Raw genomic sequence first — 57091 nt, 5'->3', positions numbered from 1 at the left:
CGTCGGTGCTGTACCTGCACGGCGGCGGGTTCGCGATAGGCAACTCGGGCACGCATGACCGGCTCATCCGCGAGATAGCGGTGGGCGCGTCGGTCGCGGTGGCGTTCGCCGAGTTCGACGGTCCGTGCACGGTGGCGCTGGAGCAGACGTACGCGGTGGCGCGGTGGATCCGGGAAAGAGGGCGTTTCTCGGGGCTGGACGGCAATCGGCTCGCCGTGGCCGGTGACGAGACCGGCGGGGCCCTGGCCGCGGTGCTGTCGGCGACCCGTTTCCGTTTCACTCACCAGTCGCTGTACTACCCGCGTGGCCTTCCCGAGTTCGCCCTTCCGGGCACCTCGCCGGACACGTTCGTCGTCGCCCGCGGCCCTGACGACGAAGGCTCGGCCTTGAGCCGGAGATTGACGGCCGCGGGCGTACGGACCACGACCGTCACGTACGAAGACGCGCCGCCCCACTTCATGATGCTCAACTCCCTGCGCTCCGGCCCCGCGGCGGACGCGGCCGTGCGAACGGCGATCGGCGTCCTCCGCCGCGCCTCCTATCCGGAAAGGACCGCACCATGACACCAACCGTCGTCCTCGTGCACGGCGCCTTCACCGAGTCGGCCAGCTGGAACGGCGTCGTCGAGCTCCTGGCGGCCCGGGGAGTGCCGGTGACCGCGGTGGCCAACCCGCTGCGCGGCCTGCCGGGCGACGCCGCCTACGTCCGAGACGTGGTGGCCGCCCTCGGCACGCCCGTGGTGCTGGCCGCCCAGTCGTACGGCGGGATGGTCGCCACCGAGGCCGCCACCCGGCTGCCCGCCGTGGCCGCCCTGGTCTACGCGGCCGCGTTCGCCCCCGACCAGGGCGAGTCCGCGCTCGGCCTGACCGCCAAGTTCCCCGGCAGCACTCTGGAGCTCGCGCTGACGTCGTGCCCGCTCAGCGCCGGCGGCACCGAGCACGCTGTCCGCCCCGGGGCCTTCCACCACCAGATCGCCGCCGACCTGCCCATCGCGACGGCCGCGGCGATGAGCGCGACCCAGCGCCCGATCACGCGGTCGGCCCTCACCACGGGCCTGCCGTCGGCCACACCCGCGTGGCGCTCACTGCCGTCCTGGTTCGTCTTCGGCGACGCCGACGCCACGATTCCGCCGGCCCTGCACCGCTTCATGGCCGACCGCGCCGGCGCCAAGGGCGTCCACGAGATCCCGGGGGCGTCGCACGCCGTCACCGTGTCGCGGCCGGCCGAGGTGACCACCACGATCCTCGACGCGGTGGCCACGATCTCCGGATGATGGCCGATGATGACACGGTGAAACGAGCCCACCGTGAGTTGTTCGCCGCGAAGGCCACACCGGCCTTCGTCGACGTGCCGGCCCTGCCCTATCTGATGGTCGACGGCGCCGGCGATCCGAACGGCCCCGAGTACGAGGACGCGATCCAGCGGCTCTACCGCACCGCCTACCGCATCCGGGCCGTGTTCAAGGCCCGCGGCGAGGTCTATTCGGTGCCGCCGCTCGAGGGCCTGTGGACCGACGTCGGCGACGGCCTCGGCGACCGCAGGGGGTGGAAGTGGACCATGATCCTGCTCCAGCCGGCCGGCGCCGCGGCGGACATGATCGAGGCGCCCGGCGTCCGGCTGGAGACCTTCGAGGAGGGACCGTCGGTGCAGGTGCTGCACGTGGGCCCGTACCACCAGGAGACCGAGGCCATCCACCGCCTGCTCGCCTTCGCCGCCGAGCACGGCCGCGAGGTCACCGGGCGCCATCACGAGATCTATCTCAGCGATCCGCGCCGGACGGCCCCCGAGCGCTTGAAGACGATTCTGCGGTACGGGGTCAGCTCGGGTAGCTGACTCCCGGCGTCGACGCGATGAGCACGTCGGCGACCGCCGTCCAGCCGAGCTTGGCGTAGAGCGGCTGCCCGTCCTCGCTGGCGACCAGCAGCCCGTGCCCGGCGGGCGCGGCCTCGGCCAGTGCGCCCATGACGGCGCTGGCCAGCCCTCGGCGGCGGTGCGCGGGCAGGGTCTCGATCCGGTCGGCGATCCCGTCCGTCCCGGCGATGCCCATCGTCCCGCGGGCGCCCACCTCGCCGTCCTGGTCGAGCGCGAGGACCCGTACGGCCGAATCCTCGATCGTGGTCTTGATTTCGTATCCGGGCGGCGCCGGAGTCCGCGGGTGCTCGCGCAGGTCGGTCACCATCAGCTTCTCGGAGCGCTTGAGCACGATCAGGCCGGCCTTTTCGAGCGCTGCCGCCGCCTGGTCGGGCGCTGTGGTCGGCACGGTCAGCCAGGTGACCTCGTCCTCGCCTTTGACCAGCTCAGCCAGCCCGGCGATCGACGCGACGCCGTCCAAGGCGAAGTATTCGACGTTCCGGCCCATCTGAAGGCACCGCACGCGCAGCCCTTCACCGAGGTCCTTGGCTTCCGGCAGCCCACGGGAGATACCCCAGCCCCGCTGCCACCGCACTACAAGCTCTCTCACGCGCTCAGTGAATCATCACCAAGACTTTTATGAAGTCCTATATTGACTATCATTAGTTAACCTTCCTAAGATTTGGCCGCCCGTAGTCATCCCCACGGCGCATCCCCCGCGCCGGACACGAAGGGTCGCCATCCCCATGGCCATCAGGAAAAGAAGCAGGTGGGCGGCCTCGGCCGCCGCACTCACCGTCGCCGCGGTCGGCACCATCACCGCGCTCGCCGTCCAGGGCACCTCGGAGGCCGCCGTCCTGCCGAACGGGTTCAAGAGCGTCGGCTACATGCCGTCCTGGGCCGGCAGCGTCACGAGCATCCAGTACTCGAAGCTCACCCACATCAACTACTCGTTCGCGCTGCCCAACGCCAACGGCACCCTCCAGCCGATCGAGAACACCTCGAAGCTCCAGCAGCTGGTCACCCTCGGGCACCAGAACAACACCAAGGTCTCGCTGGCCATCGGCGGCTGGAACGACGGCAACGACTCGGCGTTCGAGTCGCTGGCGGCGAACTCCGGCACGCGGACGACGTTCGTCAACACCGTCATGAGCACCGTGCGCCAGTACAACCTGGACGGCGTCGACATCGACTGGGAGTACCCCGACCCCGGAACCTCGGGCAACAACTACACCGCGCTGATGCAGCAGCTCAGCACGGCCCTGCACAACGAGGGCAAGCTGCTCACGGCCGCGGTCGTCAGCGAGGGCAACACCGCCAACGGGGTCCAGCCGGCCGTCTTCGGCTACGTCGACTGGCTCAACATCATGGCGTACGACGGCGGCAGCCCGCACGCGAACTACGACTGGTCGATCGCCTCGGCCAACTTCTGGAAGAACCGCGGGCTTCCGAAGGCCAAGACGGTGCTCGGCGTGCCGTTCTACAGCCGGCCGGGTTATTTGACGTACGCCCAACTGGTCGCCCAGGACCCGGCCAACGCCAACCGTGACTGCACCCCGTCCGGGGAGTGCTACAACGGCCTGCCGACGATCCGTCGCAAGACCCAGTGGGCCCTGGCCAACGCCGGCGGCATCATGAACTGGGAGCTGTCGCAGGACGTGACCGGCTCCAACTCGCTGGTCAGCGCCATCTACGAGACCGTCATGGGCGGAAGCGGGCCGACCACCCCGCCGCCGTCGGGCCGCACGGGCCGCATCACGGGGATCGCCGGCAAGTGCGTCGACATCGCGTCGGCCAGCAGCGCCAACGGCACCGCGGTTCAGCTGTACGACTGCAACGGCACCACCGCGCAGAACTGGACCGTGGGCACCGACGGCACGATCCGCGGCCTGGGCAAGTGCCTCGACGTGAGCGCGGCCGGCACGGCGAACGGCTCGCTGGTGCAGATCTACGACTGCAACGGCACCGGCGCGCAGCGCTGGACGGCTCAGTCCAACGGCACGCTGGTCAACGCCGGCGCCAACAAGTGCCTGGACGCCTCGAACAACAGCTCGGCCAACGGCACCCGCCTGCAGATCTGGGACTGCTTCGCCGGCGCGAACCAGCGCTGGGTTCTTCCCTGATCCTCCCGTCGCAGCGCGGCCCGCTTTCGCCGTGGCGGGCCGCGCCGCACACTTGAGGCATGTATGTGATCAAGGAACGCTTCTTCTCCTTCGGCGACGACTTCGACGTGGAGGACGAGAACGGCAACCGGGTCTACCACGTGGACGGCAAGGTCTTCAGCGTCCGCAACCGGGTCGTCATCGAGGACACGAACGGCGACGAGGTGGCGTCGGTCCACCGCCATCTCGTCGCGCTGCGCCCCACGTACGAGATCCGGATCGGCGGCGAGAAGGCCGCGGAGGTCCGCAAGAAGCTGTTCACGCCGTTCCGGGACAAGTTCACCATCGACGTGCCCGGCCCGGACGACCTGGAGATGAAGGGCAACCTGCTCGACCACGAGTACGTCATCGAGCAGGACGGCCGCGAGGTGGCCGCCGTCTCCAAGCGCTGGCTGACGATCCGCGACACGTACGCGGTGCAGGTCTCCGAAGGAACCGACCCGCTTCTCATCATCGGCAGCGTCCTCGCGCTCGACCTGGCCCTGGAGCGCTCGGCGAAGAACGAGACAGGCGACTGACCTTAAGTAGCTGTTAGGTGGGCGGCAGGTGGGCCCGGGCACGGTGTTCGCATGGACAACGAACCGACCGGCCTCCTGCTGGCCCACCGCGCCATGCTCAAGGACCTCGACCGCCTCAGCGACCTGACCGCCTCCCTGGCCACCGGCGGCACACGGCTCGACCGCAAGCGGGCCGCGGCGATCGCCGGCTACCTGAGCGACTTCTGCGACAGCATCCACCACCATCACAGCGCCGAGGACGACGTGCTGTGGCCGGTGCTGGAACGCTCGGCCGGCGCGCACGTCGACCTCACCGAGCTCACCGACGACCACGCCGTGCTCGACCCGAAGTTGACGCGCGTGCGCACCGGCGCGGCGGCGCTGCGCGAGACGAAGGTGGTGCCGGCCGAGCTGGCGGCCGACATGAAGGATCTGCGCGACACCCTGCACGAGCACATCGCCGACGAGGAGCGCACGATCGTCCCGCTGATCAAGCGGTACGTCTCGGACGACGAATGGAACCGGGTGGAGGCGTCGATCCGCAAACGCGGCGCCAAGATGACCTTCGAGGTGCCGCGGATCCTGGCCGTGAGCACACCGGCCGAGCTGGCCGAGGCGCGCAAGGAGGGCGGCCTGCCGGTCGCCATCATGATCAAGGTGTTCCCGCTCGCCTTCCGCAAGCGGGAGCGGCTGGTCTTCAGCCCCGCAGGCGCCTGATCAAAGCTTCGGACGAGGCCGCGTACGCCGGGTCGCCGGTCAGCGCGAACAGCGCGGCGTCGACCGGCCCGGCGTACAAGGTTCCGGAGTCCAGGCCCGCCACCCGGCCCGAGAAGGGCAGCAGCTGGGCGGCGATCCGGCGGCCGGTCTCCACGTCACCGAGGCGGGCCGCCGCCAGGCCGCGCAACGTGGTGAAGCCCAGCCAGTAGTAGTTGCGGTCGATCTCCTGCCGGCGCCGCCAGGCATCCCGGGCGGCGGCGACGTCGCCCGCGTCGAGCAGGGCCAGCACGAGCGCGTCGGTGACCCGGCCCGGATAGATCTCCTCGATCGCGATCAGCTCGTCCCGCAGCGGCGCCAGATCACCCCGGGCCATCCCGGCGCCGATCCGGCCGACGGTCGCCATCGCGGCGCCGTTGAGCGCGCCGTGCTCGGCCAGGCGGCGGCTGACCTCGGCGTACCGCACCAAGGCGCCGTCGATCCGCCCGGCCAGCAACTCCAGCAGAGCCTCGAAGATCCCGACGACCGCGAGCAGCCCACTGAGCTGCCCGGTCGTCGACCGGGCGACGGCCAGCCCCATCTCGGCCCGGGCTCCGGTGAGGTCGGTGCGGGCGGCCGAGTCGAGGAAGAGCAGCCAGTGGGCCACCGCCTCGTGGTCGATCTCCCCCGCCGCCACCGCCGTGGCCAGATATTCCTCGGCGACGGCCCGCCGCTCGTCCCGCAGATCCGGCCCGAGCGCGGCATACGCCCGAACGTTCAACGCCGCACACAGCAGCCGCGCGCCTTCGGCCCCACCCGCCGCTGCCACACCGCCCGCCGCCACACCCCCTGCCGCCGCACCGCCCGCCGCCGCACCCCCTGCCGCCGCACCGCCCGCCGCCGCACCCCCTGCCGCCGCACCGCCCGCCGGCGCGCCCCCTGCCGCCGCACCGCGCGCCGGCGTGGCGTTGCTCGTTGCTCGGCGGGCCAAACTGAGTGCCTCCGCGCTCACCGCGGCCGCGGCTGCGTCGTCGTACCCCTCAAGCTCTCGGAAAAGCGCGAGCAGCAGACGAACCCGGACCACGTCGGGGTGCGAGGCCGCCAGCTCGCGGCGGATCGCGGTGACCTTGGCGGGGGACGGCTCGCGGCCGTCGCGGGTGGTCCAGATCAGCGGGGCGTCCCACGCCGTCAGGGTGTCGAGGTCGTCGCCACCGTCCAGATAGATCGTCCGGGCGCGGACGATGTCGCCGGCCCGGGCGTGCGCGGTCACCGCCCTGGCCAGAAGGGTGAACCTCTCGCCGGTCGCGCGCGTGCCGGCCAGCTCGTACAACCGGAGCGCCTCACGCCACTGCGCAGCGGCCTCCCGCCACGATCCGGCCCGCTCGGCGCCGGTCGCGGCACGGATCGCATACGGAACAGCCTCACTCGCCGTAGCCGGATTGGCGGCGGCCCCGGCATGGCGTGACAGCGTGGCCGCGTCGGCGGTCCCGTCGAGCACCTGCAACGCCCGGCTGTGCAGCCGCGCGCGCCGCAGCAACGGCGTGTCCTCGTAGAGCGTGTCCCGCACCAGCGCGTGCGTGAACCGCACCCGGCCCGGCACCGGCTCGTCCAGCAGTCCGGCCAGGACGGCCGCCTCCAGCGCGTCGAGCAGTTCGTCCGGCTCCCGCCCGGCGACATCGGCCAGCACGTCCACATCGGCTTCCCGCCCCAGCACCGCCGCCTGCCGCAACGCGCTGGTCACGGAGCCCGGCAGCCGCGCCACCCGGCGCCGCAGCACCTCCCGCACGCCCTTGGGCACCGCCGTCTCCGCCGCCCGCGCCCCCTCGGCCGCGATCAGCCGCGCCAGCTCACGAACGAAGAGCGGATTTCCCTGCGTACGCTCGGCCACCAGCGCCAGCAGCTCGGGCCCCGCCTCCTCGAGCCCGTAGCGCCGCGCCAGCTCGGCCACCGCCCCCGCCTCAAGGCCACCGAGGGTGAGGCGAGCCGCCGTCACGGAAAGCAGCGCCCCGATGGTCGCCTCCAGCTCGTCACCGAGAGACTCGGTGCGGTACGTGAGCAGCACCAGGACCTGTGTACCTTGAGCCACCACTTGCCGTACGAGCTGCAAAGTCAGGTCGTCGGCCCGGTGCACGTCATCGAGCAGCACCACAGCCCGCGTACCGGCCAGCTCGGCCGCGATCCACCGCCCGAGCCGAAAGGGGTTGGGCGGCTCGTCCGCGTGCAAGAGATCGATCCCGAGCGCCTCCGACCAGGCCCACCCCGGCGGCGCCCCGTCCACCTCGGGGCAGCGCCCCGCCCACGCCTTCCATCCGGCGCCGACCAGTTCCGCCACCGCCGCCTCGGCCAGCGTCGTCTTCCCGGCTCCGGCATCGCCACTGACCAGCACGACCCGGGCCCCTTCACGAGCAGCCTCCGCGGCCGCGGCGGCGATGGCCGCGAGTTCCGCCTCCCGCCCCGGAGCAGAGGCCCGCCCCACCCCTTCAACCGGCAAGCCCGCCACCCCCGCAGACGTGGCAGACGACGAGGTGCCAGCTGCGACACCCACGCCCGCAAAGCCGGCAGACCCGAACGTATCGGGCACGGATTCGACGGGCGGGGAGGCGCCGAGCACTGAGGAATCGGGCGCGGCAGAAGCAGGCGCGGCAGAAGCGGGCGCGGCAGAAGCAGGCGCGGCGGATTCGGAAGGCCAGGCGGCAAGGGCTGGGGAGACGGGCACGGACATTGGATGCGCGGTGTTAACAGGCGCTGGGGTAACGGCTGTGGCGGGCACGGAGCCGTCGGCAGCCGGCGCGGAGAGAGCGGGCGCGGAGAGGGCCGGCGCGGAGAGGGCCGGCGCGGCGGGAGCAGGCGCGGAGCTTGAGGGGGCCGGCGCGGAGGGAGCGGGCGCGGAGCTTGAAGGGGCCGGAGCGGCGGGCGCGGAGCTTGAGGGAGCCAGCACGGACGGAACCGGCGCGGAGGGAGCGGGTGCGGAGAAAGCCGGCGCGGAGGGAGCGGGCGCTGAGGGGGCGGGTGTGATGGTGGGGCGGGCTGGTGGGGTTGGGTGGGCGAGGGCTGGGGCGTGGGCCAGGATGTCGGACTCCAAGGCGCGCAACTCTGGGCCCGGGTCGACGCCCAGCTCTTCGGCCAGGTGGTCTCGGGTGCGGCGTAAGACGGCCAGCGCGTCTCCCTGGCGGCCGCTCCGGTAGAGGGCCAGGGCCAGCAGCCGGACCGCGCCTTCGCGGGTGGGATGGTCTCGGAGATGGCGTTCCAGCTCGGCCACCGCCAAGGCGGGGCGGCCCAGGTCGAGTTCGGCTTCCGCCCGTGACTCGAGGGCCAGCAGGCGCAGGTCGGTGAGGCGGGTGGCCTCGGGAGCCGCCCACGGCTCGTGGGCCACCTCGGCGTACGCCTCGCCCTGCCAGCAGGACAGCGCCTCGGTCAGCAGCGCGTGCCGTTCGGCCGGTGGGGCCGCGGCGGCCCGGCGCACCAGGCGGGTGAAACGCCAGGCGTCGACGGCATCGTGCGGTAGGCGCAGCGCGTAGCCGGGAGGCGCGCTGACCAGGACCGACGCGGGGGTCCGGCGGGGGCGGTCCGGTTCGAGGGCCCGGCGCAGATGGGAGATGTGCACCTGGAGTGTGGCCAGGCCACGCGCCGGGACGTCGGCTCGGCCCCACAGGTCGTCGACGAGCCGGTCGGCCGACACGACCTGCCCGCCGGCCACCGCGAGCCGCGCCAGCACCGCCCGCTGGCGCGGACCACCAAGATCCGCCGCGGGCGAGGGAGCCGCCGCGGGCAAGGGATCGGCGGCCGGCAAGGGATCGGCGGCCGGCAAAGGATGCGCCGCCCGATTTATGGTCACATAGCCGACCGTGGCGCGCAGCGGGCCGAGCACGAAGAGCCGTACGGCCGGTGCCTCGTCTGCCACGTTCGCCTCTCCGCGCCGATTGCCCGTACCAGGCACAAACTACCCGTGGCGCGCGCGGCGGCAGCCCACCGAACGGGTGGTTCGGTGATCCGAGCGGCGTGGGGAAAGCGTGCCAGTAGCATCGGGGCATGTCCGGGGGACGGCGGGTCGCGCTGGCGCTGGGGTCCGGCGGGGCCCGCGGCTTCGCGCACGTCGGGGTCGTGCAGGTGCTCGAGGAGCGCGGCTTCGAGGTGTGCTCGGTGGCCGGGTCGTCGATGGGGGCGCTGGTCGGCGGGGTGATGGCGACCGGGCGGCTCAAGGAGTTCACCGACTGGGCGGTCGCGCTCAAGCAGCGGGACATCCTGCGGCTCATCGACCCCAAGTGGGCGCTGCCGGGGGCCATGGCGGCGGACCGGCTCATCAACCACCTCAACGACTTCCTCGGTGACGCCGAGATCGAGCATCTGCCGATCCCGTACACGGCGGTGGCCACCGACATCAACGCGCGCCGGGAGGTGTGGTTTCAGCGGGGGCTGCTGCGGTCGGCCATCCGGGCCTCGATCGCCATCCCCGGTCTGATCACCCCGGTCGTCATCAATGGGCGGCTGCTGGCCGACGGTGGGCTGCTCAACCCCGTACCCATCGAACCGACGGCGGCGTCCGGCGCCGATCTGACCGTCGCCGTCTCCCTGCAGGCGCCGAGGCCGCAGGGCGAGCCGGCCTCACCGGTGCGGGCGGCCGCGGCGCCACATTGGTACGAGGACTGGCGTGACCGCCTCCGGCATGTCTTCCAGACCCGCAACGGCAGCGCGGCTCCCCTGGAGACGCCCGACCTGACCGAGATCTCGGCCGCGGCCGATCCGCTGCCGGGCAATCTGCGGATCGCCGATGTGCTGGCGTCCTCGCTGGACGCCATGCAGGACATGATCGCGCGCTACCGGATGGCCGGGCTGCCGCCGGATGTGCACATCGCGGTGCCGGTCAACGCCTGCCGGGTCATGGACTTCCACCGCGCCGGCGACATGGTGACCCTGGGGCGGCAGTTGGCGACGAAGGCTCTGGACGACGCGGGCTTTTAAGCCGCCGCGGCCAGGATCGCCGCGACCGTACGGTCCACGTCGTCCTCGTCCGTCGACCAGTTCGACACCGAGATGCGGATCGCCGCGGCGCCGTTCCACGTCGTGCCGCTCATCCAGGCCGTGCCCTCCTCCTGAATGCGGCGCAGCGCCCGCTGCGTCGTATGGTCGTCGCCGAGGCGTACCAGCACCTGGTTGAGAACGACCTCGTTCAGCACAAGCGCTCCCCCGGCCGTCAGCCGGTCGGCGAAGTGGCGGGCCAGCGCGCACGAGCGCTCCACCAGGTCCGCGATGCCGTCGGTGCCCAGCTGGCGCATGGCCGCGTACACCGGGAATCCCCGCGCCCGCCGCGAATGCTCCGGGTTGTAGTCCAGGGCGTCGCGCTCGCCCGACGCCGCGTGCTGCAGATAGCTGGCCCGCACTCCCATGGCCGCCCGGTGCGCTTCGGGGTGGGCGCAAATCACCAGACCGGAGTCGTACGGCACGTTGAGCCACTTGTGCGCGTCGGTGGCCCACGAGTCGGCCCGTTCGATGCCGGCCACCAACGGGCGAAGGCGCGGGCTGGCCGCCGCCCACAGCCCGAACGCGCCGTCCACATGCAGCCACGCATCGCCCACCAGGTCGGCGATCGCGGCCAGCGGGTCGATCGCGCCCGTGTTCACGTTCCCGGCCTGCGCGCACACGATCGCCGGCCCCTCACCGGACGCGAGCGCCGACGCCAGCGCGGCCGGCACCAGGCGTCCCTGGCCGTCCATCTCCACCGTGACCAGAGAGTTCGTACCCATGCCGAGGTGTCTCAAGGCCCGGTCGATGGTGCCGTGCCGCCCCTCCCCCGCGATCACCCGGACTCGCGGCGCTCCCCACAGACCGTCCGCGTCGACATCCCAGCCCTTTCGGCGCAGCACTTCCCGCACCGCGATGGCCAGCGCCGTGAAGTTGGCCATCTGCCCGCCCGTGACATACCCGACGGAGGCCCGCGCCGGAAGCCCCAGCAGCTCGACCAGCCACCCGGCCGCGGTCTCCTCGACCACGCTCGCCGCCGGCCCCAGCACGTACAACCCGGCGTTCTGATCCCAGGTCGAGGTGAGCCAGTCCGCGGCCAGCGCCGCCGGCGTGGCCCCGCCGATCACGAAGCCGAAGAACCGCCCGCTGGACGACGCCATCACGCCCGGCGCGGCCGCCGCGACCAGGTCGGCCACCACCTTCTCCGGTGGCAACGACCCGGCCTGCAGCGGCCCGCCGAGCGCCGCGCGCATGTTTTCGAGCGAGGCCGGCGGGCGCACCGGCCGCTCCGGCAGCCCACCCAGATATGCCGTCGCGTGGTCGAAGGCCACACCCAGCGGCCCGTTCCAGTCCGGACGTTCCATCCCGTCAGGCTAGGCGCGAGCACCCTCGAGATCGGCCGTCGCGCGGATGTCCGACACCTCGCCGGCGCGGTGCTTCGCCCGGCGGTCCGGGTCGATGAACAGCAGGACCAGGGCGCCGCCGACGGCGAAGACGATCGCGCCGAGCACGTAGCTGATCCGGAACGCGTTCTCGGTCGGCAGCGCGACGGTGCCGACGGTCGTCGTCTGCCCGGCCAGGATGGTGATGACCAGGGCGCTGCCGATGGTGCCACCGACCGTACGCATGATGCTGTTGACCGAGTTGGCGATGCCCGTCTCGGCCGGCTGCACGTGGCTGACCAGCAGGGCCGGCATCGAGGCGTAGGCCATGGCGATCGCGCAGCTGGCCACGACGAACGCCGCGATGGTCTCGACCTTGTTGTCGTGCAGGAAGGTCAGCGAGGCCAGGCCGACCGCGCCGATGCCGCAGGCCAGGGCCAGCACGATGCGCGGGCCAACCTTGCCGACCAGCATGCCGGCGAGCGGGCCGATGACGACGCTGGCCGCCGCGCCCGGCAGCAGATAGATGATGCTGGTCTGCAGCACGGTCGCGCTGAAACCGAAGCCGGTGTACGCACTCGGGCTCTGCACGAAGTAGCTGGTCGCGAGCTGGAGCGCGAACATCGCGAAGCCGACCGCCATGGCGGCCAGGTTGGTCACCAGGATCGGGCGGTGGCGCAGCATCTCGACCGAGACGAGCGGTGCGGCCGTACGGCGTTCCAGGAAGTAGAAGCCGACGAGGATGATCAGGGCGGCCGCGAACAGGACGATCACCTTGGCCGAGCCCCAGCCCCAGGTGTGCCCCTGCGAGATCGGCAGCAGCAGGCTGACGAGGCCGGCCGAGAGCACCGTGGCCCCGACGTAGTCGACGCGGCCGCCCGCTCCGGGACGCTTGGGCAGGGTCAGCGCGAGGGCCAGGGTGATGGCGCTCATCACGACGGTGAGCCAGAAGATCCGCCGGTAGTCGGCGTCGCCCTGGGTGAGCAGGCCGGCCGCGACCAGCGCGACACCGCCGCCGACGCCGAGCGTGGAGGCGACGATGGCCATGCTGTGGGTGAGCTTGGCCGGCGGCAGCTCGTGGCGCAGCAGGCTGATGCCGAGCGGGAACAGCGCGAAGCTGGTGCCCTGCAGGACCCGGGCCACGATGAGCCAGCTGATGTCGTGGGCGGTGGCCGCGAGCACGCTGCCGGCCAGGGTGACGGCGAGGGTGGCCACGAAGACCGGCTTGACGCCGAGGACGTGGCCGAGCCGGCCCAGCAGCGGGGTGAAGGAGGAGGCGGCGAGCAGCGTCGCCGTGGACACCCACCCGACGGTCGTGGCGTCCGCGCCGAGCTGCGAGGCGATCTGCGGCAGCACCGGCACCGGGATGGACTGGATCAGCGCCAGCAGGAAGCTGGCGGCCGCGGCGGCCGGCAGGAGCAGCCGCGGGCGGGCAACGCGTTCGGGTGTGGTCACGTCCGACTACGCTATCGACACTGTGTCGATTTTTGTCGGCACCGCGTTGATGATCACATAGGGAATGATCGGAAATATGAGTCAGGTAACGCGCCGCCGGACCGGCCCGTCCAAGGGTGATCTCCGCGAGGCGGCGATCCTCGAGGCCGCGCGGGCCCTGTTCTCCGAGCGGCCGTACGAGTCGGTGACCATCGACGACCTCGCGAGCGGCGCCGGCATCTCCCGGACGAGCTTCTACTTCTACTTCCCGACCAAGACCGCCGTGCTGACCGCCTTGATGACGAGCGTCGGGCACGACCTGGCCGCCGGCCACGTCTGGTTCGACGCCGACGGCCCCGCCCGTGACCTGCTGCGCACCCAGCTGGAGACGTCGGCCACACTCTGGCGGGCCAACGCCGGCATCCTGTCGTGCGCCGCGACCGCCATGGCCACCTCGGAGGAGCTGCGCGACTTCGTCGGTCGGGTCCGGCGGCGCTACGACGAGCGCGCGGCCGAGAAGATCCGCCGTGACCAGGCCGGCGGCACCGCGACCACGGCCATCCCGGCCCACCGGCTGGCCGAGATGATCTCGGCGATCCGCGACGCCCGATATGAGCAACTGGCCGGCGCCACCGACGCCGAGCTGCGCGAAGCCGTCGACGACCTCACCGAGGCCATTCACAGGTTGATCTACGGGCGGGCATAAAATACCGATGTGACGAGCATGATCGGGAGAGAGGCCGAGCTGCGCCTCACCCGGGGACTGCTCGCCGAGGCCGCCGCCGGGAACGGCACGGCCCTGCTGATCCACGGCCCGGCCGGTGTCGGCAAGACCGCCCTGCTGCGGGCCGCGTCGGCCGAGGCCGCCGACCGGGGCTTCACCGTCCTGAGCATGGCCGGCATCGAGACCGAGCGCTGGTTCCCGTTCGCCGCCCTCAACCTGCTGCTCCAGCCGATGATCCGCGAGATCGACCGGCTGCCCTCCGCGCACCGCACGGTGCTGCGGGCCGCGTTCGGCGCCGACGACACCGAGCCCGACGTCTACCGGGTCGGCCTGGCCGTGCTGGAGCTGCTGGCCGACGCCGCCACCCGACACCCCGTGCTGGTCGCCGCCGACGACATCCAGTGGATCGATCCGTCGACCCGCGACGCCATGCTCTTCGTCGCCCGCCGGGCCCACGGGCACGCCCTGCTCGTCCTCGGCGCGAGCCGGCCGGACGGCAGCGGGCGGATCGGCTCGGGCTACACCCCGGAGCTGAGCCTGGCCCCGCTCGACGGCGCGGCGGCGGCCGAACTGCTCGACACCCGCGCACCGGCCCTTCCGCCGCAGCTGCGAGCCCTGATCCTCGACCGGGCCGCCGGGAACCCCCTGGCTCTGATCGAACTGCCCAAGGCCGCGCAGCAGGCACCGGCCGGCACCGACGATCTTCCGCTGACGCAGCGGCTGGAGACCGCGTTCGCCGCCCGCACCGACTCGACGAGCCCGTCGAGTCGCGCGCTGCTGCTCGCGCTGGCGGCCGAGCCGAACGCCGCGCTGGACCGGCTGCTCGAGGCGGCCGGCCAGGTCACCGGCTCGATCGTCACCGTCGACGCGCTCCAGGAGGCGGCCGACGCGGGCCTCATCACGATCACTTCGCGCCGGCCCGAGTTCCGGCACCCGCTGATGCGCTCGGCCATCTACAACCGGGCCCGGGTCACCCACCGGCTCGCCGCCCACCGCGCGCTGGCCACCATCCTGGCCGATCAGCCCGACCGCACGCTCTTCCATCAGGCCGCGGCCACGATCGGCCCGGACGAGGAGCTGGCCGGCCGGCTCGAGCAGTTCGCCGACGCGTCGCTCGCGCGGGGCAAGGTCGCCGCGGCGGTCCCGGCACTGCAACAGGCGGCTTCGCTCGTACGGGATCAGCGCCGCCGCACGAGCATCCTGGTCCGCGCGGCCGAGCTGTCGGGGCAGCTCAGCCACCGGGGCCGCACCCGCGCGCTGCTGGCCGGGGCCGATCCGGCCGTGATGGGCCCGGTGGAACGGGCCCGCCTGCTGCTGGTCTCCGACAACGCCGCCTTCGAGCCGGACGAGCCGCACCGGCGCATCCACGACATGCTGACCGCGGCGACCGGCGCGCTCGCGGCCGGGGCCCGCGATGTCGCCGACAACCTGCTGTGGCGGGCCGCCTCGCGCTGCTTCTTCCAGGACGGCGACGCCGCGACGCGGGCCGAGCTGGCCGCGGTGGCCGACCGCTGGGCCGCCGGACCGGACGATCCCCTGATCCTGGCCGTCCGCGCCTACGCGGAGCCGTACCGGTACGGCACGGACGTGCTCGGCCGGCTGGACCGGCTCGACCTCGACCGGCACGACGGCCGGGCGGTGCACTACCTCGGCAGCGGCGCCATGGGCTTCGGCGACTTCACCCACAGCAGCCGCCTGCTGGCCCGGGCGGCCGCGAACTGGCGGGCGCAGGGGCGGCTCGGCCTGCTCGCCCGCTCGCTGGCCGGCGCCTGGCCGCGGTACTACCTCGGCCAGCTCGACCAGGCCCGGTCGGACGCGGCCGAGGGCATGGCCCTGGCCGAGGAGACCGGCGAGGCGATCGTGCTGCTCGGCGTGCGCTCGGTGTCGGGTCTGGTCGCCGTGACCCGCGGCGACGTCGCGCCGGCCGAGGAGATGGTGCGCAAGCTGCGGGCCGACCCGCTGCTGACGGGCATGCCGTTCGCGTCGTCCATCACGCTTCAGGTCGAGGGGCTGCTGGCGCTGCTCGGCGGGCGCGTCGAGGAGGCGTACGACCTCCTGGCCCGGGCCTTCGACCCGGACGACCCGCACTATCACTCGGTGAGCCGCTGGCTGGTCGCGCCCGACCTGGCCGACGCGGCGCTGGCCGCTGGCACCGTCGAGCAGGCCCGCGAGTTGGTGGCTGGGCTGCCCGAGCTGGCCCGGAGCCTGCCGACCGAGATGATGAGGACGGCGCACGCGTACACCAACGCCGTGCTGGCCCCGGACGACGAGGCCGAGCAGCGTTACGCCGAGTCGTTCGCCATGCTGCCGGCCGGCGTGCAGCTGGTCCGGGCCCGGCTGCACCTCAACCACGGCCGCTGGCTGCGCCGGCAGCGCCGCCAGGTCGACGCCCGGGTGCCGCTGCGCACCGCCCGCGACGAGTTCGACCGCCTCGGCGCCCGCCCGTGGGCCGAGCTGGCCCGCGACCAGCTGCGCGCGACCGGCGAGTCGAGCGGCCGCCGCCACGAGAACCTGAGCGACCAGCTGTCGGCGCAGGAGATGCAGATCGCCACGCTGGCCGCCGAGGGCCTGACCAACCGCGAGATCGGCCAGCGGCTGTTCATCTCGCACCGCACGGTCGGCGCCCACCTCTACCGCATCTATCCCCGCCTGGGGGTCAGCGGCCGCCGCCAGCTCGCGGCGGCCCTGGGAGCCGCGGCGCAGTCATCGTACTGATGTTTTCGCCGCCGCCGGCCGACAGGCTGAGGGCATGATTCGGTTCGCGATCCTCGGCCCGGTCAGCCTCCGCGACGGCGACCGGGAACTGCACGCGGGCGCCGGCCGGCAGCGCACGGTCCTGGCCCTGCTTCTGGCCCGCGCCGGCGCCGTGCTCGGCCAGAACGACCTGGTCGAGCTGGTGTGGGGCGACGACCCACCGGCCAGCGCGGCCAACGTGCTGCACCGCTCGATCGGCCAGTTGCGCCGCCTGATGGAGCCCCATCTGCCGATCCGCTCGTCCGGCTCGCTGCTGTCCCGGGTCGGCGACGGCTACCTCCTGCGCGCCGACGAGTCCACGCTCGACCTCCTGGAGTTCCGCGGCCTGGTGGCGTCGGCCCCGGTCGCCGACGACCCGGTCGGCCGTTATCTGCGGGCGCTGGCCCTGTGGCGCGGCCCCTGCGCCGAGGGACTCGACCCGAGTCCCGTGTTCGACAGCGTCGACGGCGAACGCTCGCAGGCGGCCCGCGACGCGGCCGACGCCGCGCTGCGCGCCGGCCAGGCGGCGCGGGTGCTGCCGGCGCTGCGCGAGGTGGCTCGCGATCAGCCGCTGGACGAACCGTTGCAGAGCCGCCTGATGCTGGCCCTGGCCGCGGACGGCCAGCGCGACCGCGCGCTGGGCATCTTCCACGCGGTCAGCGAACGCCTCGGTGACGAGCTCGGCATCGACCCCGGCGCCGAACTGCGAGCGGCCCGCGACACCCTGCGCCGCCGCCCGGCCGTCCGCCCCGCCCAGCTTCCGTCCGACCACCCGTTCCTGCTCCCGCGCCTGGCCGACCGCGCGACGGCCGAGATCTCCCACCAGCGAGCCACCGGCCCCGCCGTCCTGTCCATCGACGGCGTAGCGGGAGTCGGCAAATCGATCCTGGCCATCCACCTGGCTCACCGAATCGCCCCGTCCTGCCCGGACGGCCAGCTCTACGCCGACGTCCGCGACCTGGACCCGGTCGCGGTCCTCCGCGGCTTCCTGACCTCATTGGGCGAGCCCACCCGCAAGCTGCCCGACGACCTGCCGTCGCTGGCCGGGCGCTGGCGCGCGCTGCTCACCGGCCGCCGAATCCTGGTGGTCCTGGACAACTGCGCCACGCTCGACCCGCACCTGCTGCCCGGCACCCCGGGCAGCGTCGTGATCACCACCAGCCGCACAGAAGGAACGTTCTCCCTGACGCTTCCCAGCCACGCCGAGGCCACGACCATGCTGCGCCGACGGCTGGGCCCCGACCGCGTCGCCGCTGAGCCGAGGGCCGTGGCCGAGATCGTCGAGCGCTGCGGCCGACTGCCGGCGGCCCTGGCCCGGGCCGCCGCCGCGGGCGTGGTCGAGTCGGATCTGCCGTTGGCCTACATCGCCGCCGAACTCGGTGCCGAGCTCGGAAGCGGCCCCGGGGCCGAGGCGCTCGCCGACCTGGTGGCGGGGTGAGCCGTATGCTGGCCGAATGCCTTTGGAGCAGCCTCGCCTGCGGCGCAGCCGATTGTCGGCCGAGCGGGAGCGGGAGCTTCTCGACACGGCGCTGCGGCTGGTGCGGGAGCGCGGCTACGACCGGGTGACCATCGACGACATCGCGGCGGCGGCGCGGGCCAGCGTGGCGACGCTCTACCGGCGCTGGGAGTCCAAGGCGAAGCTGGTCATCACCGCCATCCAGGTCACCAAGCCGGAGTCGGCGGCCGACATCGATACCGGAAGCCTGCGCGGTGATCTGCTCGCCGTGGCCGAGCGGGCGGCCGGCCCGATCCGCCTGCGGGAGCCGGCCACGGCCACCATGACCGGGCTGGCCCGCGACGCTCTGCTCGACCCCGAGCTGATGAGGGCCATGCGTGACATTCTGGTCGAGCCCGAGGTCGAGGTCCTGCGCCGCGTCCTCGCCCGGCACGCCGAGGCCGGCCGCATCAAGAAGGACGCGAAGGTGCTGGACATCGTGGACCGCCTCATCTTCGGTCCCCTGCTGTTCGAGCAGCTCTTCGCCGGCCACGACCCCACCTTGGCCGAACATCTCGTCGACGACGTCCTGCTACCCCTGCTGACGAAAGGCTGACAGGCTGCGGGCCGTGTCGAGGAACATCTCCGCGGCCGGGCGGGGCTTCCAGCCGAAGGTGGCCACGGCCTTGGCGTTGGTGGTGTGGCGGGGGCGGTCGCCGGGGGCGGCCGGCCGGTCGCCGTGGCCCAGCAGGGCGGCCACCTGGGGCAGGGTCACCTCGTCGGGGCCGCAGGCGATGTAGCGCTCCCCGGCCGCGGCCGGGTGGGTCAGGGCCAGCAGGTGCAGGTCGGCCAGGTCACGAACGTCGACCGGAGTGATGGTCACGTCGGGGATCCGCGTCATCGTGCCGTCGAGGATGGCGGCGATCAGGTCGACCGAGCTGGACCAGGACGGGCCCAGCACCGGGCCGAAGATGCCGGTCGGGTTGAGCACGGTCAGCTCGGGGCCGCCCGCCGCCGCGAAATCCCAGGCCGCCCGTTCGGCGAGGGTCTTCGATTTGACGTACGGCTGAACGCCCGGCCCGTTCACGTCGGTCCAGTCGTCCTCCGTGAAGACGCGGTCGGTGTCGCCGTGGCCGTAGCCGACGGCGGCGAACGATGAGGTGAGCACCACCCGCCGTACACCCGAAGCTTTTGCCGCCCGCAGAACCCGCAGCGTGCCCTCCCGGGCCGGGACGATCAGGTCGTTCTCGTCCGCGGGCTGGGAGGCGGGGAAGGGCGAGGCCACATGCAGGACGTACGTGGCGCCGGCGACCGCCTCGTCCCAGCCCTCGTCGGACATCAGGTCGGCCTGGACCGACTCGACGCCCTCGACCGGGCGGGAACGGACGGTGGTGCGGACACGGTAACCGGCGGCGAGGGCGCGCCGCACGACGTACGAGCCGACGAAACCGGAGCCGCCGGTCACCAGAACCAATTCGGAAGTCATGCCCCGACATTAGCGATAACGCGTTTTCGATAACCAGTTCTCGCTACGTGGCGTCGGTCACCAGCTCGATGAACTCGGAGACGGCGCCGGTGAACGGCACCGGCTGCGAGAGGTGGGCCTTGCTGCCGCTGCCGGGGAGCACGAGCAGGGCCGAGCCGCGGATCCGGCCGTGCAGCCGGGCCGCCCGCGACGGGCTGCAGACGGCGTCGTGGGCGCCGGTGACGATCAGCGTGGGCAGGTTCAGGGCGCTCAGGTCCTCCTCGTCGGCGGCCGGCGAGTAGAGCACCAGCCCGGCCACCGAGCCCGGATGCTCGAGCGCGAACCGCAGGACGATCGGGCCGCCCGACGCGTGTCCCAGCAGGATCACCGGGTGGCACTCGAAACGCGGCGGTGAAAGCAGCGGAAGCGAAGGCTCGGCGTAGACGACCCGTACGTGCTGCTCGACACCGCCGAGACTCAACGGCTCCCGGCCGGGATGCACCACGCAGACGGGCTCGTGGTTTCTCATGTCCTGCTGCCCTTCGATCGGTCGGCCGTTGGGGGAAGCGGCCAACCGCGCACAACGACGAGCGGGGGCGCCGGTTCACCGTCACTCTTTAGTCACCGATCCCGCACCCGCGCTCCCTAACTTCGGTGCCGACAACGAAGACAAGGGAGCTGGACATGAAGATCGTGGTCATCGGTGGCACCGGGCTGATCGGCTCGAACGTGGTCAAGCGCCTGGCCAACCAGGGGCACGAGGCCGTCGCGGCCGCGCCCAACACCGGCGTCAACACCCTCACCGGCGAGGGCCTGGCCGCCGCGCTCGACGGCGCGCAGGTGGTCGTCGACGTCTCCAACTCGCCGAACTTCGCCGACGACGCGGTGATGAGCTTCTTCAAGACCTCGACCGGCAACGTGCTCGACGCCGAGGCCGCGGCGGGCGTACGCCACCACGTCGCGCTCTCCATCGTCGGCGCCGACCGGCTGCGTGACAGCGGATACATGCGGGCCAAGGTGGCCCAGGAGGAGATGATCAAGGACGGCCACACGCCGTACACCATCGTCAAGGCGACCCAGTTCTACGAGTTCGTCAAGGCGATCGCCGAGACCGGCGCCGACGGCGACACGGTCCGGCTCACCCCGGCCAAGCTGCGCCCGATGGCCGCCGACGACGTGGCCGCCCTGGTCGCCGAGGTGGCGCTGGCCGAGCCGGTGAACGGGCTGGTCGAGGTGGCCGGCCCCGAGGCGATCCCGCTGGACGAGCTGGCCCGGCAGATCTTGAAGGTCGACGGCGATCCGCGTACGGTCGTGGCCGACCCCGGCACCGCCTACTTCGGCGCCGTGCTCGACGACAATTCGCTCACCCCGGACGCCGGATTCCGCACGGCACCCACCAAGTTCGCCGACTGGCTGGCGGCCCGGGCCGCGCGATAGTCATCCGACTGATGTTTCAGCCGGGCCGGCGGACGAAAGTGGGGAGCGCTCTGGAGGTTTCCGACGCGGCAAAGGGTTATAACGATGGGCATGGCACCGGTGCGATTCACCATTCTCGGCCCGGTCCGGGCGTGGCGGGGCGACACCGACCTCGACCTCGGCGGCCGGCAGCAGCGCCTCGTCCTGGCCTTGCTGTTGGCCCGGGCCGGCACCGTCGTGGGCCTCGGTGAACTGGTCGACGCGGTCTGGGAGGACGACCCGCCGACCAGCGCGGTGAACGTCGTGCACCGCTACATCGGCACGCTGCGCCGGCTCATCGAGCCCGACCTGCCGGTGCGCGCCGTCGGCGACCATCTCGTCCGGCACGCCGCCGGCTACCAGCTCAAGGTCGGCGAGGACATGCTCGACCTGCTGCGGTTCCGCCGGCTCGCCGGCCGGGCCCGGCAGGAGCGCGATCCCGGCCAGGCCGTGCCGCTCTGGGCCGAGGCCCTCGGGTTGTGGCACGGGCCGTGCGCGGCCGGGCTCGAGCGCGGCCTTCCCACCTTCGTGGCCATCGACGGCGAGCGGTCGCAGGCGATGCGCGAGGCGGCCGACACGGCGCTGGCCGCCGGGCAGGCCCGCGCGGTCATCCCGGCCCTGCGCCAGGCCGTCGGCTGGTCGCCGCTGGACGAGCCGCTGCAGGCCCGGCTGATCGCCACGCTCACCGCGGACGGACGGCAGGCCGAGGCGGTCGAGGCCTATCAGGAGGTACGGCACCGGCTCGCCGACGAGCTCGGCATCGACCCCGGCCCGGAGCTGGCCGAGGCGTACGACCGGTTGCTGCACCAGAAGGGCAGCCCCGCTGCGAAGGAGCCGGAGCGGACGTTCGTCCCGGCCCAGCTTCCGCCCGACCAGCCCTTCTTCAGCGGGCGCGAATCGGTGCTGGCCCGGGCCACGGCCCTGATCGGCGAGGGGCACCGGCAGGGACGGGCGGCGGTGACCCTGGCCGTGGACGGGATGCCCGGCATCGGCAAGACCACCTTCGCCGTGCACCTCGGGCACCGGATCGCCGGGTCCTATCCCGACGGTCAGCTCTTCGCCGATCTGCGCGGCTTCGCGGCGCAGGGCACCGCCATGACGCCGGACGAGGCGCTGCGCGGCTTCCTGGGCTCGCTCGGGGTGCCGCAGGAGACGCTGCCGGCCGAGCTGCACGCGCTGGCCGGGCTCTACCGCAGCATGCTGGCCGGCCGCCGGGTGCTGGTGGTGCTCGACAACGCCCGCGACTTCGAGCAGGTGCGGCACCTGCTGCCCTCGGCGCCGGGCAGCCTGGCCGTCGTCACCAGCCGGGTACGGATCACCGGCCTGGTCACCACCGGCGGCGCCCACCCGGTGCCGCTCGACCTGCCGTCACCCCACGAGGTGCGCGAGGGCCTGGTCAACCGTCTCGGCGCGGCGCGGGTGGAGGCCGAGCCGGCGGCCGTCGACGAGATCATCGCGCGCACCGGGCGGCTGCCGCTGGCGGCCTCGGTGGTCGTGGCCCGGGCGGCCGCCCTGCCCGGCACGCCGCTGTCCGACATCGCCGAGGAGCTGGCCGAGGCGGGCGCCGGCCTGGACGCGTTCGGCGCCGACGAGGACACCGACCTGAGCGCCGTCTTCTCGTGGTCGTACCGGGCGCTGAGCCCGGGCGCGGCCCGGATGTTCCGGCTGCTGTCGCTGCACCCCGGGCCCGACGTGACGGTCGCCGCCGCGGCGTCGCTGGCCGCGGTCGAGCCGCGCGCGGCCCGGATGCTGCTGGGCGAGCTGGCCACCCACCTGCTGACCCAGTCCCGGGCCGGCCGCCATCACATGCACGATCTGCTTCGGCAGTACGCGGCGGATCTGAGCACCCGCCACGACGGACCCGGGGACCGCCGGGAGGCGCTGGGCCGGGTTCACGACTTCTACCGGTCGGGCGCCTACGAGGCGCAGGAGCTGCTCGCCCGCGCGCTGGCGCCGCCACGGCCGCCGGAGCCCCGGGCGGGAGTGACCGTGCCCGCCTTCGCCGGGCCCGAGGACGCGATGGCCTGGTTCGACGCGGAGCGGCGGGTGCTCGACGCGATCGTCGAGCACGGCCCGCCCGGCGTGGCCTGGCACGTGGCCCTGACCCTGCAGACCCACCTGCACTTCACCGGCCGCCTGCCGGCCTGGGAGGCGACCATGCGCCGCGGCCTGGCCGCCGCGGTGGCCGACGGCGACCTGGCCGGGCAGGCGCATCTGCACCGGAGCCTGGCCGGTGCGCTGTTCAACGCCGAACGCGACGACGAGGCGCCGGAGCATCTGACCCAGTCGGCGGCGCTGTTCGAGCGGCTCGGCGACCGGCCGGGTCTGGCCATGGTCGAGCTGAACTGGGCGTACGTGCGGGCCGAGCACGACGAGCACCAGGAAGCCGTGCGGCACAGCGAGCGCGCGCTGGAGATCTTCCGCTCGACCGGCAACCGGGAGAACGAGGCCCGGGCGCTGCGCACGCTGGCCGGCAGCCGGGCCCAGCTCGGCCACACCCGCGACGCCCAGGACCTCCTGCGCGAGACGCTCTCGCTGTCCTGGGACATCGGTGACGAGCTCGGCGCCGGGCACAGCTGGGACCTGCTGGCCAACCTCTACCGCCGGATGGGCCGGCCCGAGGAGGCGATGGCCCGCTGGGAGGAGGCGGCCGGCGCCTACAAGCGGGCGGGCAGCCCGGCCGCGCTGGCCGAGGTGCAGCTGGCCATGGGCGACGCCTGCCGGGACGCGGGCGAGGAGGAGGCGGCCCGGCAGCACTGGCGCGAGGCGCTGGGCGCCCTGGCCGAGCCGGTCGGCCCGGTCGCGGCCCAGCTGCGCGAACGCCTCGGTGACCGCTGACACACGGTTCGAACGGACATCAACTCCGGTCGTTGAGGGCGGGCATGACGACGATCGGTGTGGTGACCCGCGGCGAGCGGGGTGCGGCCTTCGTGCGCAATCTGACCGGCCACGGCTATCGCGTGGCGGTCGCCGATCGGACCGGCGCGGCGGACATGGCGAAATCGCTGAGCGCGCCGCGCATCCTGATCCTGCTGGACGGCTCCGAGCTGGACGATCTGCTGGCCGAGCTGCTGCCCCTGCTCGAGCCGGGTGATGTGGTGGCCGACGGCTGCGCGTCGCGGCATTCCGACACGGGACGGCGGGCGGCCTGGATGCGCGGTTCGGAGGTGCTGTTCGCCGGGTGCGCGATCGCCGGGCGGCCGCGGACCATCGAGCGCGGCCCGTCCTACGTGGTCGGCGGCGACCGGGCCGCCTATCAGCGGCTTCTTCCGCTTCTGAACGCCACCGCGGCACGTTTTCAGAACGTCGCGTGCGTGGCGTACGCCGGCGCGGGCAGCGCGGGGCACTTCGCGGGCCAGGTGTACGAGGAACTGGTCGCGGCCGAGGCCTCACTCGCCGCCGAGGCGTACGCCCTGGTCGGCGATCGGAAGATCCTTCAGGCCTGGCAGGCCGACGAGATGATCACCGAGGCGGCCGTGCCGAAGGACCAGCCGGCGCCGATCGGTGCGCTCACCGTGACGCTCCCCGAGATCCGCGCGGCCTGGAACGCGGCCCGGGCGGTCGCCTACGCGCGGGCCTTCGAACGGTTGCGGACGGCCGGCGCCGCCTACGGCTGGGGCATGGACCTGGCGGCGGTCGCCGGGGCCTGGCGGGGCGGCACGGCGCTGGCCGGGCGGCTGCTGACCTACGCCCGCGAGGCGCTGACCGCGACGCCGGACCGGGTGCTGCTCGACGACCCGTACTTCGCGCTCGCCCTGCGCGACTGGTGCCCACGATGGCGGCGCGTCGTCTGCGCGGCGACCCGGTCCGGCGTCCCGGTGCCGGCGCTCGCCACGGCGGCCGAACCGCCGGTCACTACATCGTCAGTCGATGTCCACTCCCGGCTCCTACGGTGACCGCGACCTCGCCATCGCCGTCGCAACGGAGGAAGACCCCATGTCGCACCACCTGGACTCGCCGCAGGCCCGCCAGGACCCGCGCCTGAACATCACCGACCAGTACGTCTTCGACGACCTCGACGCGACCGTCTTCGTGATGAACGTGCGGACCTCGCTGGCCGGCGACGCCGTCGCCGACGGCTTCCACCCCGAGGCCCGCTACGAGTTCCGGGTCCACCTGGACGACTCTCCGGCCGAGAACCTGGTCTTCGGCTTCACCTTCGCCGACGGCGCGGTGCGGGTCACCCGCGACGGCGCCGAGATCGCGGCCGGCCCGGCCGGCGAGCCCGTCGACGGCCCGGACGGCCTGCGGATCTGGACCGGCCGCGCCTTCGACCCGTTCTATCTGGACCTGTCCCAGCTGGCCGCCGTCGACCGGCTGCTCATCCACGGCGAGGACGCCGAGATCACCGGATATCTGCCGGGCAAGGCCACCAACACGTTCGAGGGCTCGTCGGTCTGGAGCATCGTGCTGCGAGTGCCGCACCGCGACGGGCAGCTCTTCCCCGACCGGATGATCCGGGTGTGGAGCGCCTCCTTGCTGGCCACCGACGCCGGCGGCTGGCACCAGACCGGCCGGGCCGGGCTGCCGATGATCTGGCCGATCTTCCGTGACGCCGACGGCGACGAGGCGAGCGCGGCCAACGGCACCCACCCGGGCGAGGACTGGGCCCGCTACGGCGGACAGGTGCGCGGGATGGTCGCGGCGGCGGTGCGGCGCCTGGGCACGTCGGCCCGGCCCGAGGCGTACGCCCTGGCGGTCGCGCAGCGGATCCTGCCCGACACCCTGCCCTATCAGGTCGGCACGGCCGCGGTCTTCGGCTTCACCGACTTCAACGGGCGGCACCTGAGTGACAACGCGCCCGAGGTGATGTTCTCGCTGGCCACCAACGCGGCGGTGAGCACCGGGCTGACCGCGGTCCGCACGAGCGACGAGTTTCCGTACGTCACTGCATCGGCACTCGACCAGCACTGACCCTTTCTAGCGTTCCTCCCATGCGAGGAACCATGACGATCGACGACGGCCTGCACGACTTCCTCGGCGTACGCGATCGGCTGCTCCGCATCGCCCGGGGCATCGCCGGCCCGGACGCCGAGGACGTGGTGCAGGACGCGTGGCTGCGCTGGAACGGCACCGACCGCACAGTGGTCCGGGACGCGCCGGCGTTCCTGAGCCGCACCACGACCCGCCTGTCCCTGACCCGGACCACTACCGCGTACGCGCGGCACCAGAGCCCGGTCGGTCTCTGGCCGGCCGAGCGGGCCCAGCCGGGCGAGGACCCGGCGGCCATGGTGGTGGAAGCCGACCAGCTGCGCGGCGCGATGGCGCTGCTGCTGTCGCGCCTCGGCCCCCGCGAGCGCGTCGCCTTCCTGCTGCGCGAGGCGTTCGCGCTCCCCTACCGGCAGATCGCCGGCCTGCTGGGCGTCACCGAGGCCCACGCGCGGCAGCTCACCCGCCGGGCCCGGACCCGGCTCGAGACCTCCGGTGACAGCCGGGTGTCGTCGGTGGACCACCGCGACCTCCTCACCGCGTTCACCGAGGTCTCCCGCACGGGCGACCCGGCGGCACTGGTGAGTCACTCGTTTCGCACTGGCTCTTCCTAGCTTCAGTTCACACCCGAGGAACGGAGTACCGAAAGTGTCCGACATCGTTCTGGAGCCGGCCGCCCAAGCGTTCGGCGAGGCGGCCGCCCAGCCGCCGTTCGTCTATCAGGTCACCCCGGTCGAGGCCCGCAAGATCCTCGACGGTGTGCAGGCCGGTCTCACGGACCTGCCCGAGGTCGACGACAAGTGGATCACCGTGCCGGCCGAGGTCGGCGACGTGCGGGTCCGCATCGTCAAGCCGGTCGGCGCGACCGGCCCGCTGCCGGCCGTGCTCTACATCCACGGTGGCGGCTGGGTGCTCGGCAACAACGGGACCCACGATCGCCTGGTCCGCCAGCTCACCATCGGCACCGGGTTCGCGTTCGTCTTCGTCGAGTACACACCGTCCCCGGACGCGCACTACCCGGTCGCGATCGAGCAGGCGTACGCCACCGCGCAGTGGATCGTCAAGGAGGGTGCCGCCGAAGGGCTGGACGCCTCGCGGCTGGCCGTGGCCGGCGACTCGGTCGGCGGCAACATGACCGCGGCCGTCAGCCTCCTGGCCAAGCAGCGCGGCGACGTCGCCTTCAAGCACGTCTCGATGTACTACCCGGTCACCGACGCCCGGATGGACACCGGGAGCTACAAGCAGTTCGCCGACGGCCCGCACCTGACCGCGGCCGCCATGGCCTGGTTCTGGGACCAGTACGCGCCCGACAAGTCGGTCCGCTCGGAGATCACCGCGTCGCCCAACCAGGCCTCGCTCGAGGACCTCAAGGGCCTGCCGCCGACCTTCCTGCTCGTCGACGAGGCCGACGTGCTGCGCGACGAGGGCGAGGCGTACGCGGCCAAGCTGCGCGCGGCCGGCGTGCCGATCACGACCGTCCGCTACGACGGCACCATCCACGACTTCATGATGCTCAACCCGCTCAAGGACACGCGCGCCTCGCGGGCCGCCACGGCCCAGGCGATCGCGGCCATCAAATTCGGTTTGGCCTAAGGGGAGAAAGATGAAACCCACAGTCGTTCTCGTGCACGGCGCGTTCGCCGACTCCACCGCCTGGAACCCGGTCATCTCGGAACTGGCCAAGCAGGGCATCGACGCCATCGCCGTGGCGAATCCGTTGCGCAGCCTCGCCACCGACGCCCAGTACGTGCGTGACGTCGTCAACGGCGTCGGCGGCCCGGTCGTGCTCGTCGGCCACTCGTACGGCGGCATGGTCATCACCGAGGCCGCGACCGGCCTCGACCCGGTACGCGCGCTGGTCTACGTCGCGGCCTTCGTGCCCGACCACGGCGAGTCCGCGTTCTCCCTGTCCGGCAAGTTCCCCGGCGGCACGCTGGGCGAGGCGCTGGTGACGTTCCCGTTGTCGGACGGCAACACCGAGCTGAAGATCGACCCGGCCAAGTTCCCGTCGCAGTTCGGGGCCGACCTCGAGCTGGAGGACGCCATCCTGCTCGGGCGCACCCAGCGCTCGGTGACTCAGAAGGCGCTCACCGACGAGCTGTCGGCCGACAAGCCGGCCTGGAAGACCCTGCCGACGTGGGAGGTCTTCGGCGACAGCGACCGCAACATCCCGGCCGACGTCTTCCGCTGGCAGGTGCAACGGTCGTCGCCGCAGGGCGTCCGCGAGGTCGCCGGCGCGTCGCACGCCATCGCGACGTCGCGGCCCGACGAGGTCACGGCCGTGATCCTCGAAGCGGTCGCCTTCACCAGCTGAGCCGCGGCTGCCCGCCGGCAACGGCGCCGGCGGGCACCGCTCTTTCCCTAGGAGACTTCGATGGCTGGGTTCGACGGGTACGAGCTGGAGCAGATCACGGTCGGCGATCAGACGCTCCGGGTGCGCAGGGGTGGTTCCGGGCCGCCGCTGCTGTTGCTGCACGGCTACCCGGAGACCCACCTGTGCTGGTCGGCCGTCGCCGGTGAACTGGCCCGCGACTTCACCGTCGTGGCGCCGGACCTGCGCGGCTACGGCGGAAGCTCCAAACCCGAGCCGGACCCGGAGCACCACGCCTACAGCAAGCGGGCGATGGCCTCGGACGTGCTCGGGCTGATGGCCAAGCTCGGCTACGACCGGTTCGACGTGGCCGGGCACGACCGCGGCGGCCGGGTCGGCTATCGGCTCGCCCTCGACCATCCTTCGGCCGTACGGCGGCTGACGGTTCTCGACGTCGTGCCGACCGGCGAGGTGTGGGCGCGCGCGGACGACCGCTTCGCCCTGGTCTACTGGCACTGGGCGATGCTGGCTCAGCCGTACCCCGTCCCGGAGATCCTGATCGTCCACGACCCGGACTGGTTCTTCTTCGACGTCCAGTTCGGCGGATCGCTGCGCCGGCGCGACGAGCACACGCTGGCCGAGTACTCGCACTTCGTGCACGACCCCGATGTCGTACGGGCGATCTGCGAGGACTACCGGGCGGGCGCGACCACCGACCGCGCCGCCGACGACGAGGACCAGGCGAACGGGCGCCGGATCGGCTGCCCGGTGCAGGTGCTGTGGAGCGCCGGCGGCCCGGTCGGCACGTGGTACGACCCCCTCGACGTCTGGCGCGGCTGGGCGGACGACGTCGTCGGCGAGGGCCTGGCCGGCGGCCACTTCCTGCCCGAGGAAAACCCCGTCGGCACTTTGGCCGCGCTGCGGCGCTTCCACACGGCCGGGTGAGTCATGGACGCCGACGCACGCATGACGGCCCTGCACGCCGCGCACTCCCGCGACGTCTACTACTTCATCCTCAAGCTCACGCGGGGCGCCCGGCAGACGTCCGAGGACCTCACGCAGGAGACGATGGTGCGGGCCTGGCGGCACGTGAACGGGCTGCCGCCCAACTCGGAGGAGGAGCGGCGCTGGCTGTTCACGGTGGCCCGCCGGCTGGTCATCGACTCGGTGCGCTCGCGGCGCTACCGGCCGGTCGAGGTGGGCGTGGGCGACCTGACGTGGGTGGCCACCGGCTCGGACGAGACCGGTGACACGGCGCTCGCGTCCAAGGCCGTGCGCTCGGCGTTCGCGCAGCTCAGCGAGGCCAACCGGGCCCTGCTGAGCGACGTCTACCTGCGCGGCGAGCCGATCGAGCGGATCGCCGACCGGCTCGGGGTGCCGGTCGGCACGGTCAAGTCGCGCACCCACTACGCCCGCAAGGCCCTGCGGGAAGCCCTGGCGTAGTGGGTGCGCTCCGGCCCTACCGCAGGCCGAACGCCCGGATCACGGTCTGGGTGACCGAGGAGCGCTTGGCCTTGTCCTCTGCGGTCGCCCGCACACTGACGTATTTGGCCGAGCGCGGGGCGTCGATCCTGCTCTTCACCGCGCGCCAGGTGCGGCCGTCGTCGTACGACACCTCGACCTTGACCGCCGTGCGCAGCGCGGTGCCGTCCAGACGGCTCGCGGTCACACCCAGCTGCGCCTGCCGGGAGGCCCGGCCGGACAGGTCGGTCGCCACCGCGTAGTCGAGCTGCACGAGGTCGAGCGGCTCGTTGACGACGTCCTGGCTCAGATCGACGGCGGGCGCGACGAACGACCACGAAGTCGACGTCTTCGTGCTGTACGGCGTGACCGTGCCGGCGTGGGCGGTCTCGGTGACCAGCCGCAGCGGGGTCGCCCCGGCCCCGACCACGACGTCGAAGAACGACCCGTCGATCCGGGCCAGCTCGGTGCCGCCGTGGTAGAGCGCCGTGCTCTGGGTCAGTTCCTCCTCCAGGCTGCCCTGGTGGTGCGGATCGCCGTCGCCGAACGGCGCCAGGCCGAAGAAGGCGACGGCCTCACCGATCCGGGCCGGCCCGCCGCGCTCGAACAGGCGGGGCCGCGCGACCGGGGCGAACCAGCTCGTCCGGCTCGTCCGGCCGGCCGGATAGCTGTGCCCGTCGGAGATCTGGACGACCGGGTACACCCCGGCCTGTTCCATCCAGGAGCCGGTGGAGACCCAGTCGGTGCGCCTGCCCTGGGCGGGGACGGTCAGCGCCGGGCCGTACAGGTAGGCGTTCAGGTCGGCGTTGAGGTCGCCGCGGGCCATCAGGCCGGTGCCGGCCGTACGGCTGCGGAAGTCCTGCTCGACCCGGGCCAGGTCACGCTGCTTCGGCTGCCAGGTCAGGCTCGCCGGCACGGCGCCGGAGAACCACTTGCTGAGGTCGTAGACGTAGTGGGGCGCCGGGTGCGCCTCCACCGCCACCTCGGCCCGGCCGAGACGGGCGATCAGCTGCTCGCCCTCGTCCCGGGCGACGGCGGCGACGGGCAGCGGGGTGAGCGGATCACCCACCTCCCACCAGGCGTCGAGCCGGCCCGGGCCGGAGTTGACGATGACGAGCAGGGTGGCGCCGGCCTTCGCCGCGGCCGCGGCCTGGGTGATCGCCGTGTCGACGTCGGCGAAGCGTACGACCGCGACCTTGCCCTTCGCCGCGGCGAAAGAGCCGCCCGGCTTGACCAGCACGGCCTGGCTCCGCCTGACGCCGTCGGGCAGCTTGGGCGAGCCGGACTGCCACAGCAGGTCGTCGAAGACCTTGCCGCCCACGGTCAGCGCCAGCGGAGGCTGGACGGCGCTCCAGCGGGTGCCGAAGGTGAACGTGCCCTGGGTGACCTTCTTGCCGGTCGGCGTGGCCCAGATGCTGTCGTACCGGGGACCCACCACGTAGTCGTCGCCGAACGGGTGCTTGCCCGGGTAGGAGCGGAAGACGTCGGCCCGCAGCTGGGCCATGCTGGTGCGCTGCGGGGTGGTCACCTTGGCCGGCACCAGTTTCGTGCCGTCCAGGGTGAGCTTGCGGTCGGCGGTCAGCACCACCTCGGGCGCGGCCAGCACGGCCATGCCCAGCGAGTGCGGGCCACGGAGGCCCGGCACGTCGGCGTACTGCCAGATCGCCCACGTGCTGACCGGCAGCCGCAGTGTCAGCGCGCCATCGGCGCCGACCTCGTAGGCCCGGGGCGCGGTGTCGTGCTTGATGTCCTTGATGATGAGCACGCCGGGCAGCGGCTTGCCGTCCGGGCCCTTGGAGTTCACGGTCAGGTTCGCCCGCTGGCCCTCGCGGTTGAGGCCCACGGTCGTACGCAGGCTCTGCTCCCCGTTTGTCGCCGTCACCGAGCCGATGGCGTACGTGTCGTCGGGCATCGGGTCGAGCGGAGCGACCACCTCGGCCGTCGCCGTGCCGTGGGCGGGAACCGTGACCTTCTTCCGCGGCAGGGTGAAGGCCTCGTTCGTCGACGCCAGGTCGAGGGTGACGGCCTGGTCGCCGATGTTGGTGTAGGTGATGGTCCGGGTGTCCTTCTGCCCGGATGAGTACGGGAACTTCAGCTCGTGGAACGTCGTGCCGGTGGCGAAGAGCGTGCCCTTCACCGCCGCGGCGGCGTCGAGGCGGCCGGTGCCGCCGAACTCGACCGGTGACCACGGGGTCGCCTTGGACGTGCTCATCAGCGCGTCCTTGAGCCGCGGCCCGGTCCAGTCCGGGTGTGCGGCGGCGAGCAGCGCGGCCGCGCCGGCCACGTGCGGCGTGGCCATCGAGGTGCCGCTCATCGTCTGGTACGAGCCCTCGCCCTCCGGGGCGTACTGCGAGCGGGCGGCCAGAATGTCGACGCCGGGCGCGGTGAGGTCCGGCTTCGGTGCGTTGTCCTCGACCCGCGGGCCCCGGCTGGAGAAGACGGCCAGCCGGTCCCGGCTGTCCGAGGCGCCCACGGTCAGCGCGGAGTCGGCCGCGCCGGGGGCGCTGACCGTCTGCGCGTCCGGGCCGCTGTTGCCGGCCGCGATGACGAACAGGGCGCCGGTCTCGGCGCTGAGCCGGTCGACCGCCTCGCTGAGCGGGTCGGAGCCGTCGCTCGGGCCGCCGCCCAGGCTCATGCTGACGACCTTGGCCTTCGCGGTGCGGGTGGCCCACTCCATGCCGCCGATGATCCAGGAGTCCTGGCCCTCGCCGGCGTCGTTGAGCACCTTGCCGATGTGCAGCTCGGCGCCGGGGGCGACACCCCGTTCCTTGCCGTCGGAGGCGGCGCCGGTGCCGGCGATCGTGGAGGCCACGTGGGTGCCGTGCCCGTGCCGGTCGGTGACCTCCTCGCCGGGCACGAAACTGGCCGTCTCGGCGATCCGCCCGGCCAGGTCGGGGTGCCCGGTGTCGACGCCGGTGTCCAGGACGGCCACGTCGACGCCCTGCCCGGTGTCGCCACCGGCCCAGACCTCGGGGGCGCCGATCTTGGCGACGCTGTCGGCCAGGTCGGCGTGGGCCTTCCCGTCGAGCCAGACACGCCTCATCGAGGTGCCCTTGCGGGCCGTCGTGAGGGAGGCGAAGAAGTCCGCGGTGGCGTCGTGGTCGACGGTCAGCGCGGCCCCGCCGATGCTGGCCAGGGTGCGGACCGGGGTGACGCCGGCGGGCTGCTTGCCGGCCGGGGCGACGCCGCCGGCGTACTGCACGATCACGGGGGTCGCGCCGGTGTGCGCGTCGTCGTAGCCGTCGGCGATGAGCTTGGTGACGTTGAACAGGTCGTCGTCGAGCAGGCCCGAGGTCACGTACGGCATGGCGGCGTCGGGATAGGCGTACGTCTGGCCCTTGAACGTGCTGATCCGGACGCCACCGGAGGCGCGGGCGACACCGACGGCGGTGCCGGTCACGGTGATCCGGTCGCCGGTGATGAGGGTGACCGTCGTGGCCCGGCCGTCGGGCGCGGCGGCGGTGGGCGCCGGCGCGGGTTGACCGGCCGGCACCGTCGCCAGGGCGGCGGTCGTGACGACCGCCAGTACTGAGTGGAACAAGGCGCAACTCCTGTGGATCGAGGGGTTGCGGTGAAGCATGTGGATATTTGGTTACGCCGTTGTGAAAAAACGACTGGCCACAAGGCGACATGGCGCCTGTGCGCCAGCGTTACGGCTTCAGCCAGCCGAGGTAAAGGCCTTTCCCGACCGCCGCCGTCCCGCCGATGAAGCAGTCCCCGGCCAGCGCCAGGAAATCGGCGGCCTCGCCGGGATTGTCCATGGCCAGCACCCCGCCCGGCCGCAGCACCCGGGCCGGATGGGGCCACCAGGACGCGTACTCGGCCCGCTCGGCGTCGAGGAACAGCAGATCGATCTCACCGTCGTTCCGGCCGGCGAGGTAGGCGCCGCCGTCGGCCACGACCCGGTCGACCTCGAAGCCCGACAGGTTCTCCGCGACGCCGGGCCACTCCTGGACGTCGACCGTTGTCACGTGCCCGCCGGTGTCCCGGGCGGCCTCGGCCAGCCAGATCGCCGACCAGCCGTTGGCGGTGCCGATTTCGACGACGTCCCTCGCCTTGGCGATGCGCACCACGGTGGCCAGCAGCTCGGCCGTGGCCGGCTCGACATTGAGGCCGGGCTGATAAACCTTCTGCAGGAACGGATTCACGGCGATACCGTACCTGTGTGGACGGTGCGTCGATCAGCACCCTGTTCGGGCTGGGCCGCTTCCGGCGGCTGTCGGACGGGCCGGTGGCGCGCGGCCGGCAGGGCGAGGTGTGGCGGCTCGACACCTCGGACGGACGGTGGGCGGTCAAGGTGCCGTTCCATCCTCAGGCCTTTGCCGGCGGGGCTCTCCAGGAGAAGGCGTGCGCGGCCGGAGTACCGGCGCCCGCCGTCCGGCGTACGGTCGACGGCGCCCTGTTCGGCGACAAGCACATTCGGGTGTACGAATGGGTCGAACTCGGGCCGCCCGACCCCCTGATGGATCCGGAGCTGGTCGGTGCGACGGTGGCGGCCATCCACCGGGTTTTCGTGCCCGCTCACGGGCCCGTCGAGGCATGGCACACGGCGCCGGTCGGCGCGGCCCGGTGGGACGAGCTGATTGCTTTGGTGCACGAAGCTCCTTTCGCCGCCCGGCTGGCCGCGCTGCGGGACGAGTTGGTGGCCTTGGAGGAGTGGCTCACGCCGCCCGCGACGTTGCAGATGTGCCACCGCGATCTGTGGGCCGACAACGTGCTGCCGACGCCGGACGGCGGGCTGTGCGTCATCGACTGGGAGAACAGCGGGCCGGCCGATCCGGCTCAGGAGCTCGCCTGCGTGCTGTTCGAGTTCGGCCGCACCGACCCGGGTCGCGCGCGAGCCCTGATGTCGTCCTACATCGCGGCGGGTGGCCCGGCCCGGATCAGCCGGGTGGGCGACTTCTCGATGCTGATCGCGCAGCTCGGCCACATCGCGGAGCTGGCCGGCTCGAACTGGCTTTCGGCCGGCGCCCGCCCGGAGTCCGCGGCGTGGATCGGCGAGGTGCTGGAAGATTTCCATTCGCGGGAGCGGCTTCAGGGCCTCCTGCGCGCGATCCGGCCCCACGGCTTGTAGACCGACAGGACGGTGGCGAGGCTGAGCGCGGTCAGCGAGACGATCGGCGGGAAGGCCAGGCTGCTGGTTCCCTCGCCGGACGCCCGGAGCTCCGGCATCATCGGCCGCAACAAAACCAGGATCAAAGTGCAGAGGACCAGATTGAGTACGAGTTTGACGGCCACCCACCAGTAACGGATCAGACCCCACTTCGTCTCCAGGCCGAGCAGCACGCCGGTGATCAGGCAGACCAGGGCGGAGGTCAGCATCGGCCAGACCACGAAGGTGCCGAGCGCCCGGTAGGCCAGCTCCCGCTCCTCTCCCCACGTGCCGGCGGCGACGAGCACGGCGACCATGACGTCGACGCCGATCCACACGCCGGCCGAGATGATGTGGATCAGGAGCCAGAGTTTGCGACGTCTCATCGCCCTAGTCTTCGTCTTTCCCGGCGCTGGGATGTACGTCCGGGAACGTACGACCGTGGGTTGATGTGCTTCCCGCCCCACTACGGCAAGGTGGACGCATGCCCCCGCTCCAGCGCCTCCGCACCGCGACCGTGCCGGTCGCGCTGCTGATCGTCGGCCTGGGCACCCTGCCGCTGTTCAGCCGGTTCGCCGAGGTCACGTGGCTGACCGCGCTGCTGGTGATCGTCGCCGCCGGCGCGACCGCGCTGCGCCGCGCCCTGCCCGGCCCCGCCTTGATCGTCGTAGCGACCGCCACGTCGGCGTACTTGATCGCCGGCTTCCCCTATGGCCCGATCCTGCTGTCCTTCGGCGTCGCCGTCCATGCCGTGGGCCGCCGCCTGCCCCTGCGCCGGGCCCTGCCCTGGGCCGTCGCCGCCCTGGCGATCGTGCTGATCCACACGTTCACCGGCCCACCGGGCCTGGTCGGCCTGGCCCCCGGCTCGGCGTGGGTGATCGTCCCGTTCACGCTGGGCGCGGCCCGCCGCCTGGTCGTGGAGGCCCAGTCCCGCGAGCGCGCCGAGACCGAGCGGCGAATAGCCGACGCCGAGCGCCTGCGCCTGTCCCAGGAGGTCCACGACGTCGTCGGCCACGGCTTGGCCGCGATCCAGATGCAGGCCGACATAGCCCTGCACGTGCGCGACACCCGCCCCGCCCAGGCCCACGAGGCCCTGGCCGCGATCAGCGCCGCCGCCGACGAGGCCTTGGAGGAGCTGCGAGCCACCCTCGCCGGCGCCCCCACGTCCCCCGGCCTGGCCAACGCCGAAGACCTGTGCACCCGCCTCCGCACAGCCGGCGTCTCGGTAACGCTGACCGTGCAGGGCTCACCCGCCGCCTTGCCTCCCGCCACCGACGCGGCGGCTTACCGCATCCTCCAGGAGTCCCTGACCAACGTCCTCAAGCACGCCGCCCAGCGCCAGGCCACAGTGACCATCCGTCACAGCCCCACGGCCGTCGACCTGCGCATAACCAACCCGGCCCCGCCTTTCCCCCACATCGACGGCTTCGGCATCACCGGCATGCGCCGCCGAGCCGAACACCTGGGCGGCACCCTGCAAGCCACCTCCACCTCACCCACCACCTTCACCGTCCACGCCGCCCTCCCCCACGCCACGACCGAACCTCCCGCCCCACCCTTCCGAGCCGCCCGCCTCGTGGCGCCACCCGACTCGCCGGTGCGGCCTTCTCCGGCGACATTCGGGTCGTCTCCGCGTCGGGAGGCGCTGTGATCTCTGTGCTGATCGCCGACGATCAAGATCTGGTGCGGATGGGCTTGCGGGTGCTGTTCGAGAGCGAGGACGGCTTCGCGGTGGCCGGGGAGGCGGCCGACGGGCTGGCCGCCGTCGAGGTGGCTCGGGACACCCGGCCAGACGTGATCCTGATGGACATCCGGATGCCCGGCATCGACGGCTTGGAGGCGACCCGGCGCGTCGTGGCCGACCCGGCGCTGCCCGACACGCGGGTGATCGTGCTGACGACCTTCGAGCGCGACGAATACGTCTTCGACGCCCTGCGCTTCGGCGCCAGCGGTTTCCTGCTCAAAAACACAAAACCGGCCGCCCTGCTCGACGCCGTCCGCACGGTCGTCGACGGCGGCGCGCTCCTGGCCCCGTCGGTCACCAAGACCCTGATCCGCGAGTTCACCGGCCGGGCGATCCGCCCGACAGCGCCCCACCCGCAGCTCGACCGCCTCACCGAGCGAGAACGCGAGATCGTCACCTTGGTCGGCCGCGGCCTCACCAACCACGAGATCGCCGAAGAGCTGGTAGTAAGCCCCGCGACGGCACGCACCCACGTCAGCCGCGCAATGATCAAACTAGGCGCCCGCGACCGAGCCCAACTGGTCGTCTTCGCCTACCAGTCAGGCCTCGTCTGATGGTCACCCGGTCGCCGGTGCCAGTTGCCGGTCAGTTGTCGTTCGAGGTGACCCAGCGGCCGTCAGAGTCGGCCGTCACCTGGTACGACTGGCGGGCGCCGTTCTCGAACTCGATCACGCACTGGTACGTGCCGGCGCCGCGAGAGTCCACCGAGGCGGCCACGCAGGTGGCGTCGGTCGCGCTGACGGCGAAGCCGTTGGCGTCGCTGATCTCGGCCTGGGCCACGATCGACTTCTCCAGCTGGGCCCGGGTCAGCCGGCCGTCCAAGCCGCCGAAGGTGAAATAGCTGACGATGCTCAACACCCAGACGACGGCCAGCGTCACGCCGAACGCTACCCAGTACCTCGTCGCGGAGACGCCTACGGCCGCCGCCTTCTTCGCCTTGTTGGAGGCGATGAACGCGCCCAGGGCGCCGATCACGGCGGTGCCCACGATGACCCAGCCCAAGCCGGGTGGCTTCCCCGTCGACATCACCGAGCGAGCCGCGCCGTAGCCGGAGCTGTACGGCTGCGCCTGCTGGTAGCCGAGCGGCCCCGCCGACGGCGCATACCCGGGATAGGCCGGCGCCGAATAGCCGCCCGGCGAAGCCGCGGCCTGCGGATAGCCCACCGGCGAAGCCGCCGCCTGCGAGTAGACGCCCGGTGAAGCCGCCACCTGCTGGTAGCCGCGCTCGGCTCCGGCCGGGTCGCCGTAGCCGTATACCGGCGCGCCCGGCGTGCCATACGAGGACATGCCCGGCTCCACAGGCCCATACGACGGCGCGCCCGGCTCCGTCCGGCCGTATGCCGGCGCGCCCAGCTCCGCCCCGCCGTATGCCGGCGCGCCCAGCTCCGCCTCGCCGTATGCCGGCGCGGCTGGTTCCGCGTGGCCGTATGACGGCGGATTCGGTACCGCGTGGCCGTATGACGAAGTGCTCGACTGCCCGTAACCGTGGGCCGGTGCGCCTGGCGGCGGAGGTGCGAAGGTGTGGGCCGGGGTGGTGGGGGCTGCGGTGGGCGGCACGTAGCCGTACGTGGGGAGGCCTGAAGGGGTTTGGCTTGGGTCCGGGTTCCAAGGGGTGCCGGTCTGTGGTTCGGCTGTCATGGTTTCCGTCCCGGGGGCCTCGCGCTGCTACGTCGAGGCAACCGATCGGCTACCGGTGGGGGGACCTGAGGGTTCGGGATCAGGAGAGGTGGATCGGGTTCACCAGGTCCGCCGTCACTGTGAGCAGCATGACGGCGCCGCCTACCAGTAACGCCGCCATGGTGATCGGGAACAGCCTCGTGTAGTCGACCGGGCCGGCGGGGCCGCGGCCTCGGAGGCGGCGGATCGTGTCGCGCAGGCGCTCGTACCAGACGACGGCTATGTGGCCGCCGTCCAAGGGGAGCAGGGGCAGCAGGTTGAAGACGGCCATGAAGAGGTTGAGGCTGGCCAGCAGGAGGACGAAGACCTCCCACAGGCCGCGCTCCACCGCCTCGCCGCCCAGGCGGCTGGCGCCGACCATGCTGATCGGGGTGTCGGGGTGGCGTTCGCCGCCGGTGATGGCGTCGATGACCGATGGCAGGCGCTGGGGGAAGGCGGCCAGCTGGGCGGCCGTGTTCGAGGCCATGTCGGCGGTGAAGGCCAGGGTGGCGCCGGTGGCGGCCAGCGGGCCGTAGTGCAGGTGGGCCGGGGGCGGCTGGGGTGTCGCGCCCATCATGCCGACCTCGCCGGACGGGGTCGTCACCCGGGCGACGTCGACCGTGAGGGTCAGCGTGTCGGCGCCGCGCCGCACGGTCAGCGGGGTCGGGCCGGCGGCGGCCCGGACGGCGGTCAGGACGTCGGCCCACTGCGGGGTGGGCGTGCCGGCCACCGACACGATCCGGTCGCCGGGGCGCAGGCCGGCTTCGGCGGCGGGACAGGCCGAGGTGGCGGCGGCGCAGGCGGTCGACGCGGGGGAACAGGTGGCGGTGACGCAGGTGGTCGAGGCGACGATCGGGTCGTCGGAGGGGTGCAGGTTGGGCAGGCCGGTGCTGATGGCCATGCCGTACAGGACGGCCAGGGCTATCAGCAGGTGGACGGCCGAGCCCGAGACCATCACCACCGTGCGTTTCCAGGTCGGGAAACGCCACATGGCGCGCGGCCGCTCCTCGGGGGTCAGCTCGTCCAGAGCGGTCAGGCCCGCGATGTCGCAGAAGCCGCCGATGGGCAGGGCCTTCACCCCGTACTCAATCTCGCCTCTTCTGAAGGAGAAGACCGTGGGGCCGCGGCCGACGAAGAAGCGGCGGACCTTCATGCCGAAGGCGCGCGCCGTGAGCATGTGCCCGGCCTCGTGCAGGGCGACCGAGAGGGTCAGTGCGAGCAGGAACAGGGCCACTCCGACGAGATAAGCCGTCATGCCCGTGGATGTTACGGGGCTGAGGCGCGCCCAGCGGGGGGCGAGGGCGCGCCTCAGCGGAGAGGAAAGCAGGAGGGAGGGAGGGACGAAGGAGGGACAGAGGAAAGCTAGCGGGAGGACAGCGGGCGGGCCGTGCTGCCGCGCACGACCAGGTGCGGGGTCTCGGTGCGGACGCTCTCGCGGAAGGACGCGTCGGCGATGGCCTCGAGCAGCGTTGTCGCGACCTGGGCGCCCAGCGCGTGCGTGTCGCGGGACAGGCAGGTCAGGGCGGGGTGGACGATGCGGGTCAGCACCGAGTCGTCGAAGGACACGATGGACAGCTGGCGGGGCACCTCGATGCCCATCTCCAGGGCCACGCCGAGGCCGGCCGCCGCCATCAGGTCGCTGTCGTAGACGATCGCCGTCGGGCGCTCGGCGCGGGAGAGCAGCGCCCTGGTGGCCGCCGCGCCCTGGGCGTCGCTGAAGTCGGTCGGCACCGACTCGCCGGCGTGCAGGCCGCGCTCGGTCACCTGGGCCCGCAGCGCCGCCGCGCGGCGGGCCGTGTGCTGGTAGACGGGTGGGCCGGCCACGTGGGCGATGCGCCGGTGGTCGAGGGCGGCCAGGTAGTCGACGATCGTGGTCATCGCCTCGGCGTCGTCGGCCCAGACGCTGGGCAGCTGGCCGGGCTCGCCGGGCAGGCCCAGGGTGACCGCGGGCAGGCCGAGCTCGCGCACGACGGCGATGCGCGGGTCGTCGAGCTGGAGGTCGACCAGGACCAGGCCGTCGACGCGGTGCTCGGACGCCCAGTGCCGGTAGAGGCTGATCTCGGCGGTGGTGTCGCGGACCAGCTGCATCTGCACGGCCGACGAGTGGGCCGAGAGCATGTCCTGCATGCCGTACAGGATCTGGGTGTAGAACTGCTCGGAGCCCAGCGTGCGCGGGTCGCGGGCCAGCACCAGGCCGACGACGCCGGCCTGGGCGCCGCCGAGCGCCCGCGCGGCCCGGTGGGGCCGCCAGTTCATCTCGCGGGCCACCTCGAGGATGCGCGCGCGGGTCTGCTCGCTGACGCCCGGCCGCCCGTTGAGCGCGAACGAGACGGCGCCCGGCGAGACGCCCACGCGCTTGGCGATGTCCGCGATGGTCGGCCTGTTACCCACGGCGCGCACGCTACTCCCGCTATAGCGGTTTAGCCAGCAGGCAGAGCAAAAAAGAAAAATAAAGGAAGCGTTGACTATAGCGCTTTAGTTACCCACGATGTTGTTTCGCCGACGTTTCCTGGTCGACGCCCCCTCTGGCTCAGGAGCTTCACCACCATGCGAATCACGAAAGCAGCCGTCGCCACCGTGGCGGCTCTCAGTCTCGGACTGACCGCCGCCTGCGGTGGCGGCGACGACAGCGCCAAGAGCGACGAGATCACCGGCAGCATCACGCTGCAGACCTGGGCCCTGACGCCCAAGTTCACCGACTACCTCAACGAGGTCATCGCCGGCTTCCAGGCGAAGTACCCGGGCACCAGCGTCAAGCTGCTCGACCAGCCGGGCGACGGCTACTCGGAGAAGGTCCTCGCGCAGGCGTCCTCCAACACGCTGCCCGACGTGGTCAACCTGCCGCCGGACTTCGCGCTGCCGCTGGCCCGCCAGGACCTGCTGGTCGACGTCAGCAAGGACAACGACCTGACCAAGACGTACGTGCAGGGCGCGGTCGACGCGTACAAGTTCAAGGGTGTGGACGGGGTCTACGGCTACCCCTGGTATCTCAACACCGACCTCGACTACTGGAACGCCAAGCAGTTCAAGGCGTGCGGGCTCGACGCGGACAAGCCGCCGGCCACCACCCAGGAGCTGTTCACCCAGGCCGCCACCATGAAGGCCAAGTGCCCGGACGACTACCTGATGAGCCGCAAGCCCGACGTGTCGGACTTCGTGCGGGCCGGCATCCCGATCGTCAGCGACGACGGCAAAAGCTTCGTCTTCAACACCGACCAGGCGGCCGCGCTGGTCGACCAGTACCGCGACGCGTACGCCAAGGGCTACATGCCGCCGAGCGTGCTCAACAGCGACTACCAGGGCAACTCGAAGCTGTTCACCCAGGGCAAGGTGGCCTGGACGACCGGCGGCGCGACCGGCCTGGCCGACTTCGAGAAGGACAACCCGAGCCTCAAGGGCCAGATCGCGGTCAGCAAGGCCCTGGACACCCCGCCGCTGTACGTGCAGGGCGTGAGCGTGTCGGCCAAGAGCAAGCACCCCGCGACCGCCAAGGCGTTCGCCGAGTGGATCACCAACGCCGACAACCAGAACAAGTTCGGCCACATCGTGAACGTCTTCCCGTCGACCATCGCGTCCGCCGACGACAGCTACTTCGGCAAGGACGACGGCACGCCGGGCGGTAAGGCCCGGGCCCTCGCCTTCGGCGAGCTCAAGGACGCCAAGAACCTCATCCCGTACGAGGTCAACTCGGACATGCAGACGCTGCTCGACCAGCAGATCGCGCTGGCGGTCAAGGGCGACGAGACGAGCAAGAAGGCGCTCGACGACGCCGTGGCCCGGATGAACCAGCTGCTGAGCAAGCAGTAACGGAGCTGGTGGCGGCCGGTGGGTCCCCCCGATAGCGCCGGCCGCCACCTCCTAGGAGACCCTGTGAAGACACATCGTTGGTTCACGCCGTGGGTGCTCACCATCCCGGCGCTGGCCTTTCTGCTGGTGTTCAGCGTCTGGCCCTCCATCAACACCCTGCGGCTGTCGTTCACCGACGCCAAGCCGCTGGGCGGCGACACCGATTTCGTCGGCGTCGAGAACTACACCGAGCTGCTGCACGACGGCCAGGTCTGGACCGCCCTGCTCAACAGCGCGATCTACATGGCGATCTGCCTGCCGCTGCTGACGATCCTGCCGCTGCTGCTGGCCGTGCTGGTCGAGCGCAAGCTGCCGTTCATCGCGTTCTTCCGGACCGCCTTCTACGTGCCCGTCATCGCCAGCGCGGTGGTGGTCGGCCTGATGTGGACCTGGTTGCTCGACGACCGCGGCCTGATCAACAACCTGGCCCGGTGGCTGCACGTCATTCAGGGACCGGTGCCGTTTCTGACCGACCGCTGGCTGGTGCTGATCAGCGCGATCAGCCTGACCGTCTGGAAGGGGCTCGGCTACTACATGATCGTCTACCTGGCGGCGCTGGGTAACGTCCGCAAAGACCTGCACGAGGCGGCGGCGATCGACGGCGCCGGTCCGGTGCGCCGCTTCCTGACGGTCACGGTTCCGGGCGTACGCGGAACCATGTTCTTGGTTGCTGTCCTGGTGAGCGTCGCCGCCCTGCGCGTCTTCTCCGAGCTGTACATCCTCACCGGCGGCAAGGGCGGCCCGGGCGGCAAGGATCAGTCGCTGGTCATGCTGATCCAGCAGTACGCGGGCGGGTTCTACGGCAACCTCGGGTACGCCTCCGCGCTGAGCGTGCTGCTGTTCGTCGTCACCGTGGTGCCGATGGTGGTCCTCGCGCGCCTCAACAACCGGAGTGACTCGTGAAGAAGATCGGCGAGCCCTCGACCGGCGAGAAGGTCCTGCGCTACGTCCTGCTGCTGTTCGTCCTGCTGATCACGGTGGGCCCGTTCCTGTGGCAGCTGTCCACCTCGCTCAAGGGCGCCGGCGAGGACATCTACACGCGCACGCCGAGCTTCATCCCGCACGAGCCGACGCTGAACAACTACAGCCAGGTGGCTGAGGCCATCCCGGTCTGGCGCTACATCGGCAACTCGCTGCTGGTGGCCGTCCTGACCGTCGGCGGCAACATCCTGTTCGCCACCCTGGCCGGCTACGCGATCGCCCGGCTGCGCTTCCGCGGCCGCAAGATCGTGCTGGGCCTGTTCCTGGCCACGCTCATCCTGCCGGGCGAGGTCACGATCATCTCCCAGTACGTGACGGTCCGCGACCTCGGCCTGGCCGACACGCTCATCGGCGTCGCCCTTCCGGGCATGGTGGCCGCGCTCAACGTGCTGCTGATGTTCAACGCCTTCCGCTCGCTGCCGCAGGAGATCGACGAGGCCGCCGTCATGGACGGCGCGACCGTCCCGCAGCGACTGCTGAGGGTCTCACTTCCGGCCGTACGAGGAACCCTCGCGGTCGTGGCCATCTTCTCTTTCATCCAGGCCTGGGACGACTTCCTGTGGCCGCTGATCGTGCTGACCTCGCCCGAGAAGTACACCCTGACGGTGGGCCTGCAATACCTGTCCGGCACGTTCACGCAGGACCAGCGCCTGATCGCGGCCGGCACGATGATCGCCTTCATCCCGATCGCGGTCCTGTTCAGCGCGTTGCAGCGGTACTTCTTCAAGGGCGTCGAAGAAGGCGGCGTGAAGGGCTGACCGGCCTTGCCCAGACTCACCGAACAGAAAGCGCACCATGAGATTCGGCGTTAACTACACCCCCTCGGCGGGCTGGTTCCACTCCTGGCTCGACTTCGACCCGACGTCGGTCGGGAAAGATCTCGAGGCGATCGCCGGGCTCGGCGTCGACCACATCCGGCTCATGCCGTTGTGGCCGCACGTGCAGCCCAACCGGGGCCTGATCCGCCCGCGCGCGCTGGCCGACGTCGTGACGGTGGTCGACCTGGCCGCCGAGTACGGCCTGGACGTCAACGTCGACGGCCTGCAGGGCCACCTGTCCAGCTTCGACTTCGTGCCCGCGTGGCTGTCGAGCTGGCACCGCCGCAACATGTTCACCGACCCCGACGTGGTCACCTCGACCGCGCACTACCTGCGCCGGCTGACCGCCGCCGTGGCCGGCCGGCCCAACCTGCTCGGTGTGACCGTCGGCAACGAGACCAACCAGTTCGCGGCCGCGCCGCACCCCTTCCCGCACCCGGTCACCGAGGAGGGCGCCGGGGTGTGGCTGGCCCGGCTGACCGCGGCCATCCGCGACGAGGCGCGCCCGGGCACGCTGGTCACCCACGCCATGTACGACGCGGCCTGGTACGACGACACCCAGCCGTTCGGCCCGGCCCATGCGGTCGAGCACGGCGACGAGACGATCGTGCACTCGTGGGTGTTCAACGGCGCCGCCCAGACGCACGGCGGGATGGGCGCCGGCTCCGTACGGCACGCCGAATATCTGTGCCGGCTGGCCGCTGCCTGGCACACCGACGCCACCCGGCCGGTGTGGCTGCAGGAGGTCGGCGCGCCGACCAACGTTGTCGCCGAGGCCGACGCCCCGGACTTCCTCGAGGCGACCCTGCGGCACGTCGCGCGGATCCCGGAGCTGTCCGGCATCACCTGGTGGTGCTCGCACGACGTCTCGCGTGACCTGCTCGATTTCCCCGAGCTGGAGTACGACCTGGGGCTGATCACCAGCGACGGCCGGGTCAAGCCGACCGGTGAGCGTTTCGCGGCGACGATCGAACAGATTCGCAAGCAATCCCACACGGTGGAACAATCGACGGCACTCATCCTCGATGACACCGTCCCCGGATACCGTGCCGCCTCCGGGCCCAGCCGCGAGTTCTACCGCTCGTGGCTGGACCTCGCGGGCGACGGCGCCGGCCCGCAGATCGTCCTCGCGTCCAAGGCCGGCGACGCCGAACTGCTCTCCGCCCGCGGCATCACCGAACTCCGCCGTCCTCTCGAAAGGCCCTGACATGCACGACGACATCCCGCTCACCGTGGGACGCGCGACCCGCGTCCTGGCCGAGCGCATCCGGCCCGCCGTCTACACCGGCAGCGTGCCGTTCGAGGTCGAGGTCCACGCCCTGCCCGGCGAGCCCATCGCGCCCGCCGAAGGACTGGCCCTGTCGTACGAGCCGTACACCGTCGGCACGCCGTGGGGCCCGGCCTGGAACACCACCTGGTTCCGGCTGCGCGGCACCGTCCCGGCCGAGTGGCGCGGCCGCCACGTCGAGGCCGTGGTCGACCTCGGCTTCGACGGCAACATGCCCGGCTTCCAGTGCGAGGCGCTGGTCTACCGCCCCGACGGCAGCCCGGTGAAGTCGATCAACCCGCGCAACCAGTGGATCCCGGTCGACGGCGACACCGTCGAGCTCTACCTGGAGGCCGCGGCCAACCCGGTCCTGCTCGACTACCACCCCTTCCTGCCCACCCAGGAAGGCGACATCCAGACCTCGTCGCCGCGGCCGCTCTACACGACCAAGCGCATGGACCTGGCCCTGTTCGACGAGCAGACGTACGAGCTCACGCTCGATGTCGAGGTGCTGCTGGAGTTGCAGGCGGTCCTGCCGGCCACCGCGCCGCGCCGGATGCGCATCCTGCAGGCCCTCGACAACGCCCTGGACGTGCTCGACCTCCAGGACATCGCCGGTACGGCGGCCGAGGCCCGGGCCCAGCTGCGGGAGGTCCTGGCCGCCCCGGCCGAGCAGAGCGCGCACCACCTGTCGGCGATCGGGCACGCGCACATCGACTCGGCCTGGCTGTGGCCGGTCCGCGAGACCATTCGCAAGGTGGCCCGCACGGCGGCCGGCATGACCGAGCTGATCGGGCTCGACCCCGATTTCAAGTACGGCATGTCCAGCGCCCAGCAGTACGCGTGGCTCAAAGAGCACCGGCCGGAAGTGTTCGAGCGGGTGGTCGAGGCCGTCAAGGCCGGGCGGTTCATCCCGCTCGGCGGCATGTGGGTCGAGAGCGACACGGTCATGCCGACCGGTGAGGCGCTGGTGCGCCAGTTCACGTACGGGCAGAGGTTCTTCCGCGAGGAGTTCGGCGTCGAGTCGCAGGGCGTGTGGCTGCCGGACAGCTTCGGCTACTCCCCCGCGCTGCCGCAGCTGATCCGCCGGGCCGGCTTCCAGTGGTTCTTCACCCAGAAGATCTCCTGGAACCAGGTGAACCGGTTCCCGCACCACACCTTCCTGTGGGAGGGCATCGACGGCTCGCGCGTGTTCACCCACTTCCCGCCGATGGACACGTACAACTCGCAGCTGTCCGGCATGGAGCTGTCCAAGGCCACCAACCAGTTCCGGGAGAGCCGGCTCGCGTCGCGCTCGCTGGCCCCGGTCGGCTGGGGCGACGGCGGCGGCGGCACGACCCGCGAGATGGCCGGCCGGGCCCGCCGGCTGCGCTCGCTCGAGGGCAGCGCCACCGTCCAGTGGGAGCACCCGAACGACTTCTTCGACAAGGCACGGGCCGAGCTGCCGAACCCAGCCGTGTGGGTGGGCGAGCTCTACCTGGAGCTGCACCGGGCGACGCTGACCAGCCAGCACAAGACCAAGCAGGGCAACCGGCGCAGCGAGCACCTGCTCATCGAGGCCGAGCTGTGGGCGGCGACGGCGGCCGTACGGGCCGGTGTCCCCTACCCGTACGAGAAGATCGATGCTCTGTGGCAGGAGGTGCTGCTGCACCAGTTCCACGACATCCTGCCGGGAACCTCGATCGCGTGGGTGCACCGGGAGGCCGTGGCCACGTACGAACGAATCCGGGTTGCCGCTCTTGACCTGATCGCGGAGTCCCAGGCCGCGCTCGTCGGTGAAGGCGACCTGCCCCTCGTGCTGAACCCGTCACCCTTCACCCGGGACGGCGTGCCCGGCCTGGCCGCCTCGGTCGTCGGCCCGGTCCAGGGCGAGGTCTCGTTCGAGGGCAACGTGCTGTCGAACGGCATCGTGTCGGTGACCGTCTCCGACCAGGGCCTGATCACCTCGGCGGTGGACCTGGCGACCGGGCGTGAGGCGATCGCCCCGGGGCAGGAGGCCAACCTGCTGCAACTGCACCAGGACTTCCCGAACCAGTGGGACGCGTGGGACGTGGACCGCTTCTACCGCAACAAGGTCACCGACCTGCGCGCGGTGGCGTCGCTGGAGTTCAGCCAGGACGACAAGGGCGCGCACGTCACCATCGTGCGGGAGTTCTCGAAGTCGCGGGTGAAGCAGACGCTGACGCTGGCGCCGGGCAGCCGCACGCTGCGGATCGACCAGGAGGCCGACTGGCACGAGACCGAGAAGTTCCTGAAGGTCGCGTTCCCGTTCGCCATCCAGGCCGAGCACGTCGCGGCGGAGACCCAGTTCGGCTACCAGAAGCGGGTCACGCACACGAACACGAGCTGGGAGGCGGCCAAGTTCGAGGCCTCCATGCACCGCTACGTGCTCGTGGAGGAGCCGGGCTTCGGCGCGGCGCTCATCACGGACTCGACGTACGGCTACGACCAGACGCGCGACTCCACTGAGGAGCACGGCGTGACCACGACAGTGAGGCTGTCGCTGCTGCGGGCGCCGCGCTTCCCCGACCCGGAGACCGACCAGGGTGCGCAGACCTGCTCGTACGGCCTGGTCATCGGGGCCGGCGTGGCCGAGGCGACCGAGGCCGGCATCGCGATGAACCTGCCGGCGCGGGTGGTGACCGGTGACCACGGCTTCGACCCGCTGGTCTCGGTCGAGGGCGACGGCATCGTCGTCTCGGGCGTCAAACTGGCCGACGACCGCAGCGGCGACCTGATCGTCCGCGTCTACGAGTCCCAGGGCCGCCGGGCCACGGGCACGCTGGTGGTGCACACGGACGTCCGGTCGGCGCAGACGGTGTCGCTGCTCGAGCGGCCCATCGAGGCGGCCGGCGACGCTCTCACGCTCCAGCTGACCCCGTTCGAGGTCCGCACGATCAGGCTGGCCCTCTAGGTCACACGCGGAAGTGGCCCACCAGCGTCTGCAGCCGGTGGGCCGTTTCGCTCAGTTCACTGACGGCGTCGCGCGACTGCGCGACGCCGTCGTTCGTCACGCGGGACGCCCCGGCCAAGCCGTCGATGTTGGCCGCGATGCCGCCGATGCCCTCGGCCGCCGCCGCGACGCCGCGGTTCATCTCCGACGTGGTGGCGGTCTGTTCCTCGACGGCGCTGGCGATGGTCGTCTGGAAGTCGTTGATCTGCGTGATGACCGAGGTGATCTCGCTGATCGCCTCGACCGCGCCGGCCGTGTCGGCCTGGATCTGCTGCACCCGTGCCGAGATGTCCTCGGTGGCGCGGGCCGTCTCCTGCGCCAGCTCCTTCACCTCGCCGGCCACCACCGCGAAGCCCTTGCCGCTCTCCCCGGCCCGGGCCGCCTCGATGGTGGCGTTGAGCGCGAGCAGGTTCGTCTGCTCGGCGATCGACGTGATCACCCGGATCACGGTGGCGATCTCGGCCGAGGAGTCGCCCAGCTTGCCGACCTGTTCGGTGGTGCGCTCGGCGATCGACACCGCCTGCGACGCCACCCGGGCCGCTTCGGCCGCGCTCTGCGCGATCTCGGTGATGGCCACGCCCATCTGTTCGGCGCCGGCCGCCACCGTCTGCACGTTGTGCGAGACGACCGAGGCGGTCTCGGCCACCAGCTCGCTCTGCCGGGCCGTCTCGGTGATGGCGCCGGTCATCGACTCCGAGGTCGACGACATCCGGGCCGAGGCGCCGGACACCTCGCCGGCGGCGCCGGTCACCGCGCTCACCACCCCGCGCAGGTCGGCCAGGGCGGTGTCGAGGTCGTGGGCCATCAGGCCGACCTCGTCGCGGGTGGTCACGTCGGCCGTGACGGTCAGGTCGCCGCGGGCGAGGCCCTGCAACGCCCGCCGTACGCGGACCAACGGTTTGGTGACCGAGAGGACCACGATCCAGGCCAGCGCGATCACGGCCAGCGCGGCCAGGCCGACCGCCACCCACATGACGTGGTTGCCGTCGGCGCGCTGGGCGGCCGACGACTTCTCGGCGGCCGACACGACGCGGGCGAACTCGTCGCGGGCGTTCTCCAGCACGGCCGACACGAGGTAGTTGTCGACGCCGATCTGGGCCCAGCCGAGGCGGGCCGTCTGCGGGTCGCTGCCGGCCCCGGCCACGTAGCGGGTGATCACGTCGATGTACTCGGTGTAGACGGTGGTCAGCTTCGACACCGTCGCCGTCTGGTTCGCCGGCAGTTCGATGGCGGCCAGGTCGGTCAGCAGGCCCTGGGTCCGGTCGACCTGGTCGTCGAGCTCGGCGGCCTGGTTGGCCGGGACCTCACGGACGATCGCCTGCAGGCCGCTGGCTTTGAGCTCGCTGGCCATCCGGTCCAGCTGGAGCACGTACGTGCCGGCCAGGTTGAGCCGCTGCAGCCGCTCGGCGGTGCGGTTGGCCTGCCACGACGACCAGGTGCTGACGGCCAGGCAGGTGATCAGCCCGAGCAGGCTCACCACGACCAGGCCGGTCAATTTGACCGCGACGGGGCGGTCGAGGAACGCCGCGGCGAGCCTCGTCTGCAAACGGCTCACGCCAGGTCCGATTCCTTGTAGTAGCCGCCGTCGATGAGGACCGTCTTGAGGTTGGCCTTCTCGACGCTGACCGGCTGGAGCAGAAACGCCGGGACGACCTTCACCCCATTGGCGTACGTCTTGGTGTCGTTGATGTCGGGGGTCTCGCCGGAGAGCACCTTGTCGGTCATCTGCACGGTGACCTTCGCCAGTTCCCGGGTGTCCTTGTAGACCGTCTCGGTCTGCACACCCTGGTTGATGAGCTTGACCGAGTCGAGTTCGGCGTCCTGCCCGGTCACCACGGGCACCTTCTTCTTGTATTTCTGGAGCGTCTCGATGATGCCGCGGGAAATCCCGTCGTACGGCGAGAGCACAGCGTCGAGGGTGGCGTCATTCGCCTTGATCAGCTTCTCCATGCGGGCGGCGGCGACCTTGCCGTCCCACTGCTGGGTGGTGACCTTCGCGAACTGGGTCTGCCCGCTCGGCACCTTCAAGGTCCCGTTCTTCAGGTACGGGTTCAGGACGCTCATCGCGCCGTTGAAGAAGAACCGCGCGTTGTTGTCGTCGGCCGAGCCGGCGAAAAGCTCCATCCGGTACGGACGTTTCGCCTTGGCCAAATTCAAATGATTGGCGATCGTACGGCCCTGCAGCACCCCGACCTTGAAATTGTCGAAGCTGGCGTAGTAGTCGACGTTCGCCGACTCGCGGATCAACCGGTCGTACGAGATGACCGGGATGCCCTTGTCGTGGGCGTCCTGCAGCTGCGACTTGAGCTGCGTGCCGTCGATCGAACCGATGACCAGCGCCCGGTCACCCGCGGCGATCATCGCGTCGAGCTGGTCCTGCTGCGTTCCGACGTCGTTGTCGGCGTATTGCAGATCGGCCTTGTAACCGAGCGCCTCGAACTGCTTGACCATGTTGTCGCCGTCGGCGATCCAGCGCGCGCTGTCCTTGGTCGGCAGCGCGATCCCGATGGTCCCCGGGTCCGGCGCCGCCACGGCGTCGATGTCGTCACCGGCACACCCGGAGACACCCGCGAGCAGAACGGCGGCGATCAGCGCCGCGCAGCGCCTGAACATCCCGGCCTCCCGATGTAGGGCTCATTGCCCCCTTCGGCCGTTCCGCCGTCCGGCTGAGCCGCTTTCAGCCGAGATCGACCTCGTCGTGATTGTCGACCGAGAACGCCTGCCCCGGGTAGCGCAGGGTGGAGAGCCACAGATTGTTGTGCGCGATGATCTGCGCGGCCAGGATCCGTACGCCGTCGTGCTCGGCATCCTCGGTGGTGTGGCAGTCGCCGGCCAGGGTGACGTCGTAGCCGCGAGTGCCTTCCGGAGACCGGTCCCGGCGAACGCGTCGCGAAAAGTCTTGGCGATCACCACGACGCCAGTGCTCATCGCCGCATCGTAACGGATGATATGGTTAGCGCTCCTTACGCTCCCAGACCACGTCGAGGCCGGTCTCGCCCGGGGCCTCGGGCTCGCGGGCCACCCGCTCGATCTCGGTGAAGCCGGCCTTGGCGGCGACGGCACCGGAAGCGCCGTTGGCCGCGTCGTGCAGGATGACCACCCGGTCGATGCCGGGCAGGCCGAGGCCGACCTCGCTGACGGCGCGGACCGCGGTGGTCATGTGGCCGCGGCCGGCGAAGCGGGTGCGCATCCAGTAGCCGATCTCCAGCCGGCCCGGGCCGCGGCGGGTCATCAGGCCGATCGAGCCCGCGAGGTCGCCGTCGGCGGTGAAGATGGCGTAGTTGAACTCGGTGGCCGTGTCCCATTTCTCGGCCGACCTCTTGATGAAGTCGCGGGAGGCCTCGAGGTCGTAGGCGCCCGACGCCCACGGCATGAACGGCGCGAGCTCGGGCAGCGACTCGCGGACGGCCTCGGTGGCTTCGTCGGCGAACTCGGGCACCCAGCGCCGGAGCACGAGATCGCCGGCGTCGATGGTCTCAGGTGGCAGCATGGCGGACAGCCTGCTCGCCTGCCCTTTTCCCGGCAACCGGTTTTCTTCAAAATTGTGTCGGAAACAGCTGTGGAGCACCTATGAAAAACAGTGCTTGATTTTTGCCGCACCCATTGTTGATGATTCCGGGGAGAATTCGCACCCCGGAGAGCTCAACTTTTCCTATGATTGCACATCTGCTGTTCGTCCTCGTCCTGATGCTGCCGGCGCCGTTGTTCGCCGGGGGCGGCCGCACGGCCGTGAGACGGATCGGGCGGATCACCCTCGTATTCGCGGCGGCCCTGGCCGTCGGCGCTTTCTCGCCCGTCCACCCGCCCGCCCGGGTGGTCGACGTGATCATCGCGATCGGCATCCTGGCCGGAGTGGCGCACGCGGTCCGGCCGATCTTCGGAGGGCGGGAGCCCCTGGTCGCCGGTGTCTTCGGGCTGGGGCATGGGCTCGCGCTGGCGCCCTCGTCCCTACCGCGGGCCGAAGCGCTGCTGCTGATCGTCGTCGCGCTGGCCCTGCCGACGCTGATCGTGGTGTCCCGGCTACCCGTGGCGTCGGCGGCCCGCATCGCCGGCGCCACGCTCGCGGCGGCCGGCGCGCTGATCGACCTTTCCGGAGTCGTCACCGGAGGCGGCTCGCACACGACGGCGCTGCTCATCGTCCTCGCCGTCCTGGCCGACGCCGCCGGCCTCCACGCCTTGATCGACCGCCGCCGCACGGCCGCGCTCGAGGCCCGCCTCAGGCGGTCGGCCACAGACGCTTCGAGGTGCCCGTCCCCTCGTACACCTCAAGATCCGCTGTTAGCAGCCCAGCCTCACCGAGAGTGCCGATGACCTTGTCCCGGTCCCGCGTGGTCAGCTTTCGGTAGAGGCGGACCTGAAGGTGCGGGGCCGTCCGCCGTCGCAGCACCCACGACTCCGGGCCGAGCTTCTCCGCCGCGACGAGCAGCGGCTCGGGCACCGCCTCGGTGCCGTCGCTCTCCACCCGGGCCTGCTCCGTGGGCTCGGCGATCACATTGACTTCGGTCACGCTGAGACCGGCGCTTGCGGTCAGTTCCACCAATTTGCGGTACGAGTCGGCAGCGCTCGGACGGCTCGTCGCGTCCCCCGTCCAGCCCTGCGTGAAGATCTGGAACCGCGTGGTGGACTGCAAGAGCACCCCCACCCGCCGGTAGTCGCCGCTCTCGATGGCCCGGCCCCACAGGTCGGCCTGCTTGTCGAAGTCGCCGGAGGCGGCGGTCCCGTAATACCAGCGGCCATCGTGCTCGCCCGGCCCTCGTTTGACGAAGAGCCTGAGCGACACCCCGTGCACGTCAGCCGGTTCCACCAGCACCGCCCGCACCCGCTTGACGGTCTCGGCGACCTGCCCGGCCGGCGTCACCGTGACCTCGGCGTCGACCTCGACACCGTCGTCACCGGCATGGGTCTCCACCGCGGAGCGCTGCACGCCGGGCACCGACTTCATCGCCGCGAAGATTTCGGCCCGTACGGCCGCCTCCTTGTCCTCGTCGCTCTGACACCCGGTCAGAGCCGCCACCAGAACCAGCAGAACCACCGCACGTCGCACCACGCGCCCCACCGTATCGATCGTGAGCGAACGCGGCCCGGCGCCAGGGAGACGGTGCCGGGCCGTCTCCCTGGCCGCATGGTGCTAATACCACTGCTGATTCGCGCCGCCCCAGCAGTCCCACGTCACGATCTTCGCGCCGTTGTTGGCGTTGAACGCGTAGATCTCCAGGCACTTGTGGTTCATCACGCTGCGGATCTGCTTGCCGTCGCGGTACCACTTCTGGTTGGCGCCGCCCCAGCAGTCCCACAGCACGACCTTGGCGCCGTTGCTGCCGTTGAAGCCGTAGATCTCCAGGCATTTGTTGTTCATCGCGTTGCGAATGTATTGGCCGTCCCAATACCAGCCCTGATTCGCGCCACCCCAGCAGTCCCAGGTGACGACGTCGGCGCCGTTCGCGTTGTTGAAGTTGTACAGTTCCAGGCATTTGTGGTTGAGCTCGCTGCGGTACGTGATGGTCGCGGCCTGAGCGGCCGTGGTCGGCGCGATCACGAGGACGGCGGCCGAGACCACCACGGCGAGACGGCGCAGAATGGAATGAGTTTTCATGGCGTTTCCCGATCTTTGAAAGGACAGGTTTCGCCGCGGCTTGTTTCTTCCCGGGATTGCCGATCAAACATATTCCCGATCCGCCGCCGAAACCGCCGAACGCCCCCGATGTCGGATGGCGGACAGCCCTCAGGGAAGCCCCGCCCGCGGCCGCCCGAACAGATACCCCTGCCCGTGGTCACAGCCGGCTTCACGCAGCGCCCGCGCCTGCTCGCCGCTCTCGATGCCCTCGGCGGTCACCGTCACCCCGAGCGCATGGCAAAGCCCCACGACATGCCGCAGCACTTCCCCGTGCGCGGTGAGGAACTCGGCGGCCAGCTTCACCTCGGCGAACGGCAGCGAGGCGAGCTCGGCCAGGCTGGAGTAGCCGGTGCCGAAATCGTCCAGCGCCAGCCGCAGCCCGAGGGCGGCGAGCCGGTCCAGGACCGCTCGATGCTCGATGACCGCGGCCGTCTCGGTGATCTCCAGTTGCAGGCGCTCGGCCGGCATACCCGTGCGGTGCAGGATGCCGGCGACGGCGGCGACCAACCCGGGCGCGGCCAGCTGAACCGGCGACACGTTGACACTCATGCGCAGATCGGCCCGGGCGGCGCCGGCCCGGCCGGCCTGCTCGAGCAGACTCCGGCCGAGCTCGTGGATGACACCCGTACGCTCCGCCATCGCGATGAACTGGCGCGGCTCGAGCCGACGCCACCGCGCCAGCGCCTCGACCCCGATCACCGCCCCGTCGGCCAGCCGCACCAACGGCTGATACTGCAGCGTGAACTCCCCCGCCGCCAGCGCCGCCGGAAGCGCCGCGGCCAGCCGATGCCGCCGCCGGTCCTCCTCGGCCCGGCCCACCTCGAAGACACCCACCCCGCGACCACGCTCGTCGTGGCCGGCCCAGCGCAGCGCGAGCCGGGCGTCGTGCAGCCAGGTGTCCGGGTCGGTGCCGGCGGCCGCCCGCTCCACCACCCCCACCGTCACCGCCGCGTCCTGGGCGAGAAGCCTGATCGCGCGGTCGGCGACCTTGACGACATCGTCCACCCCGCTCGTGCCGGCGAGCAGGATCGCGAACCGGTCGTCGGCCAGGTGGGCCAGGAAGCCGAGCGGCCGCAGCCGCCGGGCCACCTCGGCCAGCAGCCGAACCCCGTTCTCGGGCCCGAGGGTGTCCGTCACCTCGTCGTAGCGGTCCAGGCTGATCAGGCAGAGTCCCAGCCGCTCGCCCGACCGCACGGCGATGGTCTCGGCCAGGTGTTTACGGAGATGTTGTTCGTTGGGCAGGCCCGTATCGGGCCGGTGCAGCAGCGCCCGCTGCAACCGCTGCTGCAGGTCGAGCTGCACCCCACGCCAGTGGATCTTCTCGGCGCGGTTCATCTGCTCCGCCGCCCGCAGCGCGGCGTCCCGCTGCGCCGCGACGAACCCGGTGGTCAGCGTCTCGAGCAACGCCAGGACCCGCGCCCGTGCCTGCTCGCCGTCCGCCCCGAGGCTCCGCGCCCGCCCCTGCTCGCCGCCCGGCCCGAGGGTCCGCGCCCGCCCCTGCTCTCCGTCCGCCCCGGCGATCGCGGCCGGCAGGCGGCCGGCGAACAAGGCGACGGTCGTGCCCAGCACCGGCGGCGCCGACATCCGCAAATCGACCAGCTCGGCCCCGATACGGGCGCCGCGCGCCGGGTCGAAGGGTTCCGCCCGCACGGCCGCGACGAACTCCTCCAGCAGGTCGCGCAGGGCGGCGCGGACCCGGGAGCGTACGCCGGGAACGAAGCCGGCGGCGACGACCCCGCGCAACCAATCGTCGGTGATCCCCGCCAGGGGATCCTCCATGCTCATCTCTTCCGGGCGAGCGCGACGAGCGCGGTGTGCTGCGGCGGATCGCCGGACTCGTCCGGGTCGGCGTGCCACTCGGTCGCACTGACCACGCCCGGCTCGACGATCTCGAAGTCGCCCCCGATCAGCCCGGCGATCTCCTCCCTGGTGCGGATCACCACCGGGGTGGGCGTCTTCTCGTACAGCTTGCGGGCCCGCTCCTGGGCCTCGCGGCCCTCCGGCGTCACCTCCGGCCCGAGATGGGAGACGACCAGATAGCTGCCGGAGACGAGCGGCTCACCGAGCCGCCGGAGAATGCCGGCCGGGTCGTCCTCGCCCGGCACGAAATGCAGGACGGCCACGGTGAGCACGGCGACCGGCTCGGAGAAGTCGAAAAGGTCGAGAACCTCCGGGTGGTACAGGATGCCGTCCGGCTTGCGCAGGTCGGCTTCGATGACCTTGGCGTACGGGTTCCCGGCGAGCAGACCCCGGCTCTGCTGCACGGCGATGGGGTCGATGTCGACGTACATCACCCGGGCCTCGGGGTCGGCCTCCTGCGCCACCTCGTGCACATTGCCCAGCGTCGGGATGCCCGACCCGATGTCGAGGAACTGCCGCACACCCCGCGCGCTCAGCCACCGCACGGCCCGCCCGAGGAACGCCCGGTTGGCCCGCGCCACCAGGCGGGCCTCGGGGAACATCGTCTCCACCCGCCGCCAGAACTCCCGGTCGACCGCGAAGTTGTGCACCCCGCCGAGCGTGTAGTCGTAGACCCGCGACGCGTCCGGCACGGTGATGTCCACGCCCTCCGGCACCCACCCGTACGGCTCGGTCATGCTCGCTCCCACGCTCGGCTGCCGGACACCGACCATTGAAGTACGTGGATGCCAACAAATCCAGCCCGGACGTCCGATTAAGACAGTCGGTCACAAACGTTGTACCGGCGGCCGTGCACCATGGTGACAGTGCGATAGCCGTCAGCCGAGATGGCGAGCCGGTACACCCCGTCGATCACCCACAGCCCTCGAGGAATGTTCCCGCCCCCGTCACGAACACCGAGCAGCACGGGCCCGACCACATTCCACGTCTCGTCACCGTCGACGGCATGCTCGACAACAGCACTGCCACTCACATCAGCGTCGTACGACCGCCCGTTCTCACTGTTGGTGACCCGCACGACAAGCGCACCCTTGTAGGCGTCCCACTGGACGGTCCCGTCCGGATAGCGCCGCAGAACCTTGGTCACCACCTCGTCCACGACCGGCTCAGCCCGAAACGCAAAGTCACAGGTAAGCCCAGCCACCTGCGAAAACGGCGGCGTCGGCGCAGGCACCCACCCGGCACCCGCGACGGCCCCAGGCACAGCCATCGGCGCGCTGGAGAGTGCTACGGATCGGGCTGAAGTCGCGGCCCCAGGAAGGGCCAGAGATCCAGTACCGCTCGCGGCCGCCGGAGAAGCCACGCCGACCAGGAAAGGTGCGGCCAGCGCGGCCGCTAGGAATGTTCGTCGCATCGGTCCACCTTGAAGGGCAGCGGTCACCACTCGCTGACCAGCCCGCATCGGAGTTTAGAGCGCAGCCGACGAGCACCGGTCAGGGCTACTGACCGCCCGGAGTTTTGTGTCGCCGCTCGCCTGTGTTCCGTCCGCGACCGCCCGCACCGCCTCTAAAGCATCCTAGGAGGCTAGGTCCCTGGGGTTGGGTCTCTAGGGCAGGGTACGGCTGGCGAGGACGGCGATCAGCTTGCGGCGAATGACCAAAGAGACGGAGCGTAGGGCGCGAGCAGAGCGGGGCGGGCGCGAGCAGAGCGGGGCGGGCGCGAGCAGAGCGGGGCGGGCGCGAGCAGAGCGGGGCGGGCGCGAGCAGAGC

49 protein-coding genes (1 of these 49 cut by a window edge) are annotated in these 57091 nt (G+C 71.7%); 29 read left to right on the top strand and 20 right to left on the bottom strand.

Annotated features, from left to right (window positions below; all coding sequences use genetic code 11):
- The 3 genes in view from CRP55_RS44360 to CRP55_RS44350 are tightly spaced (each overlapping or abutting the next) and all read left to right on the top strand, a layout consistent with a single transcriptional unit that may run on beyond the window.
- A protein-coding gene (locus tag CRP55_RS44360; RefSeq protein ID WP_179855613.1) for an alpha/beta hydrolase crosses the window boundary here: on the top strand, positions 1–563 show its 3' portion. It extends 91 nt beyond the left edge of the window; 563 of the gene's 654 nt are visible here — the last part of the coding sequence; its start codon lies off the left edge, out of view; its stop codon occupies positions 561–563.
- Entirely contained in the window at positions 560–1273 is a 714-nt protein-coding gene (locus CRP55_RS44355) for an alpha/beta fold hydrolase (protein WP_097328109.1), read from the top strand. The genes CRP55_RS44360 and CRP55_RS44355 overlap by 4 nt, the downstream gene beginning before the upstream one ends.
- A complete protein-coding gene (locus CRP55_RS44350; RefSeq protein ID WP_097328108.1) occupies positions 1270–1833 on the top strand; it encodes a GyrI-like domain-containing protein in 564 nt (187 codons plus the stop codon). Before CRP55_RS44355 ends, CRP55_RS44350 begins: the two co-directional genes overlap by 4 nt.
- Here the strand turns inward: CRP55_RS44350 and CRP55_RS44345 are convergent.
- Complete coding sequence (locus tag CRP55_RS44345) at positions 1817–2461, bottom strand: GNAT family N-acetyltransferase (protein ID WP_097328107.1); 645 nt, start codon at positions 2459–2461, stop codon at positions 1817–1819. The two genes, CRP55_RS44350 and CRP55_RS44345, sit on opposite strands and share 17 nt — an antisense overlap.
- 136 nt (positions 2462–2597) lie before the next feature.
- On the opposite strand from CRP55_RS44345, the gene CRP55_RS44340 reads away from it, so the two are divergent.
- Genes CRP55_RS44340 through CRP55_RS44330 form a run of 3 tightly spaced genes read left to right on the top strand, consistent with a single transcriptional unit; the run spans position 2598 to position 5227 of the window.
- Complete coding sequence (locus CRP55_RS44340; RefSeq protein WP_097328106.1) at positions 2598–3974, top strand: glycosyl hydrolase family 18 protein; 1377 nt, start codon at positions 2598–2600, stop codon at positions 3972–3974.
- A 59-nt stretch (positions 3975–4033) separates the two neighbouring features.
- Positions 4034–4531, top strand: coding sequence for an LURP-one-related/scramblase family protein (locus CRP55_RS44335; RefSeq protein WP_097328105.1), 498 nt, complete (start codon positions 4034–4036; stop codon positions 4529–4531).
- Positions 4532–4582: 51 nt separating this feature from the next.
- A complete protein-coding gene (locus tag CRP55_RS44330) occupies positions 4583–5227 on the top strand; it encodes a hemerythrin domain-containing protein (protein WP_097328104.1) in 645 nt (214 codons plus the stop codon).
- Here CRP55_RS44330 and CRP55_RS44325 read toward each other — a convergent pair.
- The gene (locus CRP55_RS44325) at positions 5208–9104 is read right to left on the bottom strand and encodes an ATP-binding protein (protein WP_097328103.1); all 3897 of its coding nucleotides are present in this window, start codon (positions 9102–9104) and stop codon (positions 5208–5210) included. The genes CRP55_RS44330 and CRP55_RS44325 overlap by 20 nt on opposite strands.
- Positions 9105–9232: 128 nt before the next feature.
- Between CRP55_RS44325 and CRP55_RS44320 the strand changes: the two genes are divergently transcribed.
- Positions 9233–10162, top strand: coding sequence for a patatin-like phospholipase family protein (locus tag CRP55_RS44320; protein ID WP_097328102.1), 930 nt, complete (start codon positions 9233–9235; stop codon positions 10160–10162).
- Here the strand turns inward: CRP55_RS44320 and CRP55_RS44315 are convergent.
- Both CRP55_RS44315 and CRP55_RS44310 read right to left on the bottom strand, forming a co-directional pair.
- The gene (locus CRP55_RS44315) at positions 10159–11526 is read right to left on the bottom strand and encodes a pyridoxal phosphate-dependent decarboxylase family protein (RefSeq protein WP_097328101.1); all 1368 of its coding nucleotides are present in this window, start codon (positions 11524–11526) and stop codon (positions 10159–10161) included. The genes CRP55_RS44320 and CRP55_RS44315 overlap by 4 nt on opposite strands.
- A gap of 9 nt (positions 11527–11535) precedes the next feature.
- Positions 11536–12999, bottom strand: coding sequence for an MFS transporter (locus CRP55_RS44310; RefSeq protein WP_097328100.1), 1464 nt, complete (start codon positions 12997–12999; stop codon positions 11536–11538).
- Between the two features lie 76 nt (positions 13000–13075).
- On the opposite strand from CRP55_RS44310, the gene CRP55_RS44305 reads away from it, so the two are divergent.
- The 4 genes from CRP55_RS44305 to CRP55_RS44290 are packed head-to-tail and all read left to right on the top strand — an operon-like array spanning position 13076 to position 18486.
- Positions 13076–13684, top strand: coding sequence for a TetR/AcrR family transcriptional regulator (locus tag CRP55_RS44305; protein WP_218854991.1), 609 nt, complete (start codon positions 13076–13078; stop codon positions 13682–13684).
- 18 nt (positions 13685–13702) lie between these two features.
- Positions 13703–16417, top strand: coding sequence for an ATP-binding protein (locus CRP55_RS44300; protein ID WP_097328098.1), 2715 nt, complete (start codon positions 13703–13705; stop codon positions 16415–16417).
- Positions 16418–16451: 34 nt separating this feature from the next.
- Positions 16452–17873 carry an AfsR/SARP family transcriptional regulator gene (locus CRP55_RS44295; protein ID WP_097328097.1) on the top strand — a complete coding sequence of 474 codons (1422 nt, stop codon included), beginning with the start codon at positions 16452–16454 and terminating at the stop codon, positions 17871–17873.
- A gap of 16 nt (positions 17874–17889) precedes the next feature.
- Positions 17890–18486, top strand: a complete 597-nt coding sequence (locus CRP55_RS44290) for a TetR/AcrR family transcriptional regulator (RefSeq protein ID WP_097328096.1) — start codon at positions 17890–17892, stop codon at positions 18484–18486.
- On the opposite strand, the gene CRP55_RS44285 is transcribed toward CRP55_RS44290, so the two are convergent.
- Positions 18463–19356, bottom strand: coding sequence for an NAD-dependent epimerase/dehydratase family protein (locus tag CRP55_RS44285; RefSeq protein WP_097328095.1), 894 nt, complete (start codon positions 19354–19356; stop codon positions 18463–18465). The two genes, CRP55_RS44290 and CRP55_RS44285, sit on opposite strands and share 24 nt — an antisense overlap.
- Before the next feature lie 43 nt (positions 19357–19399).
- On the bottom strand, positions 19400–19864 hold the full coding sequence (locus CRP55_RS44280) for an alpha/beta fold hydrolase (protein WP_097328094.1): 465 nt from the start codon (positions 19862–19864) through the stop codon (positions 19400–19402).
- Between the two features lie 155 nt (positions 19865–20019).
- On the opposite strand from CRP55_RS44280, the gene CRP55_RS44275 reads away from it, so the two are divergent.
- From CRP55_RS44275 to CRP55_RS44235, 9 genes are all read left to right on the top strand, one after another.
- A complete protein-coding gene (locus tag CRP55_RS44275) occupies positions 20020–20772 on the top strand; it encodes an SDR family oxidoreductase (protein WP_097328093.1) in 753 nt (250 codons plus the stop codon).
- Positions 20773–20862: 90 nt separating this feature from the next.
- On the top strand, positions 20863–23628 hold the full coding sequence (locus tag CRP55_RS44270; protein WP_179855612.1) for an AfsR/SARP family transcriptional regulator: 2766 nt from the start codon (positions 20863–20865) through the stop codon (positions 23626–23628).
- A 44-nt stretch (positions 23629–23672) separates the two neighbouring features.
- Positions 23673–24686 carry an NAD(P)-binding domain-containing protein gene (locus CRP55_RS44265; RefSeq protein WP_097328091.1) on the top strand — a complete coding sequence of 338 codons (1014 nt, stop codon included), beginning with the start codon at positions 23673–23675 and terminating at the stop codon, positions 24684–24686.
- Entirely contained in the window at positions 24661–25704 is a 1044-nt protein-coding gene (locus CRP55_RS44260) for a DUF4331 family protein (protein WP_097328090.1), read from the top strand. Before CRP55_RS44265 ends, CRP55_RS44260 begins: the two co-directional genes overlap by 26 nt.
- Before the next feature lie 20 nt (positions 25705–25724).
- Complete coding sequence (locus CRP55_RS44255; RefSeq protein ID WP_097328089.1) at positions 25725–26333, top strand: sigma-70 family RNA polymerase sigma factor; 609 nt, start codon at positions 25725–25727, stop codon at positions 26331–26333.
- A gap of 34 nt (positions 26334–26367) precedes the next feature.
- Complete coding sequence (locus CRP55_RS44250; protein ID WP_097328088.1) at positions 26368–27312, top strand: alpha/beta hydrolase; 945 nt, start codon at positions 26368–26370, stop codon at positions 27310–27312.
- A gap of 10 nt (positions 27313–27322) precedes the next feature.
- Positions 27323–28033: an alpha/beta fold hydrolase gene (locus CRP55_RS44245; protein ID WP_097328087.1), complete on the top strand. Its 711-nt coding sequence runs from the start codon at positions 27323–27325 to the stop codon at positions 28031–28033.
- Between the two features lie 60 nt (positions 28034–28093).
- A complete protein-coding gene (locus CRP55_RS44240) occupies positions 28094–28975 on the top strand; it encodes an alpha/beta fold hydrolase (protein ID WP_097328086.1) in 882 nt (293 codons plus the stop codon).
- Positions 28976–28978: 3 nt separating this feature from the next.
- Positions 28979–29473, top strand: a complete 495-nt coding sequence (locus CRP55_RS44235) for a sigma-70 family RNA polymerase sigma factor (protein WP_097328085.1) — start codon at positions 28979–28981, stop codon at positions 29471–29473.
- 16 nt (positions 29474–29489) lie between these two features.
- On the opposite strand, the gene CRP55_RS44230 is transcribed toward CRP55_RS44235, so the two are convergent.
- Positions 29490–33032, bottom strand: coding sequence for a S8 family serine peptidase (locus tag CRP55_RS44230; protein ID WP_245923749.1), 3543 nt, complete (start codon positions 33030–33032; stop codon positions 29490–29492).
- Positions 33033–33141: 109 nt separating this feature from the next.
- Complete coding sequence (locus tag CRP55_RS44225; RefSeq protein ID WP_245923748.1) at positions 33142–33639, bottom strand: O-methyltransferase; 498 nt, start codon at positions 33637–33639, stop codon at positions 33142–33144.
- A gap of 17 nt (positions 33640–33656) precedes the next feature.
- On the opposite strand from CRP55_RS44225, the gene CRP55_RS44220 reads away from it, so the two are divergent.
- On the top strand, positions 33657–34565 hold the full coding sequence (locus tag CRP55_RS44220; RefSeq protein WP_097328082.1) for a phosphotransferase: 909 nt from the start codon (positions 33657–33659) through the stop codon (positions 34563–34565).
- On the opposite strand, the gene CRP55_RS44215 is transcribed toward CRP55_RS44220, so the two are convergent.
- A complete protein-coding gene (locus CRP55_RS44215) occupies positions 34526–34969 on the bottom strand; it encodes a hypothetical protein (RefSeq protein WP_097328081.1) in 444 nt (147 codons plus the stop codon). The genes CRP55_RS44220 and CRP55_RS44215 overlap by 40 nt on opposite strands.
- A gap of 98 nt (positions 34970–35067) precedes the next feature.
- Between CRP55_RS44215 and CRP55_RS55895 the strand changes: the two genes are divergently transcribed.
- Entirely contained in the window at positions 35068–36234 is a 1167-nt protein-coding gene (locus CRP55_RS55895) for a sensor histidine kinase (protein ID WP_101536250.1), read from the top strand.
- A complete protein-coding gene (locus CRP55_RS44205; RefSeq protein WP_097328080.1) occupies positions 36231–36881 on the top strand; it encodes a response regulator transcription factor in 651 nt (216 codons plus the stop codon). The genes CRP55_RS55895 and CRP55_RS44205 overlap by 4 nt, the downstream gene beginning before the upstream one ends.
- Before the next feature lie 31 nt (positions 36882–36912).
- Here CRP55_RS44205 and CRP55_RS52530 read toward each other — a convergent pair whose 3' ends face one another.
- The 3 genes from CRP55_RS52530 to CRP55_RS44190 form a co-directional block, all read right to left on the bottom strand.
- Positions 36913–37614 (bottom strand): hypothetical protein, encoded by a 702-nt coding sequence (locus CRP55_RS52530; RefSeq protein WP_097328079.1) that lies wholly within the window; start codon positions 37612–37614, stop codon positions 36913–36915.
- A 430-nt stretch (positions 37615–38044) separates the two neighbouring features.
- A complete protein-coding gene (locus CRP55_RS44195; protein WP_097328078.1) occupies positions 38045–39238 on the bottom strand; it encodes a M50 family metallopeptidase in 1194 nt (397 codons plus the stop codon).
- Between the two features lie 107 nt (positions 39239–39345).
- Positions 39346–40374, bottom strand: coding sequence for a LacI family DNA-binding transcriptional regulator (locus tag CRP55_RS44190; RefSeq protein ID WP_097328077.1), 1029 nt, complete (start codon positions 40372–40374; stop codon positions 39346–39348).
- 156 nt (positions 40375–40530) lie between these two features.
- Between CRP55_RS44190 and CRP55_RS44185 the strand changes: the two genes are divergently transcribed.
- From CRP55_RS44185 to CRP55_RS44165, 5 genes are all read left to right on the top strand, one after another.
- Entirely contained in the window at positions 40531–41790 is a 1260-nt protein-coding gene (locus tag CRP55_RS44185; RefSeq protein WP_097328076.1) for an ABC transporter substrate-binding protein, read from the top strand.
- A gap of 63 nt (positions 41791–41853) precedes the next feature.
- A complete protein-coding gene (locus CRP55_RS44180) occupies positions 41854–42732 on the top strand; it encodes a carbohydrate ABC transporter permease (RefSeq protein WP_097328075.1) in 879 nt (292 codons plus the stop codon).
- Positions 42729–43568, top strand: a complete 840-nt coding sequence (locus CRP55_RS44175) for a carbohydrate ABC transporter permease (RefSeq protein WP_097328074.1) — start codon at positions 42729–42731, stop codon at positions 43566–43568. Before CRP55_RS44180 ends, CRP55_RS44175 begins: the two co-directional genes overlap by 4 nt.
- A gap of 37 nt (positions 43569–43605) precedes the next feature.
- Positions 43606–44835, top strand: coding sequence for a glycoside hydrolase 5 family protein (locus CRP55_RS44170; RefSeq protein WP_097328073.1), 1230 nt, complete (start codon positions 43606–43608; stop codon positions 44833–44835).
- Between the two features lies 1 nt (position 44836).
- On the top strand, positions 44837–47809 hold the full coding sequence (locus CRP55_RS44165) for an alpha-mannosidase (RefSeq protein ID WP_097328072.1): 2973 nt from the start codon (positions 44837–44839) through the stop codon (positions 47807–47809).
- Between the two features lies 1 nt (position 47810).
- On the opposite strand, the gene CRP55_RS44160 is transcribed toward CRP55_RS44165, so the two are convergent.
- From CRP55_RS44160 to CRP55_RS44145, 3 genes are all read right to left on the bottom strand, one after another.
- Positions 47811–49403 (bottom strand): methyl-accepting chemotaxis protein, encoded by a 1593-nt coding sequence (locus CRP55_RS44160; protein ID WP_245923747.1) that lies wholly within the window; start codon positions 49401–49403, stop codon positions 47811–47813.
- The gene (gene chvE / locus CRP55_RS44155; protein WP_097328071.1) at positions 49400–50461 is read right to left on the bottom strand and encodes a multiple monosaccharide ABC transporter substrate-binding protein; all 1062 of its coding nucleotides are present in this window, start codon (positions 50459–50461) and stop codon (positions 49400–49402) included. Before chvE ends, CRP55_RS44160 begins: the two co-directional genes overlap by 4 nt.
- Before the next feature lie 340 nt (positions 50462–50801).
- Positions 50802–51338 carry a GNAT family N-acetyltransferase gene (locus tag CRP55_RS44145; protein ID WP_097328069.1) on the bottom strand — a complete coding sequence of 179 codons (537 nt, stop codon included), beginning with the start codon at positions 51336–51338 and terminating at the stop codon, positions 50802–50804.
- 164 nt (positions 51339–51502) lie between these two features.
- On the opposite strand from CRP55_RS44145, the gene CRP55_RS44140 reads away from it, so the two are divergent.
- Positions 51503–52159: a HupE/UreJ family protein gene (locus tag CRP55_RS44140; protein WP_179855611.1), complete on the top strand. Its 657-nt coding sequence runs from the start codon at positions 51503–51505 to the stop codon at positions 52157–52159.
- Here the strand turns inward: CRP55_RS44140 and CRP55_RS44135 are convergent.
- The 5 genes from CRP55_RS44135 to CRP55_RS54175 form a co-directional block, all read right to left on the bottom strand.
- Positions 52065–52895 carry a hypothetical protein gene (locus tag CRP55_RS44135; protein ID WP_143235368.1) on the bottom strand — a complete coding sequence of 277 codons (831 nt, stop codon included), beginning with the start codon at positions 52893–52895 and terminating at the stop codon, positions 52065–52067. The genes CRP55_RS44140 and CRP55_RS44135 overlap by 95 nt on opposite strands.
- Positions 52896–52976: 81 nt before the next feature.
- A complete protein-coding gene (locus tag CRP55_RS44130; protein ID WP_097328066.1) occupies positions 52977–53441 on the bottom strand; it encodes an RICIN domain-containing protein in 465 nt (154 codons plus the stop codon).
- A gap of 129 nt (positions 53442–53570) precedes the next feature.
- On the bottom strand, positions 53571–55241 hold the full coding sequence (locus CRP55_RS44125) for a bifunctional diguanylate cyclase/phosphodiesterase (protein ID WP_179855610.1): 1671 nt from the start codon (positions 55239–55241) through the stop codon (positions 53571–53573).
- Positions 55242–55243: 2 nt separating this feature from the next.
- Positions 55244–56059, bottom strand: coding sequence for an SAM-dependent methyltransferase (locus CRP55_RS44120; protein ID WP_097328063.1), 816 nt, complete (start codon positions 56057–56059; stop codon positions 55244–55246).
- A gap of 77 nt (positions 56060–56136) precedes the next feature.
- A complete protein-coding gene (locus CRP55_RS54175; RefSeq protein WP_218854985.1) occupies positions 56137–56481 on the bottom strand; it encodes a hypothetical protein in 345 nt (114 codons plus the stop codon).
- Positions 56482–57091: the final 610 nt, after the last annotated feature.

The sequence above is a fragment of the Paractinoplanes atraurantiacus genome, assembly GCF_900215205.1.
Classification (GTDB): Bacteria; Actinomycetota; Actinomycetes; order Mycobacteriales; family Micromonosporaceae; genus Actinoplanes; species Actinoplanes atraurantiacus.
This window is presented reverse-complemented; position numbering and strand designations above follow the sequence as displayed.

Excerpts from the sequence above, each read along its gene's own strand:
- CRP55_RS44355 (WP_097328109.1), top strand. The coding sequence starts at position 560 with ATGACACCAACCGTCGTCCTCGTGCACGGCGCCTTCACCGAGTCGGCC.
- CRP55_RS44350 (WP_097328108.1), top strand. The coding sequence starts at position 1,270 with ATGATGGCCGATGATGACACGGTGAAACGAGCCCACCGTGAGTTGTTC.
- CRP55_RS44340 (WP_097328106.1), top strand. The coding sequence starts at position 2,598 with ATGGCCATCAGGAAAAGAAGCAGGTGGGCGGCCTCGGCCGCCGCACTC.
- CRP55_RS44335 (WP_097328105.1), top strand. The coding sequence starts at position 4,034 with ATGTATGTGATCAAGGAACGCTTCTTCTCCTTCGGCGACGACTTCGAC.
- CRP55_RS44330 (WP_097328104.1), top strand. The coding sequence starts at position 4,583 with ATGGACAACGAACCGACCGGCCTCCTGCTGGCCCACCGCGCCATGCTC.
- CRP55_RS44320 (WP_097328102.1), top strand. The coding sequence starts at position 9,233 with ATGTCCGGGGGACGGCGGGTCGCGCTGGCGCTGGGGTCCGGCGGGGCC.
- CRP55_RS44315 (WP_097328101.1), bottom strand. The coding sequence starts at position 11,526 with ATGGAACGTCCGGACTGGAACGGGCCGCTGGGTGTGGCCTTCGACCAC.
- CRP55_RS44305 (WP_218854991.1), top strand. The coding sequence starts at position 13,076 with ATGAGTCAGGTAACGCGCCGCCGGACCGGCCCGTCCAAGGGTGATCTC.
- CRP55_RS44300 (WP_097328098.1), top strand. The coding sequence starts at position 13,703 with ATGATCGGGAGAGAGGCCGAGCTGCGCCTCACCCGGGGACTGCTCGCC.
- CRP55_RS44295 (WP_097328097.1), top strand. The coding sequence starts at position 16,452 with ATGATTCGGTTCGCGATCCTCGGCCCGGTCAGCCTCCGCGACGGCGAC.
- CRP55_RS44290 (WP_097328096.1), top strand. The coding sequence starts at position 17,890 with ATGCCTTTGGAGCAGCCTCGCCTGCGGCGCAGCCGATTGTCGGCCGAG.
- CRP55_RS44285 (WP_097328095.1), bottom strand. The coding sequence starts at position 19,356 with ATGACTTCCGAATTGGTTCTGGTGACCGGCGGCTCCGGTTTCGTCGGC.
- CRP55_RS44280 (WP_097328094.1), bottom strand. The coding sequence starts at position 19,864 with ATGAGAAACCACGAGCCCGTCTGCGTGGTGCATCCCGGCCGGGAGCCG.
- CRP55_RS44275 (WP_097328093.1), top strand. The coding sequence starts at position 20,020 with ATGAAGATCGTGGTCATCGGTGGCACCGGGCTGATCGGCTCGAACGTG.
- CRP55_RS44270 (WP_179855612.1), top strand. The coding sequence starts at position 20,863 with ATGGCACCGGTGCGATTCACCATTCTCGGCCCGGTCCGGGCGTGGCGG.
- CRP55_RS44265 (WP_097328091.1), top strand. The coding sequence starts at position 23,673 with ATGACGACGATCGGTGTGGTGACCCGCGGCGAGCGGGGTGCGGCCTTC.
- CRP55_RS44260 (WP_097328090.1), top strand. The coding sequence starts at position 24,661 with ATGTCCACTCCCGGCTCCTACGGTGACCGCGACCTCGCCATCGCCGTC.
- CRP55_RS44255 (WP_097328089.1), top strand. The coding sequence starts at position 25,725 with ATGCGAGGAACCATGACGATCGACGACGGCCTGCACGACTTCCTCGGC.
- CRP55_RS44245 (WP_097328087.1), top strand. The coding sequence starts at position 27,323 with ATGAAACCCACAGTCGTTCTCGTGCACGGCGCGTTCGCCGACTCCACC.
- CRP55_RS44240 (WP_097328086.1), top strand. The coding sequence starts at position 28,094 with ATGGCTGGGTTCGACGGGTACGAGCTGGAGCAGATCACGGTCGGCGAT.
- CRP55_RS44235 (WP_097328085.1), top strand. The coding sequence starts at position 28,979 with ATGGACGCCGACGCACGCATGACGGCCCTGCACGCCGCGCACTCCCGC.
- CRP55_RS44215 (WP_097328081.1), bottom strand. The coding sequence starts at position 34,969 with ATGAGACGTCGCAAACTCTGGCTCCTGATCCACATCATCTCGGCCGGC.
- CRP55_RS55895 (WP_101536250.1), top strand. The coding sequence starts at position 35,068 with ATGCCCCCGCTCCAGCGCCTCCGCACCGCGACCGTGCCGGTCGCGCTG.
- CRP55_RS52530 (WP_097328079.1), bottom strand. The coding sequence starts at position 37,614 with ATGTCCTCGTATGGCACGCCGGGCGCGCCGGTATACGGCTACGGCGAC.
- CRP55_RS44195 (WP_097328078.1), bottom strand. The coding sequence starts at position 39,238 with ATGACGGCTTATCTCGTCGGAGTGGCCCTGTTCCTGCTCGCACTGACC.
- CRP55_RS44185 (WP_097328076.1), top strand. The coding sequence starts at position 40,531 with ATGCGAATCACGAAAGCAGCCGTCGCCACCGTGGCGGCTCTCAGTCTC.
- CRP55_RS44170 (WP_097328073.1), top strand. The coding sequence starts at position 43,606 with ATGAGATTCGGCGTTAACTACACCCCCTCGGCGGGCTGGTTCCACTCC.
- CRP55_RS44165 (WP_097328072.1), top strand. The coding sequence starts at position 44,837 with ATGCACGACGACATCCCGCTCACCGTGGGACGCGCGACCCGCGTCCTG.
- chvE (WP_097328071.1), bottom strand. The coding sequence starts at position 50,461 with ATGTTCAGGCGCTGCGCGGCGCTGATCGCCGCCGTTCTGCTCGCGGGT.
- CRP55_RS44145 (WP_097328069.1), bottom strand. The coding sequence starts at position 51,338 with ATGCTGCCACCTGAGACCATCGACGCCGGCGATCTCGTGCTCCGGCGC.
- CRP55_RS44140 (WP_179855611.1), top strand. The coding sequence starts at position 51,503 with ATGATTGCACATCTGCTGTTCGTCCTCGTCCTGATGCTGCCGGCGCCG.
- CRP55_RS44130 (WP_097328066.1), bottom strand. The coding sequence starts at position 53,441 with ATGAAAACTCATTCCATTCTGCGCCGTCTCGCCGTGGTGGTCTCGGCC.
- CRP55_RS44125 (WP_179855610.1), bottom strand. The coding sequence starts at position 55,241 with ATGGAGGATCCCCTGGCGGGGATCACCGACGATTGGTTGCGCGGGGTC.
- CRP55_RS44120 (WP_097328063.1), bottom strand. The coding sequence starts at position 56,059 with ATGACCGAGCCGTACGGGTGGGTGCCGGAGGGCGTGGACATCACCGTG.